The organism is Bradyrhizobium sp. UFLA06-06, assembly GCF_054820065.1.
The window spans coordinates 166413-224083 of the sequence record NZ_JADFUD010000003.1 but is presented as its reverse complement, the minus strand read 5'-3'; the positions used below and the strand labels follow the sequence as shown (position 1 = coordinate 224083).

The window sequence follows — 57671 nt, the reverse complement described above, 5'->3', positions numbered from 1 at the left end:
ATCAGATATTCGAAGTCGCGCTTGATCTCCGGCTTGCTGCGGGAGGCGCCGGCGGTGCGCAGGATGATCCCCATGCCCTCGGGCACGTCGAGATCCTGCACCACTTCCTTGAGCCGCGAACGGTCCTGGGCGGAGGTGATCTTGCGGCTGATGCCGCCGCCGCGCGCAGTGTTGGGCATCAGCACGGCGTAGCGGCCGGCGAGCGACAGATAGGTGGTCAGCGCGGCGCCCTTGTTGCCGCGCTCTTCTTTGACGACCTGCACCAGCATCACCTGCCGGCGCTTGATCACTTCCTGGATCTTGTACTGGCGGCGCGGACGGAACGGGCGCTCCGGAACCTCCTCGAGCACGTCGTCGCCGCCGACCGACTCGACGACGTCCTCTTCCTCGCCTTCCTCGCCGTCATCCTCTTCGTCATCTTCGCCGGCCTCGTCGCCAGGCCCGGTCTCGGGCGCAACCACCTCGGCGAGCGCGCCGTATTCGGCGACCGCGTGTTCATCGGCGGTGGCGTGAACGTCGTCGGAAACCACATGCGGCGCGTCGTCGGCATGCGCGGCGTTTTCCTCGATCTGCTCCTCATGGACCCGCTCGGGCTCATGATTGACCTCGACCGTCTCGACGGACTCGGGCGCGGCCGACGCGGCGGAGGCTTCGACCACCGCAACGACGGGGTCGGATGGGGCGTCGGCAGCCGCCGCCTCGCTCACTTCGGGGGCGTGGTCGTGATCATGCGCATGATCGTGATCGTGGTGGTCGTCGTGACCATGATCGTGGTGGCCATGATCGTCGTGGCCATGATCATGGTCCTCGTGATGCGCATGATCATGCGCCTCATGCTCATGGCCTTCGTGGGCGACCACGCCGTGATCGTGGTGCTCGGCATCATGTTCATGATGCTCGGCATCGACGGGATGTTCGTGACCCTCGATGGTGGGCAGCGCCTGCGTGTCGCTCGCACCCTCGATCACCTCGCTCTGGACGCGCTCGCCATGGCCGCGGCGACGGGCATTGCGATGGCGCGACCGGCGGCGATGGCCGCGGTTCTCGTGCTCTTCCTCGGCCTCGCGATGGGCGCGCTCGTCGGCTTCGATCAGCGCCTGACGGTCGGCGACCGGGATCTGGTAATAGTCGGGATGGATTTCGCTGAAGGCCAGGAAGCCGTGCCGGTTGCCGCCATACTCGATGAAGGCGGCCTGCAGCGACGGCTCTACGCGCGTAACCTTGGCGAGATAAATGTTGCCGCGCAGCTGTTTGCGCTGGGCGGTCTCGAAATCAAACTCTTCGACGCGATTGCCACGGACCACGACGACCCGGGTCTCTTCCGGGTGGGTGGCATCGATCAACATCTTGTTGGGCATTTTGGAGCTCTTGACGGCGGCGGGCGCGGATCATGGCGCGCGCAAACTGCGCCGCCCGGTGACGCGACGGTCCACCTGATTCGGGGGTGAGGGGAAGGCCGAAACGCATCTCGCGGCGCAGCGCCGGACGGGAACTCACCGGGATGATGCGACGGGCGAAGTTTTCACCTCGCGTCAGCGCGATCATTCGGGGGATCCTGGTCGGCAATACAGTCTGGCGCATTAAGCGTCGGCCCGTCTAAACATGTTGGCGGCGAAAAATACCGCCGTATCTTTTGCTGAAAGCCCCGCCTGGCGCCGAAGCGCCCGCCGGCCATCGCATATCGAGGCCCCAAGGGACCGGATAATCGGTTATGCCGTGTCTCAAACCGTCCCTCTGGCGAGGGAGTGTGCCTGGGACCGGACGCCGCTCGGGCTTGAATCCGCCACTCCGTGTCAGCCGCGCGCGGCGCTGGCTGGGGAGGGACCGGAAAAACACGGCGGGATCTTCGATCTGGAAGGTTCCACCGCTGCACCGGGAGGCTGAACGCGACACAACCGGGAGTACTAGCCGTCAGCACCCCGTACATACGTGGATTGACCGCCGCGTGCAAGGGAAGCGTCACGCCGCCGCAACACTCGGTTCTTTTCGCTGGCGCGTCATTAGGGGGCGATTAACCGTGTGGTTCTAATGCGGTAAGAAGCAGCTGGGAGGCTACGAATCGGGTGGCGAACCGCGCAAAACACCTTGTTTTTCTGGGATGCGGGCTGTTGTGCGCCGCAACATCGGTGTTTGCCGTTGCCGGCGCCCCGAGCGCGGCCGAGGGACCGCAGAACGGCCCGCCTGCGCCGGCCGCGAGCGCCCCGAATTTCCCGGTCGCATCCGGCGCCAGGCTCGCCGGCGACGCCAAGCAGACCCGATTCATCCTCGACCTCGACCGCAAGATCGAGTTTCGCGCCTTCCCGCTGGCCGACCCCTACCGCGTCGTGGTCGATATCCCGCAGGTCGATTTCCAGCTCGCGGCCGGCACCGGCTCGGCGGGGCGGGGCCTGGTGAAGGCGTTCCGCTATGGTCTCGTGATGCCCGGCGGCTCGCGGATCGTGTTCGACCTGACCGGACCGGTGAAGATCGCCAATTCCTACGTGCTCGATGCCGCCAACGGCCAGCCGCCGCGGCTGGTGCTGGATTTCGAGGAGGTCGACCGCACCAGCTTCGTGCAGTCGCTGGCGCCCGCGAGCCGGCCCGAATCGAAACCGGCGACTTCCGAATCCACCACGGCGACCATTCCGGCCGTCACCTCGGCGGCGCTGCCGCCGGTCGCGGTCACCGACGCGCGTCCGCTGATCGTGATCGATCCCGGTCACGGCGGCATCGACAACGGCACCCAATCCGGCGACCAGACCGAGAAGAACCTGGTGCTGGGCTTTGGCCTTGCCCTGCGCGACCGGATCGAGAAGTCGGGCAAGTATCGGGTGGTCATGACGAGGTCCGACGACACCTTCATCCCGCTCAACGACCGGGTGAAGATCGCGCGCGCCCAGTCGGCGGCGCTGTTCGTCTCGATCCACGCCGACGCCCTGCCGCGCCGCGAGGGCGATGCCCAGGGCGCCACCATCTACACGGTGTCGGACAAGGCCTCCGACGCCGAGGCCGAACGGCTGGCGGAGGCGGAAAACAAGGCCGACGCCATCGCCGGCGTGAACCTGACCGACGAGCCGACCGAGGTCGCCGACATCCTGATCGACCTCGCGCAGCGCGAAACCAAGACATTCTCCAATCGCTTCGCCCGTCTTCTGATGGACGAGATGAAGACCACGGTGCGGATGCACAAGCATCCGCTCAAATCGGCCGGCTTCCGGGTGCTGAAGGCGCCCGACGTGCCGTCCGTGCTGGTCGAGATCGGCTACGTCTCCAACAAGGGGGACCTCGAGCACCTGGTCTCGGAGAGCTGGCGGAACAAGGCGGTCGGCTCGATGGTCCAGGCGATCGACACGTTCTTCGCCAAACGGCTGGCAACTGCCGGGTCGGCAAAGTGAAATCGGCCCGCTGAAAAGCCGTGGCCGTTGCGCCGAAGCCCTAGTTTGGCCACAGCCGCGACGGTATAGACAATGGACCGCAGGTCCGCAGAATCGACCATATTGTCCGGCGGCTCTTGTATATTCGCGTGCGCAAGTGGCTCGCTGGGCCAAAGCTTCGTTGTGTGAGGCTTTCGCACTTTTGGACAGGCGCTTCTGACGACTGAGCGCCGGAGGGTAGGAACGGAACGTCGATAATGCGCCTGCTCGTGCGGTTTATGGGTTTCTTGTTCGCCGCCGGAACCGTCGTGTTCCTGGTCGGTGTCGCCGCCGTCGCTGGCGCCATCTGGCATTTCTCCAAGGATCTGCCCGACTACTCGCAGCTGCAGGACTATGAGCCCCCGGTGATGACCCGCGTGCATGCCGCCGACGGCGCGCTGCTTGGCGAATACTCCAAGGAGCGCCGGCTCTATCTGCCGATCCAGGCGGTGCCGAAACTCGTGATCAACGCCTTCCTCGCCGCCGAAGACAAGAACTTCTACGAGCACGGCGGCATCGACTATCAGGGCATGGCGCGCGCTGCGATCCTTTATGCGCAGAACTACGGCTCGAACCGCCGCCCGCAGGGCGCCTCGACCATTACCCAGCAGGTCGCGAAAAACTTCCTGCTCACCAACGAGGTCTCGTTCAGCCGCAAGATCAAGGAAGCCTTGCTGGCGATGCGCATCGAGCGCGCCTATTCCAAGGACCGCATCCTCGAGCTCTATCTGAACGAAATCTATCTCGGCCTCGGCGCCTACGGCATCGCGGCGGCGTCGCTGGTCTATTTCGACAAGTCGGTCAACGAGCTGACGATCGCGGAGGCGTCCTATCTCGCCGCGCTGCCGAAGGCGCCGGCGGCGCTGCATCCGGTGCGCAACCGCGACCGCGCGATCGAGCGCCGCAACTATGTGATCGATCGTCTGCTGGAGAACGGCTGGATCAAGCAGGCCGACGCCGACAAGGCGCGCAAGGACCCGCTCAACGTCACCAGCCGCTCGAACGGCGCGCACATCTTCGCCGGCGAATATTTCGCCGAGGAAGTCCGCCGCGACATCTTCGAGCGCTACGGCGAAAAGAAGCTCTACGAGGGCGGCCTGTCGGTGCGCACCACGCTCGATCCCAAGATCCAGGTGATGGCGCGCAAGACCATGGTCGCAGGTCTCGTCAATTACGACGAGGCGCAGGGTTGGCGCGGGGCGCTGCATAAGCTCGACATTTCCGGTGACTGGGGCGTCAAGCTTGCCGACGTGAAGTCGCTGTCCGACATCTCGCCGTGGCGGATGGCTGTCGTGCTCGAGACCAGCGATCAGTCGGCGCGGATCGGCTTCCAGCCGGGCCGCGAGCTCGGCGGCGCGGTCAGCAAGGAACGGCAGACCGGCATCATCACGATGGACGGCGTGCGCTGGGCCAAGACCAGGGGCAAGGCGCCGAGCGCGGTTTCGCAGGTGCTGCAGCCCGGCGACGTGATCTATGCCGATCCGCTGGTGACCAAGGACGGCAACGCGGTCGAAGGTCAGTATCGCCTGCGGCAATTGCCTGAAGTGTCCGGCGCCATGGTGGCGATGGATCCGTGGACCGGCCGCGTGCTCGCGATGGTCGGCGGCTTCTCGTTCGACCAGAGCCAGTTCAACCGCGCGACGCAGGCCTACCGGCAGCCCGGCTCGTCGTTCAAGCCGATCGTGTACTCGTCGGCGCTGGACAACGGCTATACGCCGTCGACCACCGTGATCGACGCGCCGATCGAGATCGATCAAGGGCAGGGCGCTGGCGTGTGGCGTCCGGAAAACTACTCGACCGGCAAATATTACGGCCCGACCACGCTGCGCAACGCGTTGCAGCGCTCGCTCAACACCGTGACGGTGCGCCTCGCGCAGGACATCGGCATGCCGTTGGTCGGCGAATACGCCAAGCGCTTCGGCGTCTATGACGAATTGCCGAACTATCTGTCGTATGCGCTGGGTGCCGGTGAAACGACCGTGATGCGCATGGTCACGGCCTATTCGATGTTCGCCAATGGCGGCCGCCGGGTGAAGCCGACGCTGATCGATCGCATCCAGGATCGCTACGGCCATACCATCTTCAAGCACGACACCCGCGAATGCCGCGGCTGCGACGCGCCCGGGGGCTGGAAGAGCCAGCCGGAGCCGCAGCTCGTCGACCGCCGCGAGCAGGTGCTCGATCCGATGACCGCCTACCAGATCACCGAGATGATGGAAGGCGTGGTCCAGCGCGGCACCGCGACCGTCGTGAAGGAAGTCGGCAAGCCGATCGCCGGCAAGACCGGCACCACCAACGACGAGAAGGACGTCTGGTTCGTCGGCTTCTCGCCCGATCTCGCAGTCGGCGTCTACATGGGCTACGACAAGCCGCGCAATCTCGGCCGCGCCGCCACCGGCGGCCATGTCGCAGCGCCGATCGCCCGCGACTTCCTCAAGCTTGCGCTCGCCGACAAACCGCCGACGCCGTTCAAGGTTCCGGCCGGCATCAAGCTGATCCGCGTCGACGCCAAGACCGGCATGCGCGCCGGTCCCGGTGACGGTGGCAACACCATCCTCGAAGCCTTCAAGCCGGGCACCGCGCCGCCGGAGAACTATTCGGTCATCGGCGTCGCCGATGCCGATGGACGCGGCCCGGCGCCTGGCCAGCAGCCGTCGCAGAATGGGGCCCAGCCGGATGGCGGCTTCTTCATGCGCCCGGGAACCGGGGGGCTCTACTAGCGGCCTGTCCGGCCAAATCGCCGGGATAGTGCGGCCAAGCCGATTGCGCTTTGCCGCGCCGGTCGCTACATCCCCCGGAACCTTTTTAGCCAACACCTGAAAGACCATGCGCGCGGAAATCGAACGCCTTGTTGAAGAGATCAAGCAGTCAGTCGGGCTGCTGAGGAGGCATCTTTGACGTCGAACAATCGACGGCACGCCTCGCTGAGCTGAACAAGCTCGCAGAAGACTCCAATCTCTGGAACGATCCCCAGAAGGCCCAGCGGCTGATGCAGGAGCGCACCTCACTGGAGGATGCGCTCTCGGGCATCGGCAAGGTCGAGCGCGAGCTCGAGGACAATATCGGCATGATCGAGCTCGGCGAGGCCGAGAACGATGAGGGCGTGGTCACTGAGGCCGAGAAGGCGCTCAAGGACCTCAAGAAGGAGGTCGCCCGGCGCGAGCTGGAGGCGCTGCTGTCGGGCGAGGCCGACAAGTTCGATTCCTACCTCGAAGTCCATGCCGGCGCCGGCGGCACCGAGAGCCAGGACTGGGCGCAGATGCTGCTGCGCATGTACACGCGCTGGGCGGAGAAGCACGGCTTCAAGATCGAGTTCCTCGAAGAGTCCCAGGGCGAAGAGGCCGGCATCAAGTCAGCCACCATCCAGATTTCCGGCCACAATGCCTATGGCTGGTTGAAGACCGAGGCCGGCGTGCATCGCCTGGTGCGCATCTCGCCGTTCGATTCCAACGCGCGGCGGCACACGTCGTTCTCGTCGGTGCAGATCTTCCCCGTGATCGACGACAGCATCAAGATCGAGATCAAGGAGTCCGATGTTCGCACCGACACCATGCGGTCGGGCGGCGCCGGCGGTCAGCACGTCAACAAGACCGAGTCGGCGGTGCGCCTGACGCACATCCCGACCGGCATCGCGGTGGTCTGCCAGGCCGGCCGCTCCCAGCACAAGAACCGGGCGCAGGCCTGGGACATGCTGCGCGCGCGGCTCTACGAGATCGAGCTGAAGAAGCGCGAGGAGCAGGCCGCCGCCGATCAGGCCGCCAAGACCGACATCGGCTGGGGTCACCAGATCCGCTCCTACGTGTTGCAGCCCTATCAGATGGTGAAGGACCTGCGCACCGGTGTGCAGACCTCCGACACGTCGGGGGTGCTCGATGGCGACCTCGATGAATTCATGGCGGCGACCTTGGCGCAGCGTGCCTTCGGCACCGGGCCCGGCTCCGTCGAGGATGTGGATTAGCCCATGCCGCGCGTCGCTTTCATCGGATTGGGACGCATGGGCCAGGGCATGGCCGGCCGTTACCTCGATGCCGGCTTCACGGTCGCGGTGTGGAATCGCAGCAAGGCCAAGGCCGCGGACCTGATCGCTCGCGGCGCGCTCTGGGCAACCTCGCCGGAGGATGCCGCGATCGATGCCGATGCTGTCGTGACCATGGTCGCCGACGACGAGGCTTCGCGCGCGGTCTGGCTGACCAAGGACGGCGCTGCCGCCAACATGAAGGCCGGTACGCTCGCGATCGAATGCTCCACGGTCTCCTACCAGCACACGCTCGAGATGGCGCGCGAGCTCAACAGCCGCGGCCTGATCTACATCGATTGTCCGGTCACCGGACTGCCGGAGGCGGCGGCCGCCGGCAAGCTGACGCTGCTGGTGGGCGCTGATCCCGCCGATCTCGAACGCGCGCAGCCTTATCTTGCGCCGATCGGCAGCACGATCCGGCATTTCGGCCCGGTCGGCACCGGCACCGTGTTCAAGCTGATCAACAACCTGATCGGCGCGGTGCAGATCGCAAGCCTCGCCGAAGGCGTGGCGATCGCCGAGCAGGCCGGCCTCGACATGCAATTGGTGGCCGAGGCGCTGGCGACCGGCGCGGTGGCAAGCCCACAGGTGATCCGCCACAGCAAGCGAATGATCGACCGCAACTTCTCCGGCGCATCGTTTACCGCGGCGCTGCGCCACAAGGATGCCGACTACGCCGTGCGGCTCGCCGAGACCCTGCTGCCCGGTGTGCCTGTCAGCCGCGCCGCGCTCGCCGCCTACGACAAGGCGAAGGCCCATGCGCCCGACGCCGACGAGGGCCAGATGATCGAGATCGTGTCGCGGCCGAAATAGGCGGGGCCGCCATTCTCGGAAATCGGGTGGGAATATTCGCGGCGCCGCGCTAGTCACCTGTCCGACCGCAGGTGAGCGCCCAACATGCCTTCCGCCGACAACCGCATCGATCGTCGCGACTGGGGGCTGCTCGTCCTGCTGTCGGTGCTGTGGGGCGGCTCGTTCTTCTTCAACGGCGTGATCCTGCGCGAATTGCCGCCGCTGACCCTGGTGCTGCTGCGCGTCGTGCTCGGCACGATCATCCTGCTGCCGCTGCTGCGGACCGCCAGAATCGAATTCCCGCGCGGCCTGTCCGGCTGGGCGCCGTTCGTCGCGATGGGGCTGTTCAACAATGTGCTGCCGTTCGCGCTGATCGTGTTCGGGCAGACCTATATTCCGAGCGGGCTGGCCTCGATCCTCAACGCGACGACGCCGCTGTTCGCGGTGGTCGTGATGGCGGCGGCCGGCGAGGAGCGGCTGCAGGCGCGCCGCGTGGCGGGCGTCCTGGCCGGGCTGATCGGGGTTGCGATCCTGCACGGCGATGCGCTCGGCTTCGAGAGCCGGCAAGGCATCGGCATCCTGCTGTGCCTCGCCGGCGCCTTCAGCTACGGCATCGCGGCGCTGGTCGGGCGGCGGCTGCCGCAGCGGGTGCCGCCGCTGGGGACGGCGACGTTCCAGATGATCGCCTCGGCGGTGCTGATGGCGCCCATCGCCGCCGTCGTCGATCGGCCGTGGCTGCTGCCGATGCCCCAAGCAACGACATGGCTCGCCGTGCTCGGGCTCGCGGCGTTGTCGACGGCGCTGGCCTATATCGTGTTCTTTCAGATCCTGCGGCGTTCCGGCGCGACCAATGTGATGCTGGTGACGCTGCTGATTCCGGTCACCGCGATGCTGCTCGGATATCTCGTGCTCGGCGAGCCGATCGCGCTGCGCGAGGTGATCGGCGCGCTGGTGATCGCGAGCGCGCTGCTGCTGATCGACGGCCGCGTGCTGGCCTGGTTCAGCCGCGCGCCTGCTTCCACGCCGCATACCATCCGCTGAAGCGTCCGCTGTCGCGCTCGCCGCCGTGCCAGGCGGCATAGGCGGTGCCGTCGTCGGCCACCAGCACCACGGCATCGAGTCCCTTGGAGCGGCGCAGCGTGTCCATCGCCTGCGCCGGCGTCTGCGCGATCGGACCTGCGACGTTGAACGAGGTGTTGACCGACATCTCGACGCCGATATGACGGCCGAGCGCCTTCAGATAGGCATGGGTGAGGGGATCGTCGGCCTCGCGCACGATCTGGATGCGGCCGGTGCCGTCGGCATGCACCACCGCCGGAATCTTCGCCCGCGCCTCCGGCTTCGAATGCGCCGTGAGGACCATGTAGTTGTAGGCGTTGTAGTCGGCGTCGGAGGCGCCGTCTTCGAGCTCGAAATAGGCGCGCGCGGCCTCTAGCGTCGCCATCGGCGCCAGCGGCCGGATCGCCTCGCGATACTTGACGCGCTCGTTGAGCCGCTCGCGCACCTCGGGGTCGCAGGGATTGGCGAGGATCGAGCGGTGGCCGAGCGCGCGCGGGCCGGTTTCGGCGGCGCCCTGATAGATCGCGATCACACCGCCTTGCGCGACCATGGACGCCATCAGGTCGGCAACCGCGTCGCGGCCCTCTGACGTCGCCACATTGCCGATCTCTGTCGAGGCAACGTCGTCGGCTTGCAGCGCCGTCGTGATGTCGGCGTTCGACGACGGCAGGCCGCAATAGAATGCGTGCGATAGCGGCGCGCCGCGCGGCGCGCCCGCCATATGCGCGAACAGCCAGGCCGCGCCAATCGGCACGCCGGGATCGCCGGGCACCGGCGGCACCCACATATGCAGCCGCGTCTTGCGCTGCTGCGCCCGTTCGAACCACGCTTCGTCGAAATGCTCGAGCAGGCGCATGTTGCCGAGCGCGTTCAGCGCGACGCCCCCGGTCAGCACCAGGCGGTCGGTGCCGGTGGCGCGCAGGAGATGGTCGATGACATGGATCATCGCGTCCTCGAACACCAATTGCGTCGCGGCCGCCTTGTCGACGCGGTCCTTGGTGTCGGGGCGGTGATTGATGTCCTCGACGCGCAGCACGGCGTCGGGATTCCAGAGCTGGTCGGGGCGCAGCGGCGGGCCGAGAATGTCGATCAGCGGCTGATGATAGGGATTGTCGGCAGGATCGGCGTACCAATTGGCCATCGCGCGATTGAGCTGAACGCTGCCATTGGGCCCGAACTGCAGCACCGCCTTCAGGCGCTGATAATACGGATTGGTGGCGCGGTTCATGTCGCCCCAGGCGGCGGCGCCCATGTAGCGGCCCTCGCTGGAGAGCCAGGTCCAGCCGCCCTGGCTGGATGAGATCACCGTGTAGAAAGCACCGAGCGAGTCGAACAGGCTCTCATTGCAATAGAGCTGCTTCATCTCGCCGTTCTCGGCGACATAGAGCGAGATCGAGCCGACGTCGCCGGTGCCGTCGAGCACCGCGATCGCAACGGGCTCGCGCGTATCGGCGAACGGCGAGGCGGTGAACGAGTACCAGGCGTGATTGTCGTGATGCGGCATGCAGATCAGCGGCAATTGCTTGTCGAGCCCGTACATCCTGCCGAGCCGGCGCGACAGCCGCCGCACCTGATCCAGCTGACGCAGATTGATTGCCGGTGCGATCGGGGCGCGCAGCAATTTGAGGCTGGCCGGCGCTTCCTCGAGCGAGGTGCGGATCAGCATCGCCAGCAGCGCCGGATAGTCCCACGTCGTGACGAAGGCGGCGATATCGCCGATGTCACGGCCCATCCGCTGCAACACCTTGCGCATGTCGTCGAGCGCGTATTGCGGGAACTCGTTGGTGTGCTTGTTGCCGGAGAAGCGCTCTTCCTCGTTGTTGACGATCAGGCGCGGTCCGTCCTTCTGGGTGACCTCGACCAGCGCGACGCCGGTATTGTGCGTGCCGGGGCAGGCGAGGCCGGCGATGTAGACGGTCTCGCCGCGCTGCAGCTTTTCGCGGATCGACGCGATCGTGCGCTGCGCGAACTCGCCATTGGCCTTGTGCAGGCCACGCTTCGCCAACGCAGACTCGCTGAGGCGGCGCGTGATCTCATAGCCCGCGGCCGCAAGATGCGGATGCCGCGGACCGGTACGGATGTCCGGTTTACGCAATCAGAACGCCTCGACTCGTGATCCCCAGATCGACCTTCAATCATAAATAGCGCCAGGCAACAATGCCGTTTCGCCCAACGGAAAAACCCAGCGCTTGCCAGCACATGCGTCTCTTGCGAGACTTGCCGCCAAAACCAACGACAAAAATCGGGAGAAAACGATGCCGGCTCGTTTCGGATATATTGGCGCAATCGCGGCGTTCGCAAGTGCCGCGCTGATCGCGACCTCGGCCACCGCGCAGAAGAAATACGATCCCGGCGCGAGTGATGGCGAAGTCAAGATCGGCAACATCATGCCATACAGCGGCCCGGCGTCGTCCTATGGGGTGATCGGCAAGACCGAGGCCGCATTCTTCAAGATGATCAACGAGCAGGGCGGCATCAACGGCCGCAAGATCAACTTCATCAGCTACGACGACGCCTATTCGCCGCCGAAGGCGATCGAGCAGGCGCGCAAGCTGGTCGAGAGCGACGAGGTGCTGTTGATCTTCCAGCCGCTCGGCACGCCTTCCAATTCGGCAATCATGAAATACATGAATGCCAAGAAGGTGCCGCAATTGTTCGTCGCCTCCGGCGGCACCAAATTCGGCGACCCCAAGAACTTCCCCTGGACGATGGGCTTTCAGCCCAACTACCAGAGCGAGGGACGCATCTACGCCAAGTACATTCGCGATAAATTCCCTAACAGCAAGATCGCGGTGTTCTGGCAGAATGACGATGCCGGCAAGGATCAGTTCAAGGGCCTGAAGGACGGGCTCGGCGACAAGGTCGGCATGATTGTCGCCGACAAGTCGTACGAGGTCTCCGATCCCTCGATCGATTCGCAGATCGTCGCGCTGCACGATTCCGGCGCCGACATCTTCTTCTCCTGGGCGGCGCCGAAGGGCTCGGCGCAGGCGATCCGGAAAGTGGGCGAGCTCGGCTGGAAGCCGAAATTCTTCCTCGCCAACACCGCGACCTCGGTCGCCTCGGTGCTGAAACCGGCCGGGCTCGAGTTCTCCAAGGGCATCATCTCGACCGCCTATCTGAAGGACCCGACCGATCCCACCTGGGACAAGGATCCGGCGGTGCAAAGCTGGCGCGCCTTCATGGACAAATATTACCCCGACGGCGACAAGGCCAACGCCAACAACCTCTATGGCTATGTCCAGGCCGAGGCGATGATGCAGGTGCTGAAGCAGTGCGGCGACAATCTCACGCGCGAGAACGTGATGAAGCAGGCCGCCAACCTGAAGAACTTCCACTCCGACCTGATGCTGCCGGGTGTCATGGTCAACACCTCCCCCGACGACTACTTCCCCATCGAGCAGATGCAGCTGATGCGCTTCAACGGTGAGGCGTGGGAGCTGTTCGGCGACGTCATCACCGGCGAGGTCGGGCACGAGGCGTCGCGGTAGGGGAGGCGCTGCTCGCGCCGCAACACCACTGTCGTCCCTGCGAAAGCAGGGACCCATACTCCGCGGCGGATGTTGTAAACGGGACTGGTCGTTCCAGCGTCGTTCAACAATGACCATTTGTGGTTATGGGTCCCGGCTTTCGCCGGGACGACACCGAATGTGTTGCGCGGCGTGAGGCACAAATCTACGCCAAAATCCTCTCCGGCCGGCGGGCGCGGAGCGCCATGCCGCCGGCGACGCCGACGCCGATCACGTACATCCAGCCTTCGTGAAAATCGGCGAGATGCGAATTGAGCAGCGAGCTCGTGATGTTCTGCACGATCACGGCGAGTCCGATCCAGGTCGCGAGATCGCGGCCGGCGAACAGCCTGACGTGGCTGGTCCACATCGCGTAGAGCAGCAGGATGCCGATCAGCCCCCACTGGACCCCGACATTGAGGGTCTGGTTGTGCGGGTTGTTGATCACCTCGGCCTGAAGGCCGGTTTGCCCGACGGCATCCTGCGTGAACATGTGGCTGATCGAGCCGGTGCCGTGGCCGAGCCAAGGCGCCTCGGCGATGAATTTCACCGACTTCCGCCAATAGGTCAGGCGCTGCGCGGTCGAGGCGATGCCCGAGGTGTCGTGGGCGCGATACTCGATGCCGACATCGGCGATGCGTTGGCGGAGGTAGGGGGACGTGGTCCAGACCACGAGGCTGATGACAGCGACGCCTGCGAACAGCAGCCGCGTGGCGCGCCGCGACAGATGCAGCGAGGCGAACAGGATCAACAGCACCGGCATGTAGACCAGCGCGGTCCGCGCCGAGACGACGTAGAGCATGTTGGCGACGAACAGCAGCATCAGCGCGATGGCGCCGGCTGCGATGCGCCATTGCCGGGCCCGCAGCGCCGTCAATGCCGGCAGCGCCAGCGCGAACGCGCAGAGCGCGAATTCCTGGCTCTGGTCGAGGTAGTTCTTGACCGGCACGCCGTCGGAGGCGGTGTGCGCGAGCCTGAGCTGCGGCAGCGCCAGCACCATCCAGGACAGGACCATCAGCAGCGTGCACGACAGCAGGAAGGAGGCGAACACCCAGAGCCTGCGCTGCGAGCGCTGGAAATAGCCGAGCAGGAACGGCAGCAGCAGCAGCTTGCTGAGCGGCTTGATGCCCTGCAGCCGCTCGGCCCAGCTCGTCTCCGACCACGCCATGCCGATCACGGCAAGTGCGACCAGCGCGATCGGCAATGCAAAGGCCGGTTGCCCGAGGTCGAGCACGAACTGCTCCCAGTCGATGGTCGGGATCACGGCGACGAGCCACAGCAGCATGAAGACGGCGAGTGCCGTGGTCGACCAGGGTAGCGACGCCGCGGCCAGGGCGATCAGGGTATCGGTGGCGCGGAGATAGGCGACCGAGCCGGACCAGGCGCGGACGCGATCGCGCCATCGTGCTGGCGCTTCGATTGCGAGACCAATGGCGTCGGAATCGGTGCTCATGACGGGTCACACGCCGTGCGCGGTTGCACCGCTGAAGGTCGCCATCGCGGCGGTGAGCGACGCGGCGGCGGCCGCGACGTCCGGGGCAGCCCGATGCGACAGCAGGTCGCGCGCCTGGGTGTGGTGGCCGAAGCGCTCGGCCAACTCGGTCCGCCGCGCGCGGATCCGGTCGCGCCATTGCTCCTGCTGCGCCAGCACGCGCCGCACGGAGGCGCAGATCGAGTCGGTCGAGAACGGATCGAAATAGTCGGCAAGCTCGCCGGCGACCTCGCGGAACACGGCAATATCGGAGCACAGCACGGGAGTATTGGCCGCGAATGCCTCGATGATCGGGACGCCAAAGCCTTCGGCGAGGCTCGGCATGATCAGGCCGTGCGCGCCCGCGATCAGTGCCGCCTTCTCGTGCTCGTCGACATAGCCGGAGAAGCGGACGTTCTTCGGCAGATTGCGCGCCTGGTTGGCGCCGCCGGCATAGCCGATCACGACGAGATCGGCCTCCGGCAGCTTGCGGAAGGCGCGGATGACGGCCGCGAGGTTCTTGCGGGGCTCGTTCGAGACGATGACGACGAAGCTCGGCCGTGCCGGGACCGCGGTTGGCACCGGCGCAAGCGGCGCTTCCGCGACGTCGAAACGAGTCCGCGGATAGACCACTCGCGCCGGAATGTGCGCATATTGCGGGAGCAGGGCGCGGAAGCGGTTCATGCTGTAGTTCGAGACGAAGGCGAGCTCGTCAGCCTGGTTCACGCTGGTGAAAAGGCGCGACAGGAACAGGCGTGTTGCGATGTCATCCAGCTTGAGATCGGTGATCGGTAACAGGTCATGCACGACGCAAATCACCTTCGCGCCCGGGCGGCGCTGGATCGCAACCCGGGTCGGGGTGTCGACGAGAATGACGTCGTAGTCGCGCGCATCGACCCGCGGCGGCGGCAACCGGGTCAGGGCCGACGTATCCTGATAGCTGTAGAAGCCGGGCTCGAGCAGGAAATCGCCGAACAACTCGAGATGGCGCAAATCGGTCGGAATGTATTCGAGGCCCTCGGTCCGGTTCTCGATCAGCGTGACGCTGGTCGGCAGCAGATGAATCGAGCGCAGGAAGGCGATGATGAATTCGAGCGAGGTCGCCGCGTTGAGCTTGTGCTTGAACCAGTCGACGGTGTGGCGCAGGCCACCGCGCATGATCGGCGAGTTCATGTCGGTTTCATCGAGGTAACGATAGAGCGCGAGCAGTTCGATCAGCCGTGAGTCCTCGGGCAGCAGGCGCGTCCGCTGCTGCCTGCGGCGCAGCTTCCGGTAGCGGCGCGTCGTCTCCACGACGAGGGTCAGGGCATGTCCGTCGCCGGCCAGCGAGCGGATCAATTCACGGGTGAAATGGAAGATGCCGCGCTTGTGGTTGGGCTCGCCAAGCGCCTCGCTGACGACCAGGATCTTTATCATGCGCTGATTTCTCTGAGCTCGAGGTGATGCGGGACGGGCGCATCCAGCGGGGCGGTGCTGGCGATGCGGCCGTGATCGAGATTGATGATGCTGTTGCAGGTCCGGCGCAGCAGGGCATGGTCGTGCGAGGCGATGATCACGATCGCCGCGGTCTCGACCATCTTGCGCAGCCGCTGCTCGGCCTTGGCCGAGAAATTCTCGTCGACCACGCTGAGCCACTCGTCGAGCAGCAGGATATCGGCGGGAAACGCGGTCGCGGTCGCGAACAGCACGCGCATCAGCATGCCCGACGAGAACATGCGCAGCGGCAACCGCTGCATGCGCTCCTCCAATTCGGTGAATGCCCAGATCTCGTCCAGGACCGCCGGCGTCGGCTTGCGTCCCGAGATCCGCAGCAGCAGGCTGATATTGTCGGCGGCGACGAAATCGAGATTGACGCCGGCACCGAGGCCGAGCAGCGGCACGATGTTGCCGGAAATCTCGACGCGGCCGCTGCTCGCCGGGAACACGCCGGCAATGAGCCGCAGCAGAGTTGACTTGCCGGAGCCGTTCGGACCGGCGAGACCGATGCGTGCGCCGGCCTTCGCCTCGATCGAGATGTTGTCGACCGCGCGGATGGTCCGCATCTCGCTGGTCTGGCGGAACAGGCGGCCGAGCAGGCGGCGCTTCAGCGAGAAGTCGTAGGCGCCGTACAGCGGATAATCGAGGCAAACGTCGCGGAGGTGGATGCTTGCCATGCCCTAGATCCAGAATGCCGCTTTGCGCAGATGGGTGATGGTGACGATCGCAGCGACCGCGAGCGCGGCGAGGCAGGCCAGCACGTAGATCACGCTTGCCGTTGCGACATGACCGGTCGCCAGCGGGTCGCGCCAGATCGCGAACAGATGCGTCAGCGGATTGAGCCGCATCACGGTCGAGCCGCGATCGATCATCTCGGATGTCCAGATGATCGGCGAGGCCAGGAAGGCCAGCGTCAGCGAGGACTCGATGATCGGCTTGATGTCGCGGTAACGCGTCGCCAGCGCGCCGAGCACGAGGCTCAGGCCCAGCGTGCAGACCACGAACAGAGCGAGGCCGGGAAGGGCGGCGATGGCGCCGCCGACATCGCGCGGCGTCAGCACGAGCCACAGGAGCAGCGGCACGATCGCGTTATGGGCGGCGAACAGCGCCTGCCGGAGGGTACATTGCAGCAGGAAGATCACCGGCGGCAGCGCGCGATCCTTGATCAGGCTGGCCGAACCCTGCAGCGCGGTGGTCGCGTCGAGCACCACGCTGTTGAGGAAGGTCCATGCGGTGAGGCTTGCCGCCAGCATCGGTAGCCGCGCCACCGCGCTGGCGTTGGAGAGATGGCCGATCACCGAGCCGAGCACGGCCACCATGATCGCCATCTGGATCGACATCCAGAAGGGTCCAAGGAGGGAGCGGACGTAGCGATGACGCACGTCGGACCAGGCCAGTGTTGCCGCGATCTGGATCGCGCCGACGAGCCCTGCCGTTCGGGGACGCGGGGCTGGGGCTGACGACCCCGCGTCCTTTGCGGCGGCCTCCTCGGTAACGATCTTGCGATACACCGTCTCGACTCCCTCCTTGAAGGCTGCGGTTGAGTATTTCGTCATCGCGCGATGGCGCGCGGCCTGCCCCATGCGGCGGCGGCGCTCGGGATCGTTGATCAGCGTCTCGATGGCGTCGGCAAGCGCGGTGGGATCGCCGGGCGGTACCGTGATGGCCTCGAGGCCGTCGCGGGCGACATGCGGAACGCCGGTGTCGAGTGCGGTGTTGACGACGGGCCGGCTCGCGGCCATTGCCTCGAGCTGCGCCAGCCCGAAGGTCTCCGCATTGGTCACCGACGGCATCACGAAGACGTCGGCGATGCGCATCAGCTTGACGCGCTCGCTCTCGGACACCGAGCCGAGCAGGCGGACGCGGTCCTGCAGGCCGTAGTCGCGGATCAGCCGCTCGAGGTTGTCGCGCTCGCGGCCCTCCCCGACGATCCAGACCTCGAAATTGCGGGCATGCGCGGCGCGCACCAGCACGTCAAAACCCTTGTAGGGCACCAGCCGTCCGCAGGCGAGCACGAGACGGCCGCGGGCGTTGACGTCGTCGGCCTGTGCGGCCGGTCGGTCATATTTCGCGACATCGACGCCGAACGGAACGGCGTGGCACTTGTCGGAAAATTCCTGCAGCAGCGGCGTGGTTTCGATCAGCACCGGATCGGAGACGATGATCGCGGCGGCCCGGCGCAGCGTTCGCCGCATCATCGGCTCGACGAGGAAGCGCAAGGCGGCGTGCGAGACGATGTCGGCGTGCCAGTGCACGACCAGCGGGCGGGTGCGGCCGAGCCCGAATGCGAAGACGAGGTCGGCGAGCGGGAAGGGGGCGTGCAGCGCCAGCAGATCGTGCTCGGCGATGCGGCGCCACAGCCGCCACGGATAGGTCGGCGCCGCCGGCAGCGACAGCACGTCGCCGAAGGAGTGCACGCGCTCGACCGCAACGTCGTTGACCACGATCTGCCGCTCGCCGCCGGAGCGCGAGCAGACCAGCACGGCGGCGTTGAAGGTGTCCTTCAGTCCGGCGCAGATATCGCGGATCACCGTCAGCGTGCCGCCGAACAGGTCGGGATAGTAGACCTTGAAGATGTGGAGCACCGACGGACGCCGGGCCGGCTCGTTGACGACAATCATGGGCGGCTCGAACCGGATCATGCGACGAACAGGGCGACGATGAACGGCAGCGCCAGCGCGGCGGCGAACACCAGCGAGCGCAGCAGCGCCGGAAACACCGGCTCGATCGGGCCGCGGGGGACCTGCGGCGTGAAGCGGAATGTGGTGGCGGCGAACCGACCGGATTCGTGAAACGAATCGGATTCGTGAAACGAACCGGATTCGCGGGCCGAACGAAGAGACATTGCGTCGGATTCCCTGCTGAACGGATTCTGGATACGTGGGAAAATTTCACACGTCAATGGCGTCGGACTAAAATGTGGGATTATGTCCCACGTATGGCGGTGGACAACTTTTCTGGGAGGAAGGATCGGAACGCATGACGGTGCGATCGCGCCGCGATGGCGTGGGGCGGGCGAGCAAATGCGGGAGGTTCTAAAGCGCCATCAGCCTACTTGTGGATCGAGCGACGGCCTCCGCTTCACCTCGCCCCGCGCGCGGGGAGAGGTCGGAACGCATCGTCAGATGCGTTCCGGGTGAGTCTCCGCGAACTCAGCTATCACCGCAGATGCAGAGACAGCCCCTCACCCCAACCCTCTCCCCGTAAGAACGGGGAGAGGGAGCGCAGCACCATTGCGCTCGCCATTCGACCGAATCTCATCTTGCTCTAGCGGAGCGTCAGGCCGGCTCGGCGGCGCTGCGTTCGGCCGGTCGCTGGAGCTGGCGCCTGATCGCTGCGATGTCGAAATGAATCCGCTCGGGCAGCATCGCCGCTGCCGGGCGCTGCAGATCCTGCTCGATCACTACGCGCTTGCCGCCGTCGGACGTCAGCGCAATCGAGATCGATTGCGCGCGAGGTTCGGCGCGGAGGCCGGCATGCGCGCGGCAGGCATATTCGCCGGCGCGCAGACCGCCGAAGCCGAAGGCGAGCAGGCGGCCGTAGATGTAGAGCGCGAGCAGGTCGGTTTCGTTGAAGCGGCGTGGCGATCCGGGCGCAACGCCCGGCAGGCAGGGATAGCCGCCCGCCATCACCGTCGACACGAACTCGTCAAAGGGAACCTGGGCGATCCGGCAGGCTTCCGCGATCGCAAGGTCGAATCGGGCAGACGTCATGGAACGGTCCGTGGCGATGGCGGCAGTGCCGGGCGCCGTGACACCCGCTAGCGAGCGCGCGGACTGTGTCCGGAGGTGATTTTGTTTCCCATAAGTGGGAAAATATCACACGTCAAGTGAGGTGGGATTGTGTCCCACGGCGCGGGCGGCTAAAAGTTAGGCATGAATGCCAAGGCCCCGAAGTCGAAGGTGGGATCGTCCGCGCCGATCGCCGCAGCGAAGCTGCATGCGCCGCTGGCGCGGATGCTGCGCCCGCTGGTGCGGCTCTGCATCCGCGGCGGCATGACGTTTCCGGCGCTGACCCAGCTGCTGCGCGAGCTCTATGTCAACGTCGCCGAGCACCACTTCGCGCTCGAGGGCAAGGAGCAGACCGACAGCCGCGTCAGCCTGCTGACCGGGATTCACCGCAAGGAGGTGGCGCGGCTGCGCGGCGCCGGCGCGCCGGTCAATGCGGTGCCGGCAACGCTGTCGCGCACCAGCGCGATCATCGCGCGCTGGCTGGCTGCGCCCGAGTTCACCGATGCCAAGGGCGATCCGCTGCCGCTGCCGCGCACCGCCGAAGGCGGCGCGCCGTCGTTCGAGACGCTGGTCGAATCGATCACCAAGGATGTGCGGCCGCGCGCGGTGCTGGACGAATGGCTCGACCGCAAGCTCGTCACCATCAATGACGACGACGAGATCATGCTGGTCGAGGAGGCCTTCGTGCCGCATGGCGACGACGACCGCAAATGGCACTATCTCGGCCGCAACCTGCACGACCATGTCGCGGCCGCCGAGCTCAACGTATCCTCGGCCGCGCCGCGCTTCCTCGAGCGCGCGGTGCATTACGACGGCCTGTCGGCGAAGCTGGCAAAACGGCTCGAGGGCCGTTCGCGCGAGCTCGCGATGGAGGCGCTCAAGGTCGCCAACCGCGAGGCCAATCGCGCGCTGGCAAAAGACAAGGGCGGCGACTATCGCTGGAATTTCGGCATCTACATCTATCGCGAGGGTCCGGACGGCCCGGTCGATGACGATGCCGACGAAGGCGGTGCGTCGTGAACAGTCCGCCGGTTATCTCGCGCCGCGCGCTGCTTGTCGGCTTCTGGCTTGCCGGAACGTCGCTCGCGGGCGCGCAGGTCAAGAAGCGCGGCAACGATCAGGGCATCGGCGGCACCGGCATCACCGGTTCCGATCAGGGCATCGGTGGCACCGGCATCGTCGGCGTGATCCAGCGGTTCGGCTCGATCTATGTCAATGGCGAGCGCGTCGCCTATGCACCCGACGTGCCGGTCAGAATCGACGGCGAGGCGGCTAGCGCCAAGGCGCTGCGGATCGGACAGCTCGCGCGCGTGGTGGCGCAGCGCGATGCCGGCGGCACGCTGTCGACCAAACGCATCGATGTGACCAGCGAGGTGACCGGGCCGGTCGAGCAAATGAAGCCGGGCGGGCTGACAGTGCTCGGCCAGACGGTCGCCTGGATCGGACGCGAGAGCTGGCTGAAGGTGGGCGCGCATGTCGCCGTGTTCGGGCTGCGCCGCACCGACGGCGTCGTCGTCGCAAGTCTGGTGCAGGAGCGCCATGACGCCGCCGCGCGCGTCGCGGGGCCGCTCGAGCGCGACCGTGCCGGCGCCTTGCGGATCGGCGAGCTCAAGCTGGCCGGCGTCGATGCGGCGCTGATCGGTCAGCGCGTGCAGGCCGAGGGGCACGTCGCGCAGGGCGTGATGCAGGTGTCGCGCAGCCGCGCCGACGATTTCTCCGATCTCGCCGGCGCGAACCGGCTGTTGATCGAGGCCTATGTACGGCGGGTCGGCAATGACCTGCAGCTCGGCTCCGGCTTTATCGCGCGCGACCATTCGCGGTTCTCGCCGGCGGCCGACACGCGCGTCGTCGTCAACGCGCAGCTGTCGGGCTCGCGCGAGCTGCGCGTCGAATCGGTGCAATCGGTCGGCAAGTTCCCGGGCTCGTCGGTGAAGAGCCCGGGCACGCCGGGCCGTGGCCCCGGCGGCGGATCCGGGCCGGGTCATGGATCGGGACCTGGCGGACCTGGCGGCCGCGGCGCGCCTGGTGGCGGCGGTCCGGGTGGCGGCCCCGGTGGGGCGCCGTCCGGCATGCCGGGCGGCAGCCCGCCAGGCGGCGGGGCTGCGCCAGATCCGCTGAGTGGTGGACCGACCGGCCCCGGTCCCGGTGGCTTCGGCCCGCCCGGCGGGCCGTTCGGTCCCGGTGGCGGTGGTGGTCCGTTCGGTCCCGGCGGTGGATTCGGTGGCGGCGGGCCGCCTGGCGGCATGGGCGGCGGCGGACGCCGCTGAAGCCACAAACGCGATCGGCGCGAGCGAGACCGCTTGCGCCGATGTTCAGATCGATCGTTGTGCGATTGAGCTAGCCCGCGCTGAGCCGGACGCCGGCGCGGAGGAATTTCTGCGGATCGACCGCTTCGCCGTCGATGCGGGTCTCGTAATGCAGATGCGGACCGGTGGAGCGGCCGGTCGAGCCGACGGCGCCGATCACCTGGCCAATCTTGACGTATTCACCGACCTTGACGCCGATCTCGGAGAGATGACCGTAACGCGTCGACAGGCCGTTGCCGTGATCGACCTCGACCATGCGGCCATAGCCGCCGGCCCAGCCCGCCGACACCACCTTGCCGTTGGCGGTGACACGCACCGGATCGCCTTGCGCGGCCCGGAAGTCGAGGCCGGTGTGCATCGCCGGCCGGCCGAGGAAGGGATCGGTGCGGACGCCGAAGCCGCTGGTGAATTCGACTTCACCGACCACGGGCTTGCGGTAAGGCACCAGCGCCAGCGTCTGGTTCAGCCGCTGCATCTGCGCGCGGTTGATGTTGATGCGATAGAGCTGGCGTTCGAACGCGCCGGCGTCGGCAGAGAGTTTCACTGGGACAAAGGGCCCGCCCATGCCGGAGCGCGGCGTCGCCGCCTCGAGCTGCGCCATGTTGAGGCCGAGATCGGAGATCACGCCGCGCATCCGGCGCACCTTGGAATCGATGCTGTCCTCGACCGAGGCGAGCGCGGCAACCTGGCGCCGCTCGACCTGGTCAAGCGAGGTCTGCAGGCGGACCAGCACGTTGTCGACGCCCTGAGCTTTGGCGAACTGGTTCGGCTGCGTCTTGGCGATCAGCGGCGCGCGCGATTCCAGCCGCGCCTCGCGATCCGGCGGCGCCACGAAGATCACGGTGTCGCTGATCGGCGAGGGTTTTAACGTGCCGGAGGATGGCGCCGCCTCGGCGCGGCCCTGCGGCTTGATCGATCCGGTGCTGGTGACGTCAGGCATCGCGCCCAGCGCGGTGGCGCGCGATTCCAGCGTCGACTGCCGCTTCATGATCTGGTCGAGCTTGTGGTCGAACTGCTCCTGGTCGAGCAACTGGCGGCTGGTGGTGCGGTCGACCTTGGCGCGAAGCTCCGAGATGCGGTCCTCATAGGCGTATTGCATCTCGGCTTGGCGCGCGATCAGCCGGGTCAGCACGTCGTCGCGGAATGCGAAATAGGTCGCGGTCGCCGCCGACCACATGCCGAGCAGCACCACGGTGCCGACGATGATCCAGAACACCACCGGCCCGAACCGGACCTGCTTGCCGGCATGGACCAGGGTATAGCCCTCGCCGGAGGCGGCCACCGCTGCCGCCGCAGCGGGTGCGGCGTGATGGGCTGCCGGACGGCGCCCCGGCGTCCGGCCATGGTCCTGCGGATGATGATGGTGCTTGTGGTGACCGGACCGGCTCGACATCGGTACTCCCGCGGCCGGTCGGACCAAGCTCCGTACGGCGAATTTGCGGGGCCGATTTGAGCCCGTCATGGTTAATTTTCAGGAAACGGAACTCTTCCCGTCAGAGCGCTCGGGCAGCCTCCAATACCGCTTCGGCGTGGCCGTCGACCTTCACATGACGCCAGACGCGGGCGACTCTTCCACTGGAATCGACCAGAACCGTGGTGCGAATAATTCCCATGAAGGTCCTGCCATACATGGATTTTTCGCCCCAGGCGCCATACGCTTCCAGCATCTGGTGGGCCGGATCGGAGACCAGCGGCACCGACAGCCGGTGTTTGTTTCGAAATGACTCCTGCGCCTTAACCGTGTCGGCGGAAATGCCGACCACTTCGGTCCCGCTGGCTACGAACTCGCTTTTGAGCCGGGTGAAATCGATCGCCTCCCTGGTGCAGCCGGGGGTGTCGGCGCGGGGGTAGAAGAACAGCACCAGCTTCTTGCTGGCAAAATCCTTCAGCGAAACGCTGCCCCCGCCGTCGCGCGGCAGGTTGAAGCCCGGCGCCGTGGCGCCCTCGGCAAGTGTGACGGCGGACGAGTTGGTCACGGTCGCGGCCGGCTCTCGCTTTAACGGTTTCGATGCCGCCTTGTGCGAGGCTTTGCTTCGAACACCCGCTGCGGTCTTTGCTTTCGTTGCCTTGGTCGTTTTCTTAGTTGTTTTCTTAGTTGTTTTCTTAGTTGTTTTCTTGGCCGCTGCCTTCGTCGCAACCGCTGTGCGGGTTTTCGTCGCGGACTTCCCAGTGCTTGCGCTTGCGGCGCGCGCAACCTTTGTTGCGACCCGCTTTCCGGTTGTGTTGGAGGATTTCTTGCGCGTTTTCTTGGACATACGCCTTCCTTTCGTCGCTTTCCGAAGCTCAACCATTGGGGTATTGCGGGTCTTATTGGCGGCGGCCGGATTCGCTCCGGCCGCTGGGCAAGTTTGATGGCCACGGAGTATGGTGACAAGGAATTCGACGCGTGACCCGTCCGCTTGCTGAATTGGCTTTTGATTGGTTGGTTTGGTCCGTTCTGGGGGCCATCGGCGAGTAACATGATTAGGCGAGGATAGGCGGCGATGCCGGCACAGGAGCGCTCGATACGCATCGACGGGCGCCCCGATGGCGGCAATCAGCTTCGCCGTCAGCACCGAGAGGCAATGGCAAGGAACACGTCGCCGCAGGGTCCAAATCCGCGCGCCGGGGCTGACTTCTCGCAATGGGAAGACGATGCTGCGTGGGACGAGCAGGATGAGGCGGCGGGCAACCGTGCGCGGCAATTGCTGGCGCGTTCCAACACCAACCTGCATCGCTTCACCGATTTCTGCTCCGGCATGCAGCGCTGGCTGCACGGCGGGCGCTGGATTCGTCGCATCGGACTGGTCCTCGTGGTGCTGGTCGCGATGTTCGCGACCTGCTTCGGCGCGCTGTGGTGGCGGCTCGGCGCCGGCCCGATCAATCTCGACATGGCGACGCCGTGGCTTGCCGCGGCGATCGAGGAGAATATCGGCCACGGCAACACGGTCGAGGTCGGTGGAACGCAGATCGAGCGAGCCGGCCGCGTCAGGATCGCGGTGCGCATCCGCGACATCATCGTCCGCGACCGCGACCATGCGGTGGTTGCGAGCGCGCCCAAGGCCGAAGTGCGCCTGTCGGGCACCGCGCTCCTGATGGGTCAGTTGCGGGCGGAGAGCCTCAATCTGGTCGATGCGGAACTGTCGGTGCGCATCACGCCCGACGGCAATGTCACCGTGTCCGCCGGCGACACCGCAAAGCCGCTGGCCACCGGCGTTGCCTCCAAGCGGGAGGCTGGGATGCCGCCGACATTCCCGCGGCCGACACCCGCAGCACCGCCGCCGCCGGTTGCCTCGCCGCCGGTTGCCGCCGAGCCCTCGGCGCCACCCGATTCGGCCCAGAGCGGGCTGCTCGCCGGTCTCGACTGGCTCGACAGCCTCAGCATGACCGGCCTCGACGGGCAGAACCTCAACGAGATCGGCCTGAAGAACGGCAATCTCGTCGTCGACGATCAGCAGCGTGGCAACAAATGGAGCTTTGAGAACATCAGCCTCAGCCTGCGGCGCCCGAGCGGCGGCGGCGTTGCACTTAGCTTCGGCGAGGAGGGCGCAAAACCCTGGTCGGTGCGCGTGCTGGTCGGACCGCAGCAGAACGGCGTGCGCTCGGTCGACATCAAGGCCGACAAGGTTTCCACCAGGAACATCCTGCTCGCGCTCCGAACCAAGGATCTGACCTACACTGCCGACCTGCCGCTGTCGGGCGAGATGAAGGGCGAGCTCGGCCGCGACGGCTTGCCGACCTACTTCCGCGGCAAGATCAATGTCGGCGCCGGCAACATCATCGACACCGACACGCCCGACTACCCGATGCCGATCGATTCGGCCGAGATGAGCGTGGAATGGGATTCGGGGCGGCGCGTGCTGCTGGCGCCGATCAAGATCATCTCGGGCGCCAACCGCATCACGCTGCTCGGCCATCTCGAGCCGCCGAACGACAACATCACCGACTGGCAGGCCGGCCTGTCGGGCGGCACCATCGTGCTGGCCGGCGCCGACAAGAACGAACCACCGTTGATCTTCAATCGCATCAACATCGGCTTCCGGTTTGACACTGACAAGAAACGCGTGCTGCTGACCCAGGCCGACATCTCCAATGGCGAGATCGGCGTCGCCGGAACCGGCAGCATCGACTATTCCGGCGAGCCGCGGCTGCAGCTCGGATTCGCCGGCACGCCGATGTCGGCCTCGGCCCTGAAACGGATATGGCCGATCATCATCGTGCCCGAGGTGCGCGAATGGGTGCTCGAGCGGATCGACCGCGGCACGCTCCAGCGTATCGATGTCGGCGTCAATTCGCCGGTGCACAACCTGTCGCGCAAGGGACCGCCGATCCCGGATGACGGCCTCTCGGTCAACATTGTCGCCTCGGGTGTCACGGTGCGCCCGGTGGATCAGATGCCCGCGGTGCATGACGCGGATCTGAAGGCCAGGGTGACCGGCCGCACCGCGACCGTGACCATCAACCAGGGCATTGCCGACACGCCGGCAGGCCGCAAGATCACGCTGTCGGACTTCACCTTCGAGGTGCCGGACATGGCGCCGAAGCCGTCGCCGTCGAAGGTCAAGTTCCGGGTCGACTGTCCGGTACCGGCCGCCGCCGAAATCCTCGCGTCCGACCGGCTCAGCGATCTCTCCGGTCCGCCGATCGATCCCAACGCCAGCAAGGGCAACGTCACCGCGACGATCAATCTCGGCATGCCCGTGAAGGGCGAGCTGACCAAGGCCGATACGCTCTACTCGGTCACCGCCGACATCTCCGGCGTTGCCGTCGACAAGCTGGTGATGAACCAGAAGCTCGAAGCCAACGCGCTGAAGGTGATCGCCAGCAATGCCGGCTTCCAGGTCAAGGGCGACGTCAAGATCAACGGGCAGGCGGCCTCGCTCGACTACCGCAAGCCGGCTGAGGGCGATGCCGACGTCAAGCTGCAGGCGACGCTGGACGATGCGAGCCGCGCGCGCCTCGGGCTCGATCTCGGTCCCGCGGTCTCGGGCGCGATCCCGATCAAGCTGAGCGGCAAGATAGGCAGCGGCGACAACCCCACCACCAAGATGGGCGTCGAAGCCGACCTGACCCAGCTCAAGCTCGACAACATTCTTCCGGGCTGGGTCAAGGCGCAGGGCAGGGCCGGCAAGGCGACCTTCAACGTGGTGCCGAAGGGTCAATCGACCAGGTTCGAGGACATCTCGATCGACGGCGCCGGCGTGTCGATCAAGGGCGCGCTCGAGGTCGACCAGAACGGCGACCTCATGAATGCGTACTTCCCGACCTACGCGCCGTCGGAAGGCGACAAGACATCGCTGCGGGCCGATCGCGGTCCCGACGGCGTGATCAAGGTGACGCTGCGCGGCGACGTGTTCGACGGCCGCGGCTTCCTGAAGTCGGCGATCTCCGGCCGCGATAGCGATCCCAAGAGCAAGACCAGGACCACCGATTTCGATGTCGATCTGAAACTCGGTGCGGTCGCAGGATTCAACGGCGAAGCGCTGCGTAGCGTCGACGCCAAGGTCTCGCGCCGCAACGGGTTCTTCAAGGCGTTCACGCTGAGCGGCAAGGTCGGACGCGACACCCCCGTCACGGTCGATATGCGCGGACGCCAGCAGGGCCGCGAGGTGATCTATCTGCAGACCAGTGACGCCGGTGCGTTCCTGCGCTTCATCGACACCTATTCGAAGGTGGTGGGCGGCCAGCTTACGCTCGCGATGGAGCCGCCGATCCCCGAGCCGAGCCCAAGGGAAGGGCTCATCAATATCACCGGCTTCTCGGTGAAGGGCGAAACCCAGCTCGATCGCGCCGTTGCCGGCGGGCCGGTCAGCACCCAGAACGGCATCGGGTTCGACGCGCTGCGCGCCGAATTCACCCGCCAGAGCGGCCAGCTTTCGATCCGCAATGGTGTGGTCAAGGGACCGACCATCGGCGCGACCATCGAAGGCAGCATCGACTATATCGGCAACCAGGTGCGGATGAACGGCACCTTCATTCCGATGTACGGGTTGAACAACATGTTCGGCCAGATCCCGTTCTTCGGGATTTTCCTCGGCGCCGGCAGCAATGAGGGCCTGATCGGCGTGACCTACGAAGTGGTGGGAACGCCGAGCGCGCCGGTGCTGCGCGTCAATCCGATCTCCGCGCTGGCCCCCGGCCTGACGCGTAAGATCTTCGAGTTCAAGCAGTACGGCCCGAACGATCTGCCGACGACGAACAATTAGGGCGTCAATTGCAAAATCAGCGTGGCGTGGACGGTGGCGCTCCCGGAAAGCGAACCCCGAAGCGCTGGATCAGTCCGGGCACGCTGCTCATATCCATGTCGAGCGCGTAGCGCGCGCAGAGCGCCGCCAGCCGCTGCGGATCGGGCGGACCATTGATCAACTCCGCTCCGAGCTCACGGAAATAGGCCTCAAATCCGGCGGGCGATATGATTTCCAGTACGCGGGCAGGGGTGTCCCCGGCGTTCCAAAAGGTGTGCCACTGCTCGCGCGGCTTGAAAATCAGGTCTCCCGGATTGCCGATCACGACGGACTCGCCGAGCAGCGCGCCGATCCTGCCTTCGAGGACGAAACTGTACTCATCCTCGCGATGATGCCGGTGCATGGGGGCTGCCAAAGCGTGCGGCTGCATTGGATGCTCGACGAGCGCAAAGCACCTGCCGGCGTCGTCCCCTTCGACCATGAACCGGGCGCTCCTGCCGCCGAGAACGGCGAGATGGCCATCATGTGGACCGAGTATTCGCGGTGATGCCATGCTGTCCTGCTGTCCTTCCTGGAGGGCTCCGGATTTATCGGCGTGTCCATTGCGCCGGCTTTAGCGCCTGCGGCCGTGATGATGCCGAACTTTCACCGCGTCATTCTCATCGCAGCCTCAGCCTCCCGCTAGGGCAGCCTTTGCGGCGTGAGCGGCAGCGCTCCGATCTGATGAAGAAGCGCAAAGCGGTCGGGCACGCCCCAGTGTTCGATCAGTTTGCCGTCGGCAAATCGACAGATGTCGATAACGTCGATGGTGACTGGTTTTCCTGATCGCGGATCGACGCCTGTTGCCTTGCTGCGCGCCCATACCGTATCGCCAGCTTCCACGATCGCCTCTATCGCGAGCCGCAGGTTCTTGATGCTGCCTCTCGCATCTTCGATCTGCGTCTTCAGGATTTGCGGGCCGGGAAGGTCGGTTTTCGATAGATACTCATGTTCGATCAGCTTCTCGGCGCAAACTTCGTCCGCGACCGTCAGATCGCCCTGAGAAAAGCCACGTTCGATGATGGCCTTGAAGTGCTCCAGGTTTGTCGACATGCCCATCGCTCCGGTTCTCTCGGACCGCCGACCGCGATACTGGCAGCAACGGCACGAATTTGCGTCGCGTCATGCTCGCCGTCATCCTGGTCTCCGGTGAGGGCAGAGGTTGCCGTGGAGCCCGCGTGAACGCTTGTAAATTTCGGTCATCCGCCGGGGAAAAAGATGTTGTCCCAGTCGCCGACGAGGCCGGTAGGCGGCAGGCCGGCGAAAACGCGGCATTCGCGGATGAAATGGGCCTGATCGAAGTAGCCGAGTTCGTGAGCAATGTCTGTCCAGGTCCGGTGCGGGGCATCGCGGCGGGCGACCAACGCCCGGTCGAACCGGATCGTTCGGGCAAACAGTTTGGGCGTCATTCCAACCTGCGTCGCAAAGCGCCGCTGGAACTGACTGGGGCTGAGGCCGGAATTTGCAACGAGGTCCCCGATCCGCGAACGGTCCCGTACGGCGATCATCCGGCGTGACGCGACGCCAATCGCGCAGTCGGGACCGCGCTTCTCAAGCATCGTCTCAACCCAGCGTTCGACGGCGGCGACGCGCAGATTGAAGTCCGGCGCAAGGCGCACGGCGTCGCCAACGGCCGTGGCTGATTGGCCGAGGACATCGGAGGCTGCCGGGTCCTGGTTGACCAACGACGCCATGTCGATTCCAGCCAATCGGTTCAGGCCGGCCGGTTGAAACAGTATGCTGAAAACGTGGATCGAACCCGACAGACACACGTGGGCTCTGCGATAGGTTTGCGGACCGACAATGCTCGTATCGGGCGTAGCGTTCGCCTGGCCACCGTCGATGCGGACACGATATGGATCAGCCAGGTGGACAATCAGGATTTGATGCGGCCGTGCGGCGACGGGCCAGGCCAGGACCGCGCTACCCAACTCCACGCGCCTCTCCTCGAACGCGCGTAAGACGCCGCGAAGTTGTGGGTGGGGTAATGCCCGCTTGATATCCATGGAGGCCCCTCGGCGGCGGAAGCCTAGATCGAGCCGATACATGCGACAATGTCTGTCTTGCCGGCCCCCCGGGGTTGTTTGCTCCGCGCCGAGTCCGCTCTCGACCCTCGACCGACTTCTCGGTTGCATTTGCCTGGTTCAGGAATGCGCGCGGTGGCGGGTTTCTGTCCGCATTCATCCGAGGCTGCCACCAAGTCTGAGCGGCCCGCCGTCCGGATGAAGTTCGCGCAGGAACCTTGCCCTATCTGGGATGTTGGTGAGCAATTCAATAACTCAGGAGGAACTCTCATGAGAACGCTGTTACTGGCTGGTGTACTGGCGGTAGCCGGCTTCGCGATGGCCACGCCGATCTCCATTGCACCCGCGTCAGCTCAGGTTGCCGTTGATACTCCGCTCGGCGGCGTAAGAGTGGGCCCGGAGCCCCGTTACTACCGAGACTACGATCGACCCGCTTATCGCGCCTACGGATATGATCGCGGATATCGCGGATGCCGCACCGTCACGATCGAGCGTGACGACGGATCGGTCCGGAGGGTCCGTCGCTGCGACTAGCGGTACCGGACTAGAGGATCGACTTCCGTGGCTTACAAGACCGCTCGAGCCGGTTCTCGCAATCAAGGAATTGGAGCCATCGACTTGGGCCGCCGCAGTTGGCGGCCTGTTTCATTTCGCGGATGCCGCCTGTTGGCCCAAGGAGCTGGCCTAAGGCGTTGGCCCGAGGCCGGTATGCGTTCATGTCGGATTCCACGTCGCCTTCGCGGGGTAAGCGGACGTGCAGGTCACGCACTTACCGCCGCAGCGCCGGCACCACCAGGAACGGAATCAGGCCGAGCACCACATTGACCAGCGCGAAGACGATCAGCGGATTGTAGCTGTGGGTCCAGTCGTGGATCAGGCCGCCGCCCCATGAGCCAAGGCCGGAGCCGAGGCCGCTGCCGATCATGATCGTGCCGTAGATCGTGCCGACGCGCTCGCCGCGGAAGATCTTCAGCGCGGTCGCGGTGATCAGCGGGCCGCGCGAACCGATCATGCTGCCGAAGCAGATGATGAAGCCGGTCAGCAGCCAGTAGTTCGGATACCACTGCAGCAGCCAGAGCAGAATGATGCCGAGGATCGAGACGCCGTAGCTGAACAAGACCGAGGGCCGGCGGCCGATGATGCCGTCGAGGGTGGACACGCCGAGCATGCCGACGAACAGCGCGACGCCGGAGAAGCCCCAGGCGGTTGCCGCCTGTAGCGGCGGGAAGCCGACATCGATCAGATAGGCGACGATCTGCGCGGTCAGCGCATACATCGCGATCGCGGTGAAGAAGAAGGTGGAGAACAGCGCCCAGAAGGCGTGGTGGCGCATCGCGCTGAGCAGCGTCCAGCCTTCGTCGGCCAGACTGCTTTCCGTCTTCCTGACGATATGCGGCGATCCGCCGGCGAGCAGCGGCCACGGCAGAAAGACCAGCGGAACAAGCAGGCAGAGCGCGCCGATGCCGAACACCTGATAGGCCTCGCGCCAGCCGATCCGGTCGATCAAGACCTGCGACAGCGGCAACAGCAGCAACAGGCCCGCGCCGGTCGCCGAATACATCACGGCCATCGCGGTCGGCAGGCGTGGTCCGAACCAGCGGCCGAGCAGGATCGAATTCGACACATTGCCGATCAGCGCGGTGCCGAAACCGACGCAGAGTCCGACGCTGAGCTGGAATTGCCAGAGCTCTTGCGCGCGTGAAGCAACGAGGAATGCGCAACCGAGCAGCGACAGGCCCAGCGCATAGACCACGCGCGGACCCGAGCGGTCGAACAGGCGTCCGACCAGCGGCGCGGTCAGGCCGCTGGCGAGCCAGGTCAGCGAGTAGACCGACACCACAGAGGCGCGGTCCCAGCCGAAATTTTCCGAGATCGGTTTCAGGAAAACGGTGAAGCTGTCGCTAAGGCCGCGCCCAAGCACCGACAGCACGAAGCAGAGCGCGAGCACGTTCAGCGCGACGCGGGACTGCTTCGCCGGCGTTGCAAGCGTGTCGTTCGGAGGCGTGGTCTGCTGGTCCATCGCATTCTTTTCGAGCGCGATCGGACGCAAAACCGGAAGTCCACTTTTGCTGATCGCGCTCAGGCAGGGAGCGCGCTTTCCGCACTCCCTGCAACCGACAAATGCGAATGCGCCTATGCAGGCTTCAGCAGGACGTGGCGCTTCTTGCCGAGCGACAGTTTCACCACGCCTTCCGGCGTGAGATTGGCCGAAGTCAGCAACATCTTCTCGTCGGTCACGGCAGCATCGTTGACGCGCAGGCCACCGCCCTTGATCTGCCGGCGCGCTTCGCCGTTGGAAGCGACGAGCTCGGCCTTGACGAAGGCGACGAGCACGCCGACGCCGGCTTCAAATTCGCCGCGCGGAATTTCCACCGTCGGCAAAGTTTCGGCCAGCGCACCTTCCTCGAAGGTGCGGCGCGCGGTCTCGGCGGCTTCGTTCGCTGCATCGCGGCCATGGAGCAGGGCGGTAGCTTCCGTCGCCAGCACCTTCTTGGCCTCGTTGATCTCGCCGCCGGCCAGCGCTGCAAGCTTGCTGATCTCGCTCATCGGCAGGATGGTGAACAGCTTGAGGAACTTGACGACGTCGGCGTCCTCGACATTGCGCCAGTACTGCCAGAAATCGTAGGGCGAGAACTGGTCGGCGTTGAGCCACACCGCGCCCTTGGCGGTCTTGCCCATCTTGTCGCCCGAGGCGGTGGTGAGCAGCGGCGTGGTCAGCGCGAACAACTGCGGCGTGCCCATGCGGCGGCCGAGATCGACGCCGTTGACGATATTGCCCCACTGGTCGGAGCCGCCCATCTGCAGCCGGCAGCCGGCGCGGCGCGACAGCTCGACGAAGTCGTAGGCCTGGCAGACCATGTAGTTGAACTCGATGAAGCTCATCTCCTGCTCGCGCTCGAGCCGGAGCCGCACCGAGTCCATGGTCAGCATGCGGTTGACCGAGAAGTGCCGGCCGATGTCGCGCAGCATCTCGATCCAGTTCAACTTGGTCAGCCACTCGGCATTGTCGAGCATGATGGCGTCGGAAGCCCCATTGCCATAGCGCAGCACCTTGGCGAACACGCCGCGGATCGAGGCCTTGTTGGCTTCGATCTCCGCAACCGTGCGCATTGCGCGCGTCTCGTCCTTGCCGGAGGGGTCGCCGACCATCGTGGTGCCGCCGCCCATCAGCGTGATCGGCTTGTTGCCGCTCTGCTGCAGCCAGTACAGCATCATCATGGTGAGGAAGTTGCCGATGTGCAGCGACGGCGCAGTGCAGTCATAGCCGACATAGGCGGTCGCCTGGCCCTTCGCGGCAAGCGCGTCGAGGCCCTCGAAATCGGAGCACTGGTGGACGAAGCCGCGTTCCTGTAAAGTGTTCAGGAAATCCGATTTAAATGCAGTCATTTGTCGGCCAGCCAGCTCATTCTGTTTTTACGGTTTTTGCATCAATTTGCGGAACCTTGGCGCTGAGGCTGCCGCAGGCGAACGCGCAGTGGCATTATAGGATGTACTTGTTTGAGACAAGCCGGGGGTTCCCGGCTGGGGCGCTTCCAACATGATGTTAACGGCACTCGGTCTGATGAGCGGTACCTCGCTCGACGGGGTCGACGTGGCATTGATCGAGACCGATGGCCGTCAGATCAAGTCTTTCGGGCCCACGGGCTATCGGCCTTATACCGAAGGCGAGCGCAGCCTGCTGCGCCAGGCGCTGACGGAGGCGGTTCATCTGTCGCAGCGCGACGCCCGACCGGGGATTTTGCGGCAGGCCGAGCAGGCCGTCACCACGGCCCATGCCGAGGCGGTCGCCAGCTTCACGGCGCAGCACCGGATCTCCGCCCAGGATATCGACATCGTCGGGTTCCATGGCCAGACCGTGCTGCATCGCCCCGAGCGCAGGTTGACGGTGCAGATCGGCGATGCCCTGGCGCTCGCCAAGGTGATCCACATTCCGGTGATGCACGATTTCCGCGCCGCCGACGTCGAGGCCGGCGGGCAGGGCGCGCCGTTCGTGCCGGTCTACCACCGCGCGCTGGTGCAATCGCTGAACCGCGAGGGGCCGATCGTCGTCGTCAATATCGGCGGCGTCTCCAACATCACCTATATCGACGGCACGGACACGCTGATCGCCTGCGACACCGGGCCGGGCAATGCGTTGCTCGACGACTTCATGTTCCGTCAGATGCATCAGCCGTTCGACACCGCCGGAAAGTTCGCCGCGCTGGGCAAACCGGACGAGGCCTGGATCGCACAGGCGTTGAAGCTGCCGTTCTTTGCGCTGCCGCCGCCGAAATCGCTCGACCGCAACGACTTCGCGAGCCTCAAGCTCGGCGCCGTGGCGCCGGCCGATGGCGCCGCGACGCTGACCGCCTTCACTGCCGCGGCCATCGCCCGCGTCGTGCCGCTGCTGCCGAAACGGCCGAAAAGCTGGATCATCTGCGGCGGTGGCGCCTCCAACCTCACGATGATGCGGATGCTGCGCGAGCGGCTGGCGCCGGCGACCGTCGAGCCGGCCGAGGCGCTCGGCTGGGCGGCGGATGCGATCGAGGCGCAGGCGTTCGGCTTCCTTGCCGCGCGCGGCATGAAGGGCCTGCCGCTGAGCTATCCCGCCACCACGGGGGTGCCGATCCCGATGACCGGGGGCATTATCGCGCGACCGTGATTTAGATGCAAATGCATCTACCTTGACAGTTCCATGCCGTTGCATTTAATTCGATGCAGTTGCATTGAACGCGAGGTTCGTCATGGTCGCCCTGAAACTGATCAGCCACAAGCTCTGCCCCTATGTGCAACGCGCGGTGATCGCGCTGCGTGAGAAGGGCGTGCCGTTCGAGCGGATCGACATCGATCTCGCCAACAAGCCGGACTGGTTCCTGAAGATCTCGCCGCTCGGCAAGGTGCCGGTGCTGGTGGTGACGCGCGACGACGGCAAGGAGGTCGCGCTGTTCGAGAGCAATGTGATCTGCGAGTACATCGAGGAGACGCAGGCGGGGGCGAAGCTGCATCCGGAGAACGCGCTGACGCGCGCCGAGCATCGCGCCTGGATGGAGTTCGGCTCGGCCATTCTCGGCGATCTCTGGGGGCTCGAGACTGCGACAGATGCCGCGGCCTTCGAGAGCAAGCGGCAGGCGGTCGCGGCGAAATTCGCGCGCGTCGAGGCGGCGCTCGGCGCCGGTCCGTTCTTCGCCGAGCAGAATTTCAGCCTGGTGGATGCGGTGTTCGCGCCGATCTTCCGCTATTTCGATTTGTTCGACCAGCTGACCGATCTCGCTGTTTTCACGCACACGCCAAAACTTCGCGCCTGGCGCAGCGCGCTGGCACAGCGGCCGAGCGTACGCAGCGCGGTGTCGCCGGACTATCCGGCGCTGCTGCACGCGTTCCTGGTCGGCCACCGCGCGCATATGCTGAAGCTTGCCGCGTAAGCCATGTCGCACTCGGTTGCCTGGATCGCGCTCGTCGTCGCCGGCCTGCTGGACGTCGGCTGGGCGGTTTCGATGAAATATGCCGAAGGCTATACGCGGCTCGGCTGGACGCTGGTCTCGCTGCTGCTGCTCGCGGCGTTCGTGTTCCTGCTCGGACGCGCGCTGCAGGTGCTCGGCGTCGGCGTCGCCTACACGGTGTGGACCGGCATCGGCGCGGTCGGCACGCTGGCCATGGGCGTGCTGCTGTTCAACGAGGCGCTCAACCCGATGAAAGTCGCAGGGATTGCACTGGTGCTGATCGGGATTGCGGCGCTGAAGCTGGCGCCGGAATGAATCCGTAGCCCGGATGAGCGCAGCGATATCCGGGTTCTTGTCGGCCGCGCCCCGCATGTCGCTTCGCTCATGCGGGCTACGTGGAATCCGAAGCCCGGATGGAGCCAACGGGTCGCGCGAACGCGCGCCCGATGACAGGCTCCGCGCAATCCGGGGCTCTTATCCGCGGTGAGAGTGGTCCCGGATTTCGCTGCGCTCCATCCGGGCTATAGCAGCACCGTCGTCAGCGTACGTTGGCGAGACGCATGTCGAGATAGCCGGTCACCGTCTCCATCAGCGGCTCGAGCTTGCCGTCGAAGAAGTGGTTGGCGCCTGGGATGACCTGCTGGTCGATCACGATGCCCTTCTGCGTCTTCAGCTTCTCGACGAGCGTGTTGACGTCCTTGGGCGGCACCACGGCATCCTTGTCGCCGTGCACGATCAGGCCCGACGACGGGCAGGGCGCAAGGAACGAGAAGTCGTAGAGATTGGCGGGCGGCGCGATCGAGATGAATCCCTCGACCTCCGGCCGGCGCATCAGAAGCTGCATGCCGATCCATGCGCCGAACGAGAAGCCCGCAACCCAGCAGGCGCGTGCCTCCGGATTGATCGCCTGCGCCCAGTCGAGCGCGCTCGCGGCGTCGGACAATTCGCCGGTGCCGTGATCGAACGAGCCCTGGCTTCGGCCAACGCCACGGAAGTTGAAGCGCAGCACCGAGAAGCCGCGATGTGCGAACGCGTAGTAGCACTGATAGACGATCTGGTGGTTCATCGTGCCGTGGAACTGCGGATGCGGATGCAGGATCATCGCAATCGGCGCGTTCTTCTGCTTGGCCGGGTGGTAGCGGCCCTCGAGGCGGCCAGCAGGGCCGGTGAAAATGACTTCAGGCATTGTGTTCCCTTGATTGCCGCGTTCCCTTGATTGACGTCGATCAATCAACCGGTTGGAGCCATCTTCAGCGACGGTTCGCGAACAGAGCAGCTCGTGATGAAATCGGCGCAGGCACCGCCGCGCGGCACGCTGGAGGCCTTCTAGCATGACGCAAGGGGCAAAAATCAAGGAAATTGTGCCGCTTGGCGGTCGCGAATCCGCGTCGCGTTGCGCGCGTTGCCGACGCGGCGGCGGCGATCCGGATCGACACGCCGGATTGCTTCGAAGGCTACCTGAAGTTTCGGTCTGTCATAATGCTATCGCGCTCGGGGGACCGCGAACGCCGTGTCTGGCAGCGGCGCGAGGCTCCTGCCGCGCGTGAAAAATCTCCCGTGCCGGTGACGTCTGATCTGGTCTCGGTCGTCAACTGTCGTTATGTCGCAGTGAAGGCCGCAACCACGGTGGTTGCCGCGGATAGCTCCATGGCCGATCGCGTCTATCTCGACTGGAATGCCACCACGCCGCTTCGCCAGGAGGCGAAGGCGGCGATGGCTGCGGCGTGGGAATTGATCGGCAACCCGTCCTCGGTGCACAGCGAGGGACGGCGGGCGCGACGGCTGCTTGAGGAAGCCCGCAATGCTGTGGCGAAGGCGGTCGGCGGCCGGCCGCAGGACGTGGTGTTTCTCTCCGGCGGGACCGAAGCCAATGCGCTCGCACTGACGCCGGGATTGCACAGGGCTGCGGGCGCGCCGGTGCAGCGGCTCCTGGTGTCGGCGATCGAGCATGCGTCCGTGCTCGCGGGCGGTCGGTTTGCGACGGAGGCGACCGCCGCAATCCATGTCACGCGCGCCGGTGTGATCGATCTCGACCATCTGCGCGCACTGCTGGCCGACGGTCCGCCGGCTCTGGTCTCGGTGATGCTGGCGAACAACGAGACCGGTGCCATTCAGCCGGTGGCTGATGTCGCCGCAATCGTCCATGCGGCTGGCGGGCTGCTGCTCGTCGACGCGATCCAGGCGTTCGGCAAGATCCCGTTCGATCTCGCCTCGACGCAGGCCGACCTGGTGACGCTGTCGGCGCACAAGATCGGCGGACCGAAGGGCGCAGGCGCGCTGGTGCTCGCCGAGGGCGTCGAGGGCCTGGGGGCGTTTCTGCGCGGCGGCGGGCAGGAGCTCGGGCGGCGGGCTGGGACCGAGAACATCGCCGGCATCGCCGGGTTCGGTGCGGCCGCCAAGGCCGCGATGGCGGCGCTGAAGCCTGATGCGGCCCGCGTCAGGGGACTGCGCGACCGGCTCGAGCACGGGCTGCGGCAGACGCCGGACGTGCTGGTCTTCTCCGATGACGTCAAGCGGTTACCCAATACCGTCCTGTTCACGGCGCCCGGAATGAAGGCCGAGACGGCGGTCATCGGGTTCGACCTTGGGGGAATCGCGGTGTCGTCCGGTTCCGCCTGTTCGTCGGGCAAGGTCCAGCCTTCCCACGTGCTAGAGGCAATGGGATACCGTTCTGAGGTGTCCCAGGGAGCGGTGCGGCTCAGTCTTGGCTGGTCTACCACGGAGACAGACGTGGATTTGACCCTCAAGGCTTGGCGAAAGCTCGCCGATACCTTAGTTAAGGGGGAACGACGAAACACAGCTTGAACTGTTCTAAGCGGATTTCGTCAAAGCATCGTAAGAGATTTTCGGAACTTGAGATCCACCGCGGTCCTTGAAACCGCGAGCGGAGGATTGAATGCCTGCTGTACAAGAGACAGTCGAGCGCGTCCGGCGCATCGACGTCGACCAGTATCGATATGGGTTTGAGACGCTGATCGAGTCCGACAAGGCCCCGAAGGGGCTGTCGGAAGACACCGTCCGCTTCATCTCCGCAAAGAAGAATGAACCGGCCTGGATGCTGGAATGGCGCCTGGAGGCCTATCGCCGCTGGCTGACCATGACCGAGCCGACCTGGGCGCGCGTCGACTATCCGAAGATCGACTACCAGGACATCTACTACTACGCGGCGCCGAAGCCGAAGAAGACGCTGTCCTCGATCGACGAGATCGATCCGGAAATCCTCAAGACCTACGAGAAGCTCGGCATCCCCTTGCGCGAGGTCGCGATCCTCGAGGGCGTCGAGCCGCCGCCCGGCGGTGAGCAGACGCCGAACCGCAAGATCGCGGTCGATGCCGTGTTCGACTCGGTCTCGGTCGCGACCACCTTCCAGAAGGAGCTGAAGGCGGCCGGCGTGATCTTCATGCCGATCTCGGAGGCGATCCGCGAGCATCCCGAGCTGGTGCAGAAATATCTCGGCACCGTGGTGCCGACCTCCGACAATTACTTCGCGACATTGAATTCGGCTGTGTTCTCCGACGGCTCGTTCGTCTACGTGCCGCCGGGCGTGCGCTGCCCGATGGAGCTGTCGACCTATTTCCGCATCAATGAGCGCAACACAGGCCAGTTCGAGCGCACGCTGATCATCGCCGACAAGGGCTCCTACGTCTCCTATCTCGAGGGCTGCACCGCGCCGCAGCGCGACGAGAACCAGCTGCACGCCGCCGTGGTCGAGCTCGTCACGCTCGACGACGCCGAGATCAAGTATTCGACGGTGCAGAACTGGTACCCGGGCAATTCGGAAGGCAAGGGCGGCATCTACAATTTCGTCACCAAGCGTGGCGATTGCCGCGGCAGGAACTCCAAGATTTCCTGGACCCAGGTCGAGACCGGATCGGCGATCACCTGGAAATATCCGAGCTGCATCCTGCGCGGCGACAATTCGAGCGGCGAGTTCTACTCGATCGCGATCTCGAACGGTTTCCAGCAGGTCGACAGCGGCACCAAGATGATCCATCTCGGCAAGAACACGTCGAGCCGGATCATCTCCAAGGGCATCGCCGCCGGCAAGTCGCAGAACACCTATCGCGGTCTCGTCAGCGCCCATCGCAAGGCCACCGGCGCGCGCAACTACACCGCCTGCGACTCGCTTCTGATCGGCGACAAATGCGGCGCGCACACCGTGCCCTATGTCGAGGCCAAGAACTCCTCGGCGACGTTCGAGCATGAAGCGACGACGTCGAAGATTTCCGAGGACGTGCTGTTCTACTGCATCCAGCGCGGGCTCTCGCAGGAAGAAGCCGTCGGCCTCGTCGTCAACGGTTTCGTGAAGGACGTGCTGCAGCAACTGCCGATGGAGTTCGCGGTGGAAGCGCAGAAGCTGATCTCGATCAGCCTTGAAGGTTCGGTTGGCTAATCCATCCCGCTAACGGCGCGGCCGACGTGCCTCGGGGTGATGCTCAGGAAAAATCAGATGTCTCTGCTTGAAGTGAAAGATCTGCAGGTTCGTGTCGAGGAGCGTGAGATCCTCCACGGGCTGTCGCTCACGGTGAACCCGGGCGAGGTGCACGCGATCATGGGGCCGAACGGCTCCGGCAAGTCGACCCTCTCCCACGTCATCGCCGGCAAGCCGGGCTATGAAGTTACGGGCGGGCAGATCCTGTTCAGGGGCGAGGACCTGCTGGAGATGGAGCCGAACGAGCGTGCCGCCAAGGGCGTGTTCCTGGCGTTCCAGTATCCGGTCGAGATTCCCGGCGTCACCACCTGGAATTTCCTGCATGCGGCGCTCAACGCCCAGCGCAAGGCGCGCGGCGAGGACGAGATCTCTTCGCCGGCCTTCCTCAAGAAGGTCCGCGAGGTCGCCAAGTCGCTGAACATTCCACAGGACATGTTGAAGCGCGGCGTCAATGTCGGCTTTTCCGGCGGCGAAAAGAAGCGCAACGAGATTCTGCAGATGGCGCTGTTCGAGCCGGCCGTCTGCATCCTCGACGAAATGGATTCCGGCCTCGACATCGACGCGCTGCGGATCGCGGCCGACGGCGTCAATGCGCTGCGCTCGCCTGAGCGCGCGATGGTCGTGATCACCCACTATCAGCGGCTGCTCAACTACATCGTGCCCGACTTCGTGCACGTGATGTCGAAGGGCCGGGTGGTGAAGAGCGGCGGCAAGGAGCTGGCGCTGGAGCTGGAAGAGTCCGGTTACACGCAGTTCGAAGACGCTGCCTGACAAACGCGGGTTTTGTGATGAACGTTGTTGCAAAGACCGAGACCGGGCGCGCGCTGGGCGATGCATTCGCCGTGGTGCGCGACCGTCTGCCGGGTGAGGGCAAGATCGCCGATCAGCGGCGCCAGGCCTTCGAGGCTTATGAACGATCAGGCCTGCCGCATCGCCGGATTGAGGACTGGAAATACACCGACCTGCGCGCGCTGATGCGCGAGGTGCTGCCGCTCGCGGCGTCCCCGGATGATGCCGCGCTGGGCCGTGCCAGGGCCGTCGTAGAGGCCCGCGCGATCGAAGGCGTCCGGCGCCTGGTGCTGGTCGACGGCGCGTTCGCGCTTGATCTTTCCGATTGGCAGGATCTGGAGAAAGGGCTCTCGATCAATCCGCTGCGCCTCGCGCTGGAAGCCGGCGACGAGATCGTCGCGACGCAGGCTCTCGCGTCTGATGTCGCCAACCCCATGATCGCGCTGAACGGCGCGATGGCGACCGACGGTGTCGTCATCGACGTCGCCAACGGCGCGGTGCTGACCCAGCCGCTGCATATCGTGCATGTCGCATCCGGCACCGCGCCGGCCTCGACATTCACGCGGTCGTTGCTCCGGCTCGGCCGCGATACCAGCGTGACGCTGGTGGAGAGCTATCTCGCCGCCGACGGCGCCAAGGCCTACCAGACCCATGACGGACTGGTTGTTGCGATCGGTGACAACGCACGGCTCGATCACGTGCGCCTGGTCGAAGACAGCGTCGATGCCTTCAATATTTCCTCGGCGACGGTGTCGCTCGGCGCGCACGCCCATTTCAACACGTTCGGCCTGACCTCAGGCGGTCATGTCAGCCGCTATCAGCTGACGATCACCTGCGCCGGCGAGGGCTCGACGGTCGAGACCAACGGCGTCAATCTGATCAACGGCACGCAGCACGCCGACACCACGCTGTTCATGGACCACGCGGTGCCGCACTGCGCGAGCCGCGAGATCTTCCGTGCCGTCGTCGACGACCGTGCCCATTCCGTATTCCAGGGCCGCATCATCGTCCGTCCGGACGCGCAGAAGACCGACGCCAAGATGATGACCCGCGCGCTGCTGCTGTCCGACGACGCGGAAGCCGACAACAAGCCGGAGCTCGAGATCTTCGCCGACGACGTCACCTGCGGTCACGGTGCGACCACCGGCGCGCTCGACGAGAGCCTGCTGTTCTACATGCGCGCCCGCGGGCTACCCGAGAAGGAAGCGCAGGCGCTCCTGATCCAGGCCTTCGTCGGCGAGGCGATCGAGTCCATCGCCAGCGACACGTTGCGCGAGGTCGCAATTGCCACCGCGCAGCGCTGGCTTCAGGCGAGGGCGTAAGCATGCACAAGGCGGTCGCCAACGGTAGTTACGACGTCGCGCTGGTGCGGCAGGATTTCCCGGCGCTCGCCATGCAGATCTACGGCAAGCCGCTGGTCTATCTCGACAACGCAGCCTCGGCGCAGAAGCCGAATGCGGTGCTCGACCGCATGACCGAGGCCTACAAGAGCGAATACGCCAACGTGCATCGCGGCCTGCATTATCTGGCCAATGCCGCGACCGAGGCCTATGAGGGCGCCCGCGGCAAGGTCGCGAAGTTCATCAACGCCCGCCGCAGTGAAGAGATCGTCTTCACCCGCAACGTCACCGAGGCGATCAATCTGGTGGCGTCGTCCTGGGGCGGGGTGAACATCAAGGAGGGCGACGAGATCGTCCTTTCGATCATGGAGCACCACTCCAACATCGTGCCGTGGCACTTCCTCCGGGAGCGCCATGGTGCCGTGATCAAGTGGGCGCCGGTCGACGACGAGGGCAACTTCCTGATCGAGGAGTTCGAGAAGCTCCTGACCCCACGCACCAAGATCGTCGCGATCACCCAGATGTCGAACGCGCTCGGCACGCTGGTTCCGGTCAAGGACGTGATCCGGCTGGCCCACGCCCGCGGCATTCCGGTGCTGGTCGACGGCGCGCAAGGCGCGGTGCACCTGCCGATCGACGTCCAGGACCTCGATTGCGATTTTTACGCCTTCACCGGCCACAAGGTGTACGGACCGACCGGCATCGGCGCGCTCTATGCCAAGCATGAGCATCTGGTGGCGATGCGGCCGTTCAACGGCGGCGGCGAGATGATCCGTGAGGTGGCCAAGGACTGGGTCACCTATGGCGATCCGCCGCACAAGTTCGAGGCCGGAACGCCGCCGATCGTCGAGGCGATCGGGCTCGGTGCTGCGATCGACTACGTCAATTCGATCGGCAAGGAGCGCATCGCCGCGCATGAGCATGAACTGCTGACCTATGCGCAGGATCGCCTGCGCGAGATCAACTCGCTGCGCGTGATCGGAACCGCCCGCAACAAGGGACCGGTGATCTCGTTCGAAATGAAGGGCGCGCATCCCCACGATGTCGCGACCGTGATCGACCGTCAGGGCATTGCGGTGCGCGCCGGCACGCATTGCGTGATGCCGCTTTTAGAGCGGTTCAACGTCACGGCCACCTGCCGTGCATCCTTCGGGATGTATAATACTAGGGAAGAAGTCGACCATCTGGCGCAGGCGCTGATCAAGGCGCGGGAATTGTTCGCATGACCGATACAGCCGAAGTCAAGACGGCCACCATGGAAACCACCTCGGCACTGCCGGCGGAGGAGACCGAGCGCATGAGCGGCGAGATCGTCGCGGCGCTGAAGACGGTGTTCGATCCGGAAATCCCGGCCGACATCTACGAGCTCGGCCTGATCTACAAGGTCGATCTCAAGGATGATCGCTCGGTCGACATCATGATGACGTTGACCACGCCGAACTGCCCGGCTGCGGGCGAATTGCCGCAGATGGTGGAGAACGCGGTTGCCAGCGTTCCCGGTGTCGGCGTCGTCAACGTCAATCTGGTCTGGGATCCGGCCTGGACGCCGGACCGGATGTCGGACGAGGCGCGCCTCGTCCTCAATATGTGGTGATGCGTTAGGGGATTGGACTTAGGCTCAAGAAGAACGGCAATTGATTTGCCGCTGGGACTGACCACATGAGTGACATGACGCAAGCTTCACCAACCCCAGCCAAGCCGAAGCGGCCCCGCCCGCAGGTCATGAAATTGACCGATGCCGCGGCGGAGCGGATCACCGAGCTGACCAAGCGCGCCGATTCCGAGATCGTCGGGCTGCGCGTCGGCATCAAGAATGGCGGCTGCGCCGGCCAATCCTATACCGTCGAATACGCCCACGAGATCCGCCCGACCGACGAAGTGGTCGAGGACAAGGGCGTGAAGATCCTGGTCGATCCGAAGGCCGTGCTGTTCCTGCTTGGAACCGAGATGGACTATGTGGCCGACAAGATGCAGGCCCAGTTCGTGTTCAACAACCCGAACCAGATCTCCGCGTGCGGTTGCGGCGAATCGGTGCAGCTCAAGCCGGCCACGGTCTAGTCGATCGCCAGCCACAAGCGCCGTTCCTCATCCTGAGGAGCCGCGCGTCGCGCGGCGTCGCGAAGGATGGCTGCGAGTCGGAGTTGGGGCCTCATGGTTCGAGACGCGCGTTCCGCGCTCCTCACCATGAGGAGCGATAGTGGGGCGGACATCACATGGACCGCGAATTCCTCACCGACCTGTTCGCCGACTTCGGCCCGGTGACGCTGCGCCGGATGTTCTCCGGCTACGGTATCTCGGCTGACGGCACCAATTTCGCGCTGGCCCTGCGGGCTGGGCTTTATTTCCGTGCCGATGAGGAGACCATCCCGCAATTCGAGGCGGAAGGCTGCGGACCGTTCCAGTATCAGACGCGTTCCAAGACGGTGACGGTGAACTCCTACTGGCAGCTGCCGGCACGGCTGTTCGATGATTCGGAAGAACTCGCTGTCTGGGCACGGTCGGCGCTCGGCGCCGCCCAGCGTGCCGCGTTGCGCAAGCGGCCGAGGAAACGAGCGGCCGCGCGAAAGTCGAAGGTGCCTGAGAAGAAGGCTGCTGCAAGGAAGGCTACTGGCAAGAAAGCAGCTGCGAGAAAGGCGGTTGCGAAGGGGCCGTCGGCGAAGAAGAAGCGATCGGCAAGGAAGCGCTCCTCATCCTGAGGCAGCCAATCCATCCACGTCATTGCGAGCGAAGCGAAGCAATCCATGATTCCGCATATGCGGTTGCGGTGGATTGCTTCGCTTCGCTCGCAATGACGGTGGAGGAAGTGAGGGAGATCACGCCACGCGGGTCTGGATCTCGGTGCTGTATTCCGGATCGGCCTCGCAGATCACGCGGTTGCGGCCGGCGCGCTTGGCGGCATAGAGGCAAGCGTCGGCGCGCTCGATCAGCGAGTCGGTATCGTCGGACGGCTTCAGCATGGAGACGCCGACCGAGATCGTGACACGGCCGAGGATCTCGCCGGTCGACTTCTTCTTCAGCTCCTTGGCCATCACGGCGCGGCGGATGTGGTCGGCGACCGTCAGCGCCTGCCGCAGCGCCGTGTTGGGCAGCACCACGGCGAATTCCTCGCCGCCATAGCGGGCGGTGATGTCCTGGCCCTTGATGTTCTGCTTCAGCGACTGCGCCACCAGCCGCAGCACCTGGTCGCCGGTGAGATGGCCGTAGGAGTCGTTGAACGACTTGAAGTGGTCGATGTCGAACATCAGGAGCGACAGCGGTTCGCCGCTGGCGAGCGCGGCCTGCACCGCCATGTCGATCGAGCGGTCGAAATATTTCCGGTTGCCGAGGCCGGTGAGCGGATCGGTCAGGCTCTCGGCGCGGATCGCCTCGAGGCTGTGTTGCAGGTCGCTGATCTCCGACTTCGACAGCGCGAGCCGGTTCTCCAATGCCTGATTGGTCTCGCGCATCTCGCGCGTCGATTTTGCCAGGCTATCGACGATTGCCTTGATGTGATCGCGGGTGGTCGCGCTCGCGAGCTTGTCGCTGGCGCCGACGAGGCTGGCGTCATAGGTCGCGGACACGCCGAGCGCGTCGGTGATCAGCTTCATGACGGCGTCGATCTCGCCGATGACGCGCGCGCCGACCTTGTCGATGCGGTCCGAGGTCTTGATGTGCGAAAGGTAGGTTTCGTAGATCTGCTCGAGATCGGATTCAGAGAGCTTGCCGCTGCGGGCCAGCGTCTCGTTGATGACCTTGTTGAGCGGCGCGTTGTATCCGGTCGCGTAGACGTACCAGATTTCGTAGTTGCGGGGGACTGCGGTCTGGCGAAGCGAGCGGATCTGGCCAAGTGCGACTTCGGCAAAGGCCAACGTACGTTCGTGTTCGTCCAGCAGCTTGACCACTGTCACGCCCTCAATGCACGCAATGCCGATTAAGCCCGGCAGCAATGACTAAACTATTGGGGCGAGGGTACGGGACGAGAGTGAAGGCAAGGTAAATAGTGGAACTACGGGGAAGCCGGTTGCGACGACCATGCGGCGCGCCCGATTCTTGTCCGTCTTGAGCGGCACTTTCGGACGCTTTTCGTTTGCCCGCATTGCGATGCGAAAACTGCGCGCATTTGCTTCAAACGCCGGGAAATCGACGTGTGCACCGGTCGCGGGCGGCAACAGAGATTGGCTGGACTACCGCCGCTGGCGCGGCGGCATCGGAGCAGACCTTACGCGCGTGCGCGCACAGGTCGCAGCAGGAAGGCGGGCAGGTGCGAATGATCGGCGGGCTCGTGGTCCACCTCGCGCTGCGGCCGCCGTGGCTCGGCACGCCCGATCGACGGCACGTGCGACGGAGCGGCCTGCGGAGCCGAATTGCGGCCGTGGCGCGGTTCACGCTCCGGCTTCGCTGCGCGCTCTTCGCGGGGCTCCCGCTCGCGACGCGCTTCGCGTTCACCGTGACGCGGCTCGCGCTCACCGTCACGCGGCTCGCGTTCACGTCGCGGCTTGCGGCCGCCACGGGCGCCGTCGCGCGAACCTTCGCGGCTGCGCGAGCGGCGCGGCGCGGCGTCCTCGTCGGAGCCCTCGCTGTGAACGGTGTAGTCGCCCTCGGCGCGCGGGATCGGCTGGCCGATCAGCTTCTCGATCGCAGTCATCGATTTGCTATCGAGCGAGGTGACGATGGAGATCGCGGTGCCGGTGCGTCCGGCGCGGCCGGTACGGCCAATGCGGTGGACGTAATCGTCCGGGTGGTGCGGGACGTCGAAATTGAAGACGTGGCTCACCGCGGGAATGTCGAGACCGCGGGCGGCGACGTCGGAGGCGACGAGCAGCGGAATCTCGCCCTTGCGGAATTGATCGAGGGCCGCGGTGCGGGCGGATTGATCCATATCACCGTGCAGGGCGCCGACACTGAAGCCGTGCTTCTGGAGTGATTTGTGAAGGACGGCGACTTCGCGCTTGCGATTGCAGAAGATAATCGCGTTGTTGAGATCCTTGGCGTCGCGCAGCAGGCGGCGGAGGATCTCGCGCTTGTCATGCGCTTCGCGACCGGCCGGGACCTGCAATTGCGTGACGGTGACGGCGGTGGTCGCGGGTTTGGAAACTTCGATCCGGGCCGGATTGTGCAGGAAGGCCTCGGTGATGCGGCTGATCTCCGGGGGCATCGTCGCGGTGAAGAACAGGGTTTGCCGCGTAAAGGGGACGAGCTTGCAGATGCGTTCGATGTCGGGAATGAAACCCATGTCGAGCATGCGGTCGGCTTCGTCGATCACCAGCAGCTCGACGCCGGTGAGCAGCAATCCGCCGCGTTCGGTGTGGTCGAGCAGGCGGCCGGGCGTTGCGATCAGGACATCGACGCCGCGCATCAGCTTGGAGTCCTGGTCGCCGAACGAGACACCGCCGATCAGCAGCGCCACGTTCAATTTCTGACCGGCGCCGTATTTGTCGAACTGCTCCTTCACCTGCGCGGCAAGCTCGCGGGTCGGCTCGAGGATCAGGGTGCGGGGCATCCGTGCCCGGGCGCGGCCCTTCTCGAGCAGAGTGAGCATCGGGAGAACGAAGGCAGCGGTCTTGCCGGTGCCGGTCTGGGCAATGCCGAGGACGTCGCGCCGGGCGAGGACGTGCGGGATTGCCTGTTCCTGGATGGGAGTGGGGGTGGTGTAACCGGTGGCCGCAACTGCGGCGAGGACCTTATCGGACAGGCCGAGATTGGAAAAAGACATTGAGCCTCTGGTCGAAACCGCCGTTCGGCATCGCAGGTAAAAGGCTGTCGCGTTCGGCCCCGAAACGGCTCGCTTTTCTATAAAGCTCGGGGGCTCTGACTAACGCTGACGGACGGCAAACCTGACGAATCGCGTTTCGATCCGAGGGCCGCGTTGCCTCGCAACATAGGGGCGAAACCGGTAAAGTCAATCTTGGAACCGGCCGGATAGCCCAAAAAGCTTAACGTTTTGACTGAAATAAGCGTCTTTTTCGTCATTTGGCGGTCAAATGAATCACGACCCGGCCCCGGACGGCGAGGCCGCCACGGGGGCTTCCACGCTGTTTTTCATCCTGAATTCGCCGGGCGTCAGGCCTTCGGATGCGCCGAAGATCCGGTAGAAGGTGGCAAGGCTGCCGAACCCGCAGGCGAGGGCGATGTCGGCGATCGGCCGCGGCGGCTTTTCGCAAAGCAGCCTTCGGCTCTCGCGCAGGCGCTGGGCTGTGACGGTCTGCGAAAAGCTCGTCCCGGTCGCTTCGAACAAAACGTGCAGGTAGCGCACCGAGACGCCGAGCATCTCGGCGACCATGCTTGGCGACAGCGCCGGCTTTGCCAGGTGACGAGTGATCAGGCGGCGCGCGAGGCTGAGCCGGCCGACGCGCAGCGCCTGCTGCGCGCGGCGGCTGCCCGGCCTGATCGCGCCGCGCTCGATCAGCGCAAGGTCCGCCACGATCTTGACCAGCGCAGGAATGCTCGCGGTATCACCGGCCTCCGTCGCTTCCTTGAAGTCGGCGAGGCAGGCTTCGAGCAGCGGCGCCCAGCCGCGATTGCTGGTCGCCGGTGATCCCTGACGGGCAGGCTCAGATGCCTGGATTTGATCCGCCCGCAGGTCCGCGGCATGGAGAGGAAAGCGCGTGGCGCCTGTAGCTAGCGTTTCCTGGCTGTGATCCCCGCGCTTACCGCGCATCGTGACTGATCCCTCGCTCTGCATGAGAGCGCGCGTCGCCGGTAAGGAAATTTGCTGTGCCGAACCCGGACGAAGCGCCGCAGTGGTTCTGGCGAAATGGTCGGAAAATATCTTCTCAATGCGCGCAGGCTGATCACTTCGGTTCACCGAAGGTCGGATCGCGCGGCGGTGTGAAATTCAAGGAGGTGAAGGGGGCGGCCGAGCCACGGCAAATTGCGAGCGCGGTGTCCCGGCCAGTCCGGACGGGCGCTCAGGCCGTTTGCGCGCGGTAGTCGCCCGGCGTCATGGACTCGGATGCATTGAAGAGGCGGTAGAACGTCGCAAGGCTCTCGAAGCCGCAGGCAAAGGCGACCTCGGCGATCGTTTGCCTCGGCTGCTCGCGGAGCAGGCGGCGGCTTTGTTCGAGCCGGAGCGTGGTGACGGTCTCCGAGAAGCTCATCTCGGTCTCCTCGAACAAGATGTGCAGGTGACGGACCGAGATGCCGAGCAAGCCGGCAATCAGGGTTGGCGACAGCGCCGCACGCGCCAGATGGCGCCGGATCAGGCGGCGGGCCAGCGACAAATGGGCGGTTCGCAAGGCCTGCTGCGCGAGGCGGCTCTTCGGCCGCATCATACCGCGCTCGATCAGCGCGATATGGGCCAGCGCCTGCACCATTGGAGCCGTGCCTGCCGCCCCGGCATCGTTGCTTTCGATGAGGTCGCGGAAGCATGATTCCAGCAGGGTCCGCAGCGCGGTCTCATCCTGCATGGGCCTGGGGACGAGTTCGCCGAGCTCGGCGCCCGGCGGGACGATGTTCGTCACCGGGACCTTGATGATGCGCAGGTGGAAGCCGTCGTCGTGCAGGGGGACCGTGCGATAGGGCAGGTCCGAATAGCTGGTCGCGAACATGCCGTCGCGAACGGCGAATTCATCGAGCCGCGCGCCGCCGAACCAGCCGCCGCCGCCAAGCTGCTGGTAGATGCACAGGCTGTCGCTGGCCGCGTCGGCGATGTCGCCCGTGCGCCGCTCGACGCGGTACGGCGAGGCGCGCAGCTCGACCAGCCCGGCATCGCCGAGCTTGCGCAGCGAGAATTCGCCGAAGAAGTCGCGGCGCCGGTCGGCTTCCAGCTCGGCGGTGACGCCGAACAGCCCCTTGGCGCGGACCTCGCGCCAATAGTCGAAGCGATCCTTGGGATCGACTTGATCAGTAGACCATGTGTGCACGGAAAAGCCGTTGCGACGTGCGGAGAGCTCGAGCCGGATGGAGCCACAAATCTATCACGCGGGCCGTAAAAAGAAACTTGACCTAAGACGGATCGGCCCCCTCATTTCGGCCTGGCGTGGCCGGCCGGAACGGCCGCCCGCGGTCGGCCTTGAACCGGCCAAACGGCTGCTCCGACTATTAGGCGGCGGTCGTACGGGCGGCGTACTTGTCGTGCAGGCGGGAAAACGGGATGAAGAGTTGGCTTTCGAGAGTTTCGGCGATGCTTTGGGCAGTTGCATTTGTCGCATCGGCCGCGCCCGCCCAGGCCGAAAAGCGCGTCGCGCTGGTGATCGGCAACAATGACTACAGGAACGTGCCCAGGCTGCAGAAGGCGGTCAACGACGCCCGCACCATGGGCGACACGCTGAAGCAGCTCGGCTTCAGCGTCATGGTGGCCGAGAACCTCAACCGGCAGGCGTTCTCCGAGACGCTGCTCGCGTTCGACCGCGCCGTGGAACCTGGCGATACCGCGTTCTTCTTCTATGCCGGCCACGGCTTCGAGATCGCCGGCCAGAATTTCCTGCTGCCGACCGACGTCCCGGCCGCCACCGAAGGGCAGGAGGAATTGGTGCGCGACGCCTCGGTTCTCGCCGACCGCATCGTCGAGCGCTTGCAGAACAAGAAGGCGCGGACCTCGATCCTGGTGTTCGACGCCTGCCGCAACAATCCGTTCGAGCGCGCCGGCACGCGCGCGGTCGCCGGCGGCGGTGGCCTCGCGCCAATGACGCAGCTGCCGGAGGGCGTGTTCTCGGTGTTTTCGGCGGGGCCGCGCCAGACCGCGCTCGACCGTCTTTCGAACGACGACGCCAATCCCAATTCGGTGTTCACGCGGACCTTCGCCAAGGAGCTGCTGCAGCCCGGCGAGAATCTCGTGCAGGTCGCGCAGCGCACGCGGCGCCTGGTCAGCGAGATGGCCGAGACCGTGAAGCACAAGCAGATCCCGGTCTATTTCGACCAGATGGTCGACGACGTCTTCCTGAACGGGATCGCCAAGGGGCAGGCCGAGGCGGCCAGGCCGTCCGCGCCGCCGCAGCAGGTGGCCGCGCTGCCGCCGGTCGCGGTGCCGAAGCTGCCGAAGGAAGATTCGATCAACGCGCCGATCGCGAGCTTCTCGCGGCATAATGGCGGCTGGACCGTGGTGTTCTCGATCGCCGATCCGACGCTCGGGATTTCCTGGCGGATCGGCGACAGCGGCGATTTCCGCGAAACCGGTTTCATCGACACGCTCGATCCGCGCACGCGCAAGCGGATGCCCAATCCGTCGGTCGAGCTGCCGGCCGATGCGCCGGCCGCGACGATCGAGATTCGCTATGTCGATACGCAAGGCATGATGCAGGGGCCGTTCCCGATCAAGTTCGATCCCGACGCCGCGCTGATCCGCGACCAGCGCAAGATTCTCGACATGACCGCGACCAGCTGGCTGTCATTCCGCGAGTTCAACGGGCTGCTGGTCTACTATACGCACCTGATGTCGTATCGCTGCGCGATCCGCGAGGTGCGCATCGGCATCGACACCGCGGTGCCGGACAAGGTCCTGAAGATGCCACCCTGCAATTCGCGCGATCCCAGCGCGATCCCGTCCGACGCGCAGCCCTATCTGAAGCTTGCGCCGCAGACCAAGGCGGTCTCGGTCGAGCTGACCTATCGCGACGGCAGCGTGTCGGAAATCAAGACCTTCAGGCGTTAGCCTTGCATCCTTGCCGCCGGATCCGCGTTACAATCGGGTCCTGAAGGGCGAGGCAGCGGTGAGGACGGCATCATGGATGCAGGCAATCCGGCAGGGCCGAACACGCGTCAGATCAGGGTCCGCTGCTGCGTGGTCGGCGGCGGGCCGGCCGGAATGATGCTTGGCTATCTGCTCGGACGCGCCGGGGTCGATGTCGTGGTGCTGGAGAAGCACGCCGACTTCTTCCGCGATTTCCGCGGCGACACCGTGCATCCGTCGACCCTGCAGGTGATGGACGAACTCGGCCTGATCGACGGCTTCCTGAAGCTGCCGCATCAGGACATTCAGACGCTCGACGGCATGTTCGGCGGCACCTCGGTGCGGATCGCCGACCTCCGTCGCCTCAGCGTCAAATATCCCTTCATCGCGATGATGCCGCAGTGGGACTTCCTCAATTTCCTGCGCGAGAGCGGCAGGCGCTTCCCTTCGCTGAAGGTGCTGATGAAGGCCGAGGCGACCGATCTGATCCGGCGCGGCGACGCTGTCGCGGGCGTGCTTGCAAGCACGCCCGATGGCCCGGTTGAGATCGAAGCGGATCTCACCATCGGCTGCGACGGACGTCATTCGATCGTGCGCGAGCGCGCCGGCCTCGACGTCGAGGAGATCGGCGCGCCGATGGACGTCTTGTGGTTTCGCGTCGGGCGGCGTCCGGATGAGACCGAGAATCTGTTCGCCCGCGTCGAGCACGGCAAGATGATGGTGACGTTCGATCGCGGCGACTACTGGCAATGCGCCTATGTGATCGCCAAGGGCCAATACGAGGCCGTGAAGGCGAGGGGATTGCCGGCGCTGCTCGACGACGTGCTGCGGCTGGCGCCGATCCTCAAGGCCGGCATTGCCGACGTGAAGAGCTTTGACGACGTCAAGCTGCTCACGGTCGCGATCAATCGCCTGACGCGCTGGACCCGTCCCGGCCTGCTCTGCATCGGCGACGCCGCGCATGCGATGTCGCCGATCGGCGGCGTCGGCGTCAACCTCGCGGTGCAGGATGCGGTCGCGACCGCCAACATCCTGGCGGCGAAGCTCGTTCGCGGCGTGCCGTCGGAAGACGAACTCGATGCGGTGCGGCGTCGCCGCGAATTCCCGGTGCGCGTGACGCAGCGCATGCAGGTGATTGCGCAGAACAACATCATCAGCGCGGCGCTGAAGGCCGGCGATCAGCCGGTGCCGCTGGCGCTGCGGTTGATCACGGCAATGCCCTGGCTGCAGGGCCTCACCGCACGTCTGGTCGCCATCGGGGTGCGGCCGGAGCACGTGCATTCGCCGGCCGCAGGCTGAAACGCGCGTCGCGCGATGGGAAGAGAGCTCGTGTTTTCAGGCCATCACCGAATAGCCGCCGTCGACGGGGATCGCGGTGCCGGTGACGAAGTCCGATGCCGGCGACGCCAGGAACACGGCGATGCCGGCGAAGTCGTCGATCGCGCCCCAGCGTGCCGCCGGTGTGCGCGCAAGCACACGCTCGTGCAGCCCAGCCACCTGCTGGCGCGCGCCCTTGGTCAGGTCGGTATCGATCCAGCCGGGCAGGATGGCGTTGACCTGGATGTTGTCGGGAGCCCAGGCATTGGCGCAGGCGCGGGTGTACTGCACGATGCCGCCCTTGCTCGCGGCATAGGCCGCGGCGAAGCTCGCACCGAAGATCGACATCATCGAGCCGATATTGATGATCTTGCCGTGGCCCGACGCCTTGAGCGCCGGATAGGCCGCCTTCGAGCACATGAACGCGCTGGTGAGGTTGGTGTCGATCACCTTGCTCCATTCCTCCAGCTCGAGTTCGTGTGGAGGCTTGCGGATGCTCATGCCGGCGTTGTTGACGAGAATGTCGATCCGGCCGAGCTCGCGAACGACCCGTTCGACCATGGCCGCGACGGCGGCCTTGTCGGTCACGTCGGTTGCCACCGCGATCGCCTTGGCGCCGCGCTTGCCGAGATCCTCGACGGCGGCCTTCGACTTCGCCTCGTTGCGGCCGACCACGGCAACCGCAGCGCCGGCGTCCGCCAGGCCGCGCGCCATGCCAAGCCCGATGCCGCCATTGCCGCCGGTGACGATGGCGACCCGGCCCGAGAGATCAAACTGTCCGTTTTTCATTGTTGTTGTCCGCTGAGGTTTGAACCGGGCGCGAGAGTGCCCGATCGTCACGGCACTGACCAGACCAGCCACAGCCGGTCCGCCCTGCGCCGGCGGGCCTGCGCGTGGCGCGATCCCGGGACGTTCGGGCAACAAAAAAGCCCCGGACGATGCCGGGGCTTTTGGTCTGCTATCTCAGCAGCGATCAGTACGCACAGCTCAGTACTTGGCAACAACCGGGCCGGTCCAGTTGAAGCGGTAGACCAGCGAGGTGCTGATGGTTTGGACGAACGGCTTGAAGGTGATGTCGCGGCCGTTCGAGATGTTGGTGCCGTCGGCCAGCTCGGAGATGTTCTTGTTGTCGTAGTAAGCGGCGCGATATTCGGTCTTCATGAACCAGCCCGGCGCGGTGATGCCGAAGATGTTCAGGTTGTTCTCGACGCCGCCGCCGACGAACCAGCCGCTGCGATCGAAGCCGTTGGTGTGCAGGCCCGAGGGAAGAGCGGACGCGGTGTTGAACAGCGTGGTGCCCTTCCAGTGCGAGCTGGAGTAACCGGCGTTGACGTAGGACAGAACGTTCGGGGCGATCAGATAGCCGAGGCGCGCACCAGCGGCCCAGCTGTAGTCGTTCTTGATGTTGCCGGCGACGAACGGACCCTGATCCTGGATCGTGCCCTTCAGGCTGCCGAACTGACCGTCGGCGAACACGCCGATGACCCAGCTGTTTGCGGTCTGCCAGTCGTAACCGGCACCGACGGTGCCGAACCAGCCGTCACCGCCCTGGCGCTGATTGAAGCCGAGGATCGGCGCGCCCGTGGCGGTCGACTGAACGCCGGTGTCAGCGTCCCAGACGCCGCCACCGCCACCGCCGAAGATGTAGAAGCCGGTCCAGCTCGGAGCGACCGGGAGCGGGGCAGGAGCCTTGGTGTAGGGGCGGGCGGCCAGGTCGGCAGCCGACGCCGAGGCCGTCATCGCAGCAACCGCGGTCAGAGCGAGCAAAATCTTCTTCATATCCAAATCCTCGACTTAGCGTTCGATCAGGTCGCTCAGGGGAGTGCGCTGGCACCGATTCCCGAAACTCATGGTCGGACTATACGTGGTTCCACCGGAAATGCTGTTGCTGGTGGGACACAACCGGCCGAAAACGAAGCCGCTGGGGCTCTTCGAACGGGCAAATGGCAATGGCCGCCCCCAATCTGGAGGCGGCCGGAAACTCATTTCAGATCAAACGGTTGGGCCTAGACGTCGAGCAGGTCGTCGCTGGCGAATTCGGCCTTGTCGGAGATGAAGGCAAAGCGGGCTTCGGCCTTGGTTCCCATCAGCCGTTCGACCGAGTCGGCGGTGCCCTCGCGATCATCGGCCAGCAGCACCACGCGCAGCAGCGTGCGCTTGGCCGGATCCATCGTGGTCTCCTTCAGCTGCGCCGGCATCATCTCGCCGAGGCCCTTGAAGCGGTTCACCTCGACCTTGGCATTGGCATTGAATTCGCTCTTCAGCAGCTCATCCTTGTGCGCGTCGTCGCGGGCGTAGATCGACTTGGTGCCGTGCTTCAGCTTGTAGAGCGGCGGAACCGCCAGATAGAGATGCCCTTCGTCGATCAGCCGCGGCATCTGCCGGTAGAAGAAGGTGATCAGGAGCGATGCGATATGTGCGCCGTCGACGTCGGCGTCGGTCATGATGATGATGCGCTGGTAGCGCAGATCCTCTTCGCGGTAATGCGCGAGCGTGCCGCAGCCGATCGCCTGCACGAGGTCGGAGAGCTGCGCGTTGGCGGTCAGCTTGTCCTTGCCGGCAGAGGCGACGTTGAGGATCTTGCCGCGCAGCGGCAGCACGGCCTGTGTCTTGCGGTCGCGCGCCTGCTTGGCGCTGCCGCCGGCCGAGTCACCTTCGACGATGAACAGCTCAGAACCTTCGGTGCCGGCATCGGAGCAATCGGCGAGCTTGCCGGGCAGACGCAGTTTCTTGCCGGCGGTCTTGCGCGCGGTCTCCTTTTCCTGGCGGCGGCGCAGCCGCTCCTCGGCGCGATCGATCACGAAATCGAGCAGCCGGTTGGCCTGGTTGGGATTGCCTGACAGCCAGTGGTCGAACGGGTCCTTCATCGCCTGTTCGACGATGCGCTGCGCTTCGGCAGTGGCGAGGCGGTCTTTCGTTTGGCCCTGGAATTCAGGCTCGCGCACGAACACCGAGAGCATGACGGCCGCGCCCACCATCACGTCTTCCGAGGTGATGGAGGCCGCACGCTTGCCCTGGCCCGCGCGTTCGGCGTGGTCCTTGAGGCCGCGCAGCAAAGCGCTGCGCAGGCCGGATTCATGCGTACCGCCGTCGGGTGTCGGCACCGTGTTGGTGTAGGACGACAGGAAGCCGTCGGCATCGGCCGTCCAGGCCACCGCCCATTCGCAGGCGCCATGCGCGCCGCTGCGGCCGGATTTGCCGGAGAAGATATCCTGATGCACCAGGGTGTCGGCGTGGATCGCCGCGGCCAGATAATCCTTCAGCCCGCCGGGGAAGTGGAATTTGGCTTCCGCCGGGACGTCTTCGACGCCCTTCAACAGTTCCTGGTCGCAGTGCCAGCGAATCTCGACGCCGCCGAACAGATAGGCCTTCGAGCGCGTCATCTTGAACAGACGCTGCGGTTTGAAAGCCGCCTTGGCGCCGAAAATGTCGGTGTCCGGCTTGAAGCGAATGCGCGTGCCGCGGCGGTTGTTGACCTTGCCGAGGTCTTCGAGCTTGCCCTTGGGATGGCCGCGCTCGAAGGTCATGCGGTGCAATTGCCCGCTGCGCGCAACCTCGACCTCGAGTCGCGAGGAGAGGGCGTTGACCACGGAGACACCGACACCGTGCAGGCCGCCCGAGGTCTCATAGACCTTGGAGTCGAACTTGCCGCCCGAGTGCAGCGTGCACATGATGACTTCGAGCGCCGACTTCTTCGGGAATTTCGGATGCGGGTCGACCGGAATACCGCGGCCATTGTCGGTCACGGTCAGGAAGCCGTCGGCGGTCAGCTCCACGTCGATGAAGGTGGCGTGGCCCGCCAAGGCCTCATCCATGCAGTTGTCGATCACCTCGGCGAACAGGTGGTGCAGGGCCTTCTCGTCGGTGCCGCCGATATACATGCCGGGACGCCGGCGGACCGGTTCCAGCCCCTCCAGCACCTCAATGTCAGCCGCCGTATAGCCGGCTTCCGCGCCTCCAGCGGATCGCGAGGCAGCCTTCGCCGGGGCGCGTCCCTTCGGCTCCGGGGCTTCGAACAGATCGTCGGCAGATTTGCTTTTGGCGTTCGATTTCAATGATTTGGCCATGGTTCTTCAAGTGGCGCGCCGGTCACGGCGCGGCGAATCGGTTGCTTTGACTATGCCACGGATGGGCTGCCAATGGGGACGGCCGCGCCCTGGAGCCCGGCCATCCCCATAGATAGGAGACCGCGATTACGCCTTCGAGGTACGGAACACAACGACCGTGAACAGGGCCATGGCGGCGACCACCAGCAGCGACCCGACAATCGGCGCCACCTCGAACGACGGTCCCTTCATCAGCACGGCGGCAACGCCGGCCGGGAACAGGACGCCGCCGACGATATGCAGCCAGCCCTGGATCTTGGCGAGTGGCATGCTGCCCGCTTCCGGCACCAGCCGGTAGTAGAGGCCGAACAGGAACAGCAGCACGCCGCCGACCAGATTGAGATGCGCATGCGCCGGTCCCAACGTGAAGTCGTGCTGGATACCCATGGCGATGCCCGCGAGCATTCCGAACAGCAGGACGAGAACGCTCACGCACATCATCAGCGATCCGATCATCCGGTATTTCCTTTTTCTTGTGAGGGAGATGCCTGCCAGCCCGGACCTCAGGGGCCTTACGGGAAATCACGCTCGATCCCCGCCTTTGTGACTTGATGTCACGCAATCGGCTGGCTTACCTGTTCTTAGGCTGCGTGCCGCTAGAAAGGTTCATTCGAGGTTCAACGGAGCGGGAAGGCACACGACGAGATGGAAGACCTTGCGCGGGCCCTGGCCGAATTCGTGCGCCATCACCAGGCCTGGG

Annotated in this window: 47 protein-coding genes (2 of these 47 cut by a window edge); 23 read left to right on the top strand and 24 right to left on the bottom strand. The window is 65.3% G+C overall.

The window, feature by feature from the left end; genetic code table 11:
* Positions 1–1358, bottom strand: the 5' end (the start) of a protein-coding gene (locus IF803_RS04205; RefSeq protein WP_461191370.1) for an Rne/Rng family ribonuclease. The gene continues 1834 nt to the left of window position 1, outside the view; only the first 1358 of its 3192 coding nucleotides appear in the window; its start codon is at positions 1356–1358; its stop codon lies beyond the left edge, outside the window.
* A 705-nt stretch (positions 1359–2063) separates the two neighbouring features.
* Here IF803_RS04205 and IF803_RS04200 point away from each other — a divergent pair.
* The 5 genes from IF803_RS04200 to IF803_RS04180 all read left to right on the top strand — a co-directional run bounded on the left by IF803_RS04200 (position 2064) and on the right by IF803_RS04180 (position 9243).
* A complete protein-coding gene (locus IF803_RS04200) occupies positions 2064–3374 on the top strand; it encodes an N-acetylmuramoyl-L-alanine amidase (RefSeq protein WP_461191369.1) in 1311 nt (436 codons plus the stop codon).
* Positions 3375–3610: 236 nt separating this feature from the next.
* On the top strand, positions 3611–6112 hold the full coding sequence (locus tag IF803_RS04195; RefSeq protein WP_411783843.1) for a penicillin-binding protein 1A: 2502 nt from the start codon (positions 3611–3613) through the stop codon (positions 6110–6112).
* Positions 6113–6218: 106 nt separating this feature from the next.
* Positions 6219–7350, top strand: a protein-coding gene (gene prfB / locus IF803_RS04190; RefSeq protein ID WP_100213632.1) for a peptide chain release factor 2 whose coding sequence is annotated in 2 segments (ribosomal slippage) — positions 6219–6287 and positions 6289–7350 — 1131 coding nt in all. Because the reading frame shifts where the segments join, the coding sequence is not laid out codon by codon here.
* Between the two features lie 3 nt (positions 7351–7353).
* Positions 7354–8223 carry an NAD(P)-dependent oxidoreductase gene (locus IF803_RS04185; protein ID WP_304500079.1) on the top strand — a complete coding sequence of 290 codons (870 nt, stop codon included), beginning with the start codon at positions 7354–7356 and terminating at the stop codon, positions 8221–8223.
* An 84-nt stretch (positions 8224–8307) separates the two neighbouring features.
* Complete coding sequence (locus IF803_RS04180; protein WP_461191368.1) at positions 8308–9243, top strand: DMT family transporter; 936 nt, start codon at positions 8308–8310, stop codon at positions 9241–9243.
* Here the strand turns inward: IF803_RS04180 and IF803_RS04175 are convergent.
* Positions 9203–11356 carry a carbamoyltransferase C-terminal domain-containing protein gene (locus IF803_RS04175; RefSeq protein ID WP_461191367.1) on the bottom strand — a complete coding sequence of 718 codons (2154 nt, stop codon included), beginning with the start codon at positions 11354–11356 and terminating at the stop codon, positions 9203–9205. The two genes, IF803_RS04180 and IF803_RS04175, sit on opposite strands and share 41 nt — an antisense overlap.
* A 160-nt stretch (positions 11357–11516) precedes the next feature.
* Between IF803_RS04175 and IF803_RS04170 the strand changes: the two genes are divergently transcribed.
* The gene (locus IF803_RS04170) at positions 11517–12752 is read left to right on the top strand and encodes an ABC transporter substrate-binding protein (protein ID WP_411783940.1); all 1236 of its coding nucleotides are present in this window, start codon (positions 11517–11519) and stop codon (positions 12750–12752) included.
* 184 nt (positions 12753–12936) lie between these two features.
* On the opposite strand, the gene IF803_RS04165 is transcribed toward IF803_RS04170, so the two are convergent.
* The 6 genes from IF803_RS04165 to IF803_RS04140 all read right to left on the bottom strand — a co-directional run bounded on the left by IF803_RS04165 (position 12937) and on the right by IF803_RS04140 (position 19430).
* Positions 12937–14223, bottom strand: a complete 1287-nt coding sequence (locus IF803_RS04165) for an O-antigen ligase family protein (protein WP_461191366.1) — start codon at positions 14221–14223, stop codon at positions 12937–12939.
* A 6-nt stretch (positions 14224–14229) separates the two neighbouring features.
* On the bottom strand, positions 14230–15657 hold the full coding sequence (locus IF803_RS04160; RefSeq protein ID WP_411783938.1) for a glycosyltransferase family 4 protein: 1428 nt from the start codon (positions 15655–15657) through the stop codon (positions 14230–14232).
* Positions 15654–16394 (bottom strand): ABC transporter ATP-binding protein, encoded by a 741-nt coding sequence (locus tag IF803_RS04155; RefSeq protein ID WP_411783937.1) that lies wholly within the window; start codon positions 16392–16394, stop codon positions 15654–15656. Before IF803_RS04155 ends, IF803_RS04160 begins: the two co-directional genes overlap by 4 nt.
* Before the next feature lie 3 nt (positions 16395–16397).
* The gene (locus tag IF803_RS04150) at positions 16398–18338 is read right to left on the bottom strand and encodes a glycosyltransferase (protein WP_411783936.1); all 1941 of its coding nucleotides are present in this window, start codon (positions 18336–18338) and stop codon (positions 16398–16400) included.
* Positions 18339–18355: 17 nt separating this feature from the next.
* Complete coding sequence (locus tag IF803_RS04145; RefSeq protein ID WP_411783934.1) at positions 18356–18562, bottom strand: hypothetical protein; 207 nt, start codon at positions 18560–18562, stop codon at positions 18356–18358.
* A gap of 433 nt (positions 18563–18995) precedes the next feature.
* Positions 18996–19430, bottom strand: coding sequence for a hypothetical protein (locus tag IF803_RS04140; protein ID WP_461191365.1), 435 nt, complete (start codon positions 19428–19430; stop codon positions 18996–18998).
* Between the two features lie 162 nt (positions 19431–19592).
* On the opposite strand from IF803_RS04140, the gene IF803_RS04135 reads away from it, so the two are divergent.
* Together IF803_RS04135 and IF803_RS04130 are read left to right on the top strand one after the other, a co-directional pair.
* Positions 19593–20468 carry a DUF6502 family protein gene (locus tag IF803_RS04135; protein WP_461191364.1) on the top strand — a complete coding sequence of 292 codons (876 nt, stop codon included), beginning with the start codon at positions 19593–19595 and terminating at the stop codon, positions 20466–20468.
* Positions 20465–21715, top strand: a complete 1251-nt coding sequence (locus tag IF803_RS04130) for a DUF5666 domain-containing protein (RefSeq protein WP_461191363.1) — start codon at positions 20465–20467, stop codon at positions 21713–21715. The genes IF803_RS04135 and IF803_RS04130 overlap by 4 nt, the downstream gene beginning before the upstream one ends.
* Positions 21716–21785: 70 nt before the next feature.
* Here IF803_RS04130 and IF803_RS04125 read toward each other — a convergent pair whose 3' ends face one another.
* Both IF803_RS04125 and IF803_RS04120 read right to left on the bottom strand, forming a co-directional pair.
* On the bottom strand, positions 21786–23147 hold the full coding sequence (locus IF803_RS04125) for a M23 family metallopeptidase (RefSeq protein WP_461191362.1): 1362 nt from the start codon (positions 23145–23147) through the stop codon (positions 21786–21788).
* A 100-nt stretch (positions 23148–23247) separates the two neighbouring features.
* Entirely contained in the window at positions 23248–24009 is a 762-nt protein-coding gene (locus IF803_RS04120) for a peroxiredoxin (RefSeq protein WP_461191361.1), read from the bottom strand.
* A gap of 228 nt (positions 24010–24237) precedes the next feature.
* On the opposite strand from IF803_RS04120, the gene IF803_RS04115 reads away from it, so the two are divergent.
* A complete protein-coding gene (locus tag IF803_RS04115; protein ID WP_461191360.1) occupies positions 24238–27939 on the top strand; it encodes a hypothetical protein in 3702 nt (1233 codons plus the stop codon).
* A gap of 16 nt (positions 27940–27955) precedes the next feature.
* Here IF803_RS04115 and IF803_RS04110 read toward each other — a convergent pair whose 3' ends face one another.
* The 5 genes from IF803_RS04110 to tyrS form a co-directional block, all read right to left on the bottom strand.
* On the bottom strand, positions 27956–28399 hold the full coding sequence (locus IF803_RS04110; protein WP_461191359.1) for a cupin domain-containing protein: 444 nt from the start codon (positions 28397–28399) through the stop codon (positions 27956–27958).
* A 200-nt stretch (positions 28400–28599) separates the two neighbouring features.
* The gene (locus tag IF803_RS04105) at positions 28600–29010 is read right to left on the bottom strand and encodes an ester cyclase (RefSeq protein WP_461191358.1); all 411 of its coding nucleotides are present in this window, start codon (positions 29008–29010) and stop codon (positions 28600–28602) included.
* Positions 29011–29156: 146 nt separating this feature from the next.
* Complete coding sequence (locus IF803_RS04100; RefSeq protein ID WP_461191357.1) at positions 29157–29963, bottom strand: helix-turn-helix domain-containing protein; 807 nt, start codon at positions 29961–29963, stop codon at positions 29157–29159.
* A gap of 787 nt (positions 29964–30750) precedes the next feature.
* On the bottom strand, positions 30751–32001 hold the full coding sequence (locus IF803_RS04095; RefSeq protein ID WP_461191356.1) for an MFS transporter: 1251 nt from the start codon (positions 31999–32001) through the stop codon (positions 30751–30753).
* A 113-nt stretch (positions 32002–32114) separates the two neighbouring features.
* Positions 32115–33368: a tyrosine--tRNA ligase gene (gene tyrS, locus IF803_RS04090; RefSeq protein ID WP_461191355.1), complete on the bottom strand. Its 1254-nt coding sequence runs from the start codon at positions 33366–33368 to the stop codon at positions 32115–32117.
* Positions 33369–33519: 151 nt separating this feature from the next.
* Between tyrS and IF803_RS04085 the strand changes: the two genes are divergently transcribed.
* From IF803_RS04085 to IF803_RS04075, 3 genes are all read left to right on the top strand, one after another.
* Entirely contained in the window at positions 33520–34623 is a 1104-nt protein-coding gene (locus IF803_RS04085) for an anhydro-N-acetylmuramic acid kinase (RefSeq protein ID WP_461191354.1), read from the top strand.
* Positions 34624–34705: 82 nt separating this feature from the next.
* A complete protein-coding gene (locus tag IF803_RS04080) occupies positions 34706–35383 on the top strand; it encodes a glutathione S-transferase family protein (protein ID WP_461191353.1) in 678 nt (225 codons plus the stop codon).
* A 3-nt stretch (positions 35384–35386) separates the two neighbouring features.
* Positions 35387–35716 (top strand): DMT family transporter, encoded by a 330-nt coding sequence (locus IF803_RS04075; protein WP_461191352.1) that lies wholly within the window; start codon positions 35387–35389, stop codon positions 35714–35716.
* A gap of 223 nt (positions 35717–35939) precedes the next feature.
* On the opposite strand, the gene IF803_RS04070 is transcribed toward IF803_RS04075, so the two are convergent.
* The gene (locus IF803_RS04070) at positions 35940–36587 is read right to left on the bottom strand and encodes an alpha/beta hydrolase (protein WP_016843213.1); all 648 of its coding nucleotides are present in this window, start codon (positions 36585–36587) and stop codon (positions 35940–35942) included.
* Positions 36588–37048: 461 nt separating this feature from the next.
* Here IF803_RS04070 and IF803_RS04065 point away from each other — a divergent pair, with 461 nt between their 5' ends.
* The 8 genes from IF803_RS04065 to IF803_RS04030 all read left to right on the top strand — a co-directional run bounded on the left by IF803_RS04065 (position 37049) and on the right by IF803_RS04030 (position 44658).
* Positions 37049–38206 (top strand): cysteine desulfurase family protein, encoded by a 1158-nt coding sequence (locus IF803_RS04065; protein WP_461191351.1) that lies wholly within the window; start codon positions 37049–37051, stop codon positions 38204–38206.
* Between the two features lie 91 nt (positions 38207–38297).
* Complete coding sequence (gene sufB, locus IF803_RS04060; protein ID WP_038380064.1) at positions 38298–39794, top strand: Fe-S cluster assembly protein SufB; 1497 nt, start codon at positions 38298–38300, stop codon at positions 39792–39794.
* 57 nt (positions 39795–39851) lie between these two features.
* The gene (sufC, locus tag IF803_RS04055; protein ID WP_028342146.1) at positions 39852–40604 is read left to right on the top strand and encodes a Fe-S cluster assembly ATPase SufC; all 753 of its coding nucleotides are present in this window, start codon (positions 39852–39854) and stop codon (positions 40602–40604) included.
* Between the two features lie 17 nt (positions 40605–40621).
* Positions 40622–41944: a Fe-S cluster assembly protein SufD gene (gene sufD, locus IF803_RS04050; RefSeq protein ID WP_461191350.1), complete on the top strand. Its 1323-nt coding sequence runs from the start codon at positions 40622–40624 to the stop codon at positions 41942–41944.
* A gap of 2 nt (positions 41945–41946) precedes the next feature.
* Entirely contained in the window at positions 41947–43188 is a 1242-nt protein-coding gene (locus IF803_RS04045) for a cysteine desulfurase (RefSeq protein WP_461191349.1), read from the top strand.
* Positions 43185–43556, top strand: coding sequence for an SUF system Fe-S cluster assembly protein (locus IF803_RS04040; RefSeq protein ID WP_016845787.1), 372 nt, complete (start codon positions 43185–43187; stop codon positions 43554–43556). Before IF803_RS04045 ends, IF803_RS04040 begins: the two co-directional genes overlap by 4 nt.
* Positions 43557–43630: 74 nt before the next feature.
* Positions 43631–44020 (top strand): HesB/IscA family protein, encoded by a 390-nt coding sequence (locus IF803_RS04035; protein WP_028342142.1) that lies wholly within the window; start codon positions 43631–43633, stop codon positions 44018–44020.
* Positions 44021–44175: 155 nt separating this feature from the next.
* Entirely contained in the window at positions 44176–44658 is a 483-nt protein-coding gene (locus IF803_RS04030) for a TfoX/Sxy family protein (protein ID WP_461191348.1), read from the top strand.
* Between the two features lie 117 nt (positions 44659–44775).
* Here IF803_RS04030 and IF803_RS04025 read toward each other — a convergent pair whose 3' ends face one another.
* From IF803_RS04025 to IF803_RS04010, 4 genes are all read right to left on the bottom strand, one after another.
* Positions 44776–45843 carry a GGDEF domain-containing protein gene (locus tag IF803_RS04025; protein ID WP_028342140.1) on the bottom strand — a complete coding sequence of 356 codons (1068 nt, stop codon included), beginning with the start codon at positions 45841–45843 and terminating at the stop codon, positions 44776–44778.
* Positions 45844–46160: 317 nt separating this feature from the next.
* Positions 46161–47654 (bottom strand): DEAD/DEAH box helicase, encoded by a 1494-nt coding sequence (locus IF803_RS04020; protein ID WP_461191347.1) that lies wholly within the window; start codon positions 47652–47654, stop codon positions 46161–46163.
* 273 nt (positions 47655–47927) lie between these two features.
* Positions 47928–48746, bottom strand: coding sequence for a helix-turn-helix transcriptional regulator (locus tag IF803_RS04015; protein ID WP_461191346.1), 819 nt, complete (start codon positions 48744–48746; stop codon positions 47928–47930).
* A 103-nt stretch (positions 48747–48849) separates the two neighbouring features.
* Positions 48850–49803, bottom strand: coding sequence for a helix-turn-helix transcriptional regulator (locus IF803_RS04010; RefSeq protein ID WP_304500105.1), 954 nt, complete (start codon positions 49801–49803; stop codon positions 48850–48852).
* A 260-nt stretch (positions 49804–50063) separates the two neighbouring features.
* Here IF803_RS04010 and IF803_RS04005 point away from each other — a divergent pair, with 260 nt between their 5' ends.
* Together IF803_RS04005 and IF803_RS04000 are read left to right on the top strand one after the other, a co-directional pair.
* Complete coding sequence (locus IF803_RS04005) at positions 50064–51530, top strand: caspase family protein (protein WP_461191345.1); 1467 nt, start codon at positions 50064–50066, stop codon at positions 51528–51530.
* Between the two features lie 72 nt (positions 51531–51602).
* Positions 51603–52847, top strand: coding sequence for an FAD-dependent oxidoreductase (locus tag IF803_RS04000; protein WP_461191344.1), 1245 nt, complete (start codon positions 51603–51605; stop codon positions 52845–52847).
* A 36-nt stretch (positions 52848–52883) separates the two neighbouring features.
* On the opposite strand, the gene IF803_RS03995 is transcribed toward IF803_RS04000, so the two are convergent.
* The 4 genes from IF803_RS03995 to IF803_RS03980 all read right to left on the bottom strand — a co-directional run bounded on the left by IF803_RS03995 (position 52884) and on the right by IF803_RS03980 (position 57427).
* Positions 52884–53654: an SDR family NAD(P)-dependent oxidoreductase gene (locus tag IF803_RS03995; RefSeq protein ID WP_016842941.1), complete on the bottom strand. Its 771-nt coding sequence runs from the start codon at positions 53652–53654 to the stop codon at positions 52884–52886.
* A 198-nt stretch (positions 53655–53852) separates the two neighbouring features.
* Positions 53853–54644: an outer membrane protein gene (locus IF803_RS03990; RefSeq protein ID WP_028342135.1), complete on the bottom strand. Its 792-nt coding sequence runs from the start codon at positions 54642–54644 to the stop codon at positions 53853–53855.
* 227 nt (positions 54645–54871) lie between these two features.
* On the bottom strand, positions 54872–56932 hold the full coding sequence (gene parE, locus IF803_RS03985; RefSeq protein ID WP_028342134.1) for a DNA topoisomerase IV subunit B: 2061 nt from the start codon (positions 56930–56932) through the stop codon (positions 54872–54874).
* 126 nt (positions 56933–57058) lie between these two features.
* Positions 57059–57427: a hypothetical protein gene (locus IF803_RS03980; RefSeq protein ID WP_028342133.1), complete on the bottom strand. Its 369-nt coding sequence runs from the start codon at positions 57425–57427 to the stop codon at positions 57059–57061.
* Positions 57428–57616: 189 nt separating this feature from the next.
* Here IF803_RS03980 and IF803_RS03975 point away from each other — a divergent pair, with 189 nt between their 5' ends.
* A protein-coding gene (locus IF803_RS03975) for a DedA family protein (protein ID WP_028332199.1) crosses the window boundary here: on the top strand, positions 57617–57671 show its 5' end (the start). Its footprint extends 476 nt past the window's final position; the window shows 55 of its 531 coding nt (coding positions 1–55); its start codon is at positions 57617–57619; its stop codon lies off the right edge, out of view.

Excerpts from the sequence above, each read along its gene's own strand:
- IF803_RS04075 (WP_461191352.1), top strand. The coding sequence starts at position 35,387 with ATGTCGCACTCGGTTGCCTGGATCGCGCTCGTCGTCGCCGGCCTGCTG.
- IF803_RS04035 (WP_028342142.1), top strand. The coding sequence starts at position 43,631 with ATGACGCAAGCTTCACCAACCCCAGCCAAGCCGAAGCGGCCCCGCCCG.
- IF803_RS04155 (WP_411783937.1), bottom strand. The coding sequence starts at position 16,394 with ATGGCAAGCATCCACCTCCGCGACGTTTGCCTCGATTATCCGCTGTAC.
- IF803_RS04115 (WP_461191360.1), top strand. The coding sequence starts at position 24,238 with ATGCCGGCACAGGAGCGCTCGATACGCATCGACGGGCGCCCCGATGGC.
- IF803_RS04085 (WP_461191354.1), top strand. The coding sequence starts at position 33,520 with ATGATGTTAACGGCACTCGGTCTGATGAGCGGTACCTCGCTCGACGGG.
- IF803_RS04165 (WP_461191366.1), bottom strand. The coding sequence starts at position 14,223 with ATGAGCACCGATTCCGACGCCATTGGTCTCGCAATCGAAGCGCCAGCA.
- IF803_RS04140 (WP_461191365.1), bottom strand. The coding sequence starts at position 19,430 with ATGACGTCTGCCCGATTCGACCTTGCGATCGCGGAAGCCTGCCGGATC.
- IF803_RS04185 (WP_304500079.1), top strand. The coding sequence starts at position 7,354 with ATGCCGCGCGTCGCTTTCATCGGATTGGGACGCATGGGCCAGGGCATG.
- sufD (WP_461191350.1), top strand. The coding sequence starts at position 40,622 with ATGAACGTTGTTGCAAAGACCGAGACCGGGCGCGCGCTGGGCGATGCA.
- IF803_RS04100 (WP_461191357.1), bottom strand. The coding sequence starts at position 29,963 with ATGGATATCAAGCGGGCATTACCCCACCCACAACTTCGCGGCGTCTTA.
- IF803_RS03980 (WP_028342133.1), bottom strand. The coding sequence starts at position 57,427 with ATGATCGGATCGCTGATGATGTGCGTGAGCGTTCTCGTCCTGCTGTTC.
- IF803_RS04105 (WP_461191358.1), bottom strand. The coding sequence starts at position 29,010 with ATGTCGACAAACCTGGAGCACTTCAAGGCCATCATCGAACGTGGCTTT.
- IF803_RS04080 (WP_461191353.1), top strand. The coding sequence starts at position 34,706 with ATGGTCGCCCTGAAACTGATCAGCCACAAGCTCTGCCCCTATGTGCAA.
- IF803_RS04180 (WP_461191368.1), top strand. The coding sequence starts at position 8,308 with ATGCCTTCCGCCGACAACCGCATCGATCGTCGCGACTGGGGGCTGCTC.
- IF803_RS04160 (WP_411783938.1), bottom strand. The coding sequence starts at position 15,657 with ATGATAAAGATCCTGGTCGTCAGCGAGGCGCTTGGCGAGCCCAACCAC.
- IF803_RS04120 (WP_461191361.1), bottom strand. The coding sequence starts at position 24,009 with ATGTCCAAGAAAACGCGCAAGAAATCCTCCAACACAACCGGAAAGCGG.
- IF803_RS04135 (WP_461191364.1), top strand. The coding sequence starts at position 19,593 with ATGAATGCCAAGGCCCCGAAGTCGAAGGTGGGATCGTCCGCGCCGATC.
- IF803_RS04170 (WP_411783940.1), top strand. The coding sequence starts at position 11,517 with ATGCCGGCTCGTTTCGGATATATTGGCGCAATCGCGGCGTTCGCAAGT.
- IF803_RS04195 (WP_411783843.1), top strand. The coding sequence starts at position 3,611 with ATGCGCCTGCTCGTGCGGTTTATGGGTTTCTTGTTCGCCGCCGGAACC.
- IF803_RS04065 (WP_461191351.1), top strand. The coding sequence starts at position 37,049 with ATGGCCGATCGCGTCTATCTCGACTGGAATGCCACCACGCCGCTTCGC.
- IF803_RS04030 (WP_461191348.1), top strand. The coding sequence starts at position 44,176 with ATGGACCGCGAATTCCTCACCGACCTGTTCGCCGACTTCGGCCCGGTG.
- IF803_RS03995 (WP_016842941.1), bottom strand. The coding sequence starts at position 53,654 with ATGAAAAACGGACAGTTTGATCTCTCGGGCCGGGTCGCCATCGTCACC.
- IF803_RS04045 (WP_461191349.1), top strand. The coding sequence starts at position 41,947 with ATGCACAAGGCGGTCGCCAACGGTAGTTACGACGTCGCGCTGGTGCGG.
- IF803_RS04110 (WP_461191359.1), bottom strand. The coding sequence starts at position 28,399 with ATGGTCGAAGGGGACGACGCCGGCAGGTGCTTTGCGCTCGTCGAGCAT.
- IF803_RS04095 (WP_461191356.1), bottom strand. The coding sequence starts at position 32,001 with ATGGACCAGCAGACCACGCCTCCGAACGACACGCTTGCAACGCCGGCG.
- IF803_RS03990 (WP_028342135.1), bottom strand. The coding sequence starts at position 54,644 with ATGAAGAAGATTTTGCTCGCTCTGACCGCGGTTGCTGCGATGACGGCC.
- IF803_RS04020 (WP_461191347.1), bottom strand. The coding sequence starts at position 47,654 with ATGTCTTTTTCCAATCTCGGCCTGTCCGATAAGGTCCTCGCCGCAGTT.
- IF803_RS04070 (WP_016843213.1), bottom strand. The coding sequence starts at position 36,587 with ATGCCTGAAGTCATTTTCACCGGCCCTGCTGGCCGCCTCGAGGGCCGC.
- IF803_RS04000 (WP_461191344.1), top strand. The coding sequence starts at position 51,603 with ATGGATGCAGGCAATCCGGCAGGGCCGAACACGCGTCAGATCAGGGTC.
- IF803_RS04125 (WP_461191362.1), bottom strand. The coding sequence starts at position 23,147 with ATGTCGAGCCGGTCCGGTCACCACAAGCACCATCATCATCCGCAGGAC.
- IF803_RS04040 (WP_016845787.1), top strand. The coding sequence starts at position 43,185 with ATGACCGATACAGCCGAAGTCAAGACGGCCACCATGGAAACCACCTCG.
- sufC (WP_028342146.1), top strand. The coding sequence starts at position 39,852 with ATGTCTCTGCTTGAAGTGAAAGATCTGCAGGTTCGTGTCGAGGAGCGT.
- IF803_RS04145 (WP_411783934.1), bottom strand. The coding sequence starts at position 18,562 with ATGTCTCTTCGTTCGGCCCGCGAATCCGGTTCGTTTCACGAATCCGAT.
- IF803_RS04005 (WP_461191345.1), top strand. The coding sequence starts at position 50,064 with ATGCTTTGGGCAGTTGCATTTGTCGCATCGGCCGCGCCCGCCCAGGCC.
- tyrS (WP_461191355.1), bottom strand. The coding sequence starts at position 33,368 with ATGACTGCATTTAAATCGGATTTCCTGAACACTTTACAGGAACGCGGC.
- IF803_RS04150 (WP_411783936.1), bottom strand. The coding sequence starts at position 18,338 with ATGATTGTCGTCAACGAGCCGGCCCGGCGTCCGTCGGTGCTCCACATC.
- parE (WP_028342134.1), bottom strand. The coding sequence starts at position 56,932 with ATGGCCAAATCATTGAAATCGAACGCCAAAAGCAAATCTGCCGACGAT.
- sufB (WP_038380064.1), top strand. The coding sequence starts at position 38,298 with ATGCCTGCTGTACAAGAGACAGTCGAGCGCGTCCGGCGCATCGACGTC.